This is a genomic window from Bartonella jaculi, assembly GCF_039543045.1.
Lineage (GTDB): Bacteria > Pseudomonadota > Alphaproteobacteria > Rhizobiales > Rhizobiaceae > Bartonella > Bartonella jaculi.
Genome location: NZ_BAABIZ010000002.1, coordinates 1 through 57,671, shown reverse-complemented (window position 1 = coordinate 57,671; position 57,671 = coordinate 1). Strand labels below are relative to the sequence as shown.

General features: G+C 38.5%; 57 protein-coding genes (1 of these 57 running past the window's edge). 33 read left to right on the top strand and 24 right to left on the bottom strand.

The window, feature by feature from the left end:
- The 3 genes from lptB to lptC form a co-directional block, all read right to left on the bottom strand.
- Positions 1–417, bottom strand: the 5' portion of a protein-coding gene (lptB, locus tag ABD915_RS01410) for an LPS export ABC transporter ATP-binding protein (RefSeq protein WP_345114130.1). It extends 378 nt beyond the left edge of the window; the window shows 417 of its 795 coding nt (coding positions 1–417); it begins with the start codon at positions 415–417; the stop codon falls past the left edge of the window.
- Between the two features lie 6 nt (positions 418–423).
- A complete protein-coding gene (locus ABD915_RS01405; RefSeq protein WP_345114128.1) occupies positions 424–1,032 on the bottom strand; it encodes an LptA/OstA family protein in 609 nt (202 codons plus the stop codon).
- An 82-nt stretch (positions 1,033–1,114) separates the two neighbouring features.
- Positions 1,115–1,759: an LPS export ABC transporter periplasmic protein LptC gene (gene lptC, locus ABD915_RS01400; RefSeq protein WP_345114126.1), complete on the bottom strand. Its 645-nt coding sequence runs from the start codon at positions 1,757–1,759 to the stop codon at positions 1,115–1,117.
- A gap of 207 nt (positions 1,760–1,966) precedes the next feature.
- On the opposite strand from lptC, the gene ihfB reads away from it, so the two are divergent.
- The 8 genes from ihfB to ABD915_RS01360 all read left to right on the top strand — a co-directional run bounded on the left by ihfB (position 1,967) and on the right by ABD915_RS01360 (position 9,820).
- Positions 1,967–2,245: an integration host factor subunit beta gene (gene ihfB, locus ABD915_RS01395; RefSeq protein ID WP_035007952.1), complete on the top strand. Its 279-nt coding sequence runs from the start codon at positions 1,967–1,969 to the stop codon at positions 2,243–2,245.
- An 8-nt stretch (positions 2,246–2,253) separates the two neighbouring features.
- Complete coding sequence (locus ABD915_RS01390; RefSeq protein ID WP_345114121.1) at positions 2,254–2,553, top strand: LapA family protein; 300 nt, start codon at positions 2,254–2,256, stop codon at positions 2,551–2,553.
- A gap of 167 nt (positions 2,554–2,720) precedes the next feature.
- Positions 2,721–3,653 (top strand): class I SAM-dependent rRNA methyltransferase, encoded by a 933-nt coding sequence (locus ABD915_RS01385; RefSeq protein ID WP_345114408.1) that lies wholly within the window; start codon positions 2,721–2,723, stop codon positions 3,651–3,653.
- 2 nt (positions 3,654–3,655) lie between these two features.
- Entirely contained in the window at positions 3,656–4,504 is an 849-nt protein-coding gene (locus tag ABD915_RS01380) for a TrmH family RNA methyltransferase (RefSeq protein ID WP_345114118.1), read from the top strand.
- Positions 4,501–5,004, top strand: a complete 504-nt coding sequence (gene lspA, locus ABD915_RS01375; protein WP_345114115.1) for a signal peptidase II — start codon at positions 4,501–4,503, stop codon at positions 5,002–5,004. The genes ABD915_RS01380 and lspA overlap by 4 nt, the downstream gene beginning before the upstream one ends.
- A 567-nt stretch (positions 5,005–5,571) precedes the next feature.
- The gene (locus ABD915_RS01370) at positions 5,572–7,488 is read left to right on the top strand and encodes an MFS transporter (protein ID WP_345114112.1); all 1,917 of its coding nucleotides are present in this window, start codon (positions 5,572–5,574) and stop codon (positions 7,486–7,488) included.
- Between the two features lie 564 nt (positions 7,489–8,052).
- A complete protein-coding gene (locus tag ABD915_RS01365) occupies positions 8,053–8,826 on the top strand; it encodes a Bax inhibitor-1/YccA family protein (protein ID WP_345114109.1) in 774 nt (257 codons plus the stop codon).
- Between the two features lie 130 nt (positions 8,827–8,956).
- Complete coding sequence (locus tag ABD915_RS01360) at positions 8,957–9,820, top strand: endonuclease/exonuclease/phosphatase family protein (protein WP_345114106.1); 864 nt, start codon at positions 8,957–8,959, stop codon at positions 9,818–9,820.
- A 6-nt stretch (positions 9,821–9,826) separates the two neighbouring features.
- On the opposite strand, the gene polA is transcribed toward ABD915_RS01360, so the two are convergent.
- From polA to ABD915_RS01330, 6 genes are all read right to left on the bottom strand, one after another.
- Complete coding sequence (gene polA / locus ABD915_RS01355) at positions 9,827–12,733, bottom strand: DNA polymerase I (protein ID WP_345114103.1); 2,907 nt, start codon at positions 12,731–12,733, stop codon at positions 9,827–9,829.
- Between the two features lie 330 nt (positions 12,734–13,063).
- A complete protein-coding gene (gene dnaQ, locus ABD915_RS01350; RefSeq protein ID WP_345114100.1) occupies positions 13,064–13,768 on the bottom strand; it encodes a DNA polymerase III subunit epsilon in 705 nt (234 codons plus the stop codon).
- 4 nt (positions 13,769–13,772) lie between these two features.
- Positions 13,773–14,360, bottom strand: coding sequence for a dephospho-CoA kinase (gene coaE / locus ABD915_RS01345; protein ID WP_345114097.1), 588 nt, complete (start codon positions 14,358–14,360; stop codon positions 13,773–13,775).
- Positions 14,357–15,238, bottom strand: coding sequence for a shikimate dehydrogenase (locus ABD915_RS01340; protein WP_345114094.1), 882 nt, complete (start codon positions 15,236–15,238; stop codon positions 14,357–14,359). The genes coaE and ABD915_RS01340 overlap by 4 nt, the downstream gene beginning before the upstream one ends.
- Positions 15,231–15,827: a Maf family nucleotide pyrophosphatase gene (locus tag ABD915_RS01335; RefSeq protein WP_345114091.1), complete on the bottom strand. Its 597-nt coding sequence runs from the start codon at positions 15,825–15,827 to the stop codon at positions 15,231–15,233. Before ABD915_RS01335 ends, ABD915_RS01340 begins: the two co-directional genes overlap by 8 nt.
- A 12-nt stretch (positions 15,828–15,839) precedes the next feature.
- Complete coding sequence (locus ABD915_RS01330; protein WP_345114088.1) at positions 15,840–16,664, bottom strand: pyruvate, water dikinase regulatory protein; 825 nt, start codon at positions 16,662–16,664, stop codon at positions 15,840–15,842.
- Between the two features lie 605 nt (positions 16,665–17,269).
- Here ABD915_RS01330 and rho point away from each other — a divergent pair.
- The 6 genes from rho to ABD915_RS01300 all read left to right on the top strand — a co-directional run bounded on the left by rho (position 17,270) and on the right by ABD915_RS01300 (position 24,255).
- Positions 17,270–18,535, top strand: coding sequence for a transcription termination factor Rho (gene rho / locus ABD915_RS01325; protein ID WP_006923656.1), 1,266 nt, complete (start codon positions 17,270–17,272; stop codon positions 18,533–18,535).
- A gap of 31 nt (positions 18,536–18,566) precedes the next feature.
- On the top strand, positions 18,567–19,874 hold the full coding sequence (mnmE, locus tag ABD915_RS01320; protein ID WP_345114079.1) for a tRNA uridine-5-carboxymethylaminomethyl(34) synthesis GTPase MnmE: 1,308 nt from the start codon (positions 18,567–18,569) through the stop codon (positions 19,872–19,874).
- Positions 19,875–19,983: 109 nt separating this feature from the next.
- Positions 19,984–21,852: a tRNA uridine-5-carboxymethylaminomethyl(34) synthesis enzyme MnmG gene (gene mnmG / locus ABD915_RS01315; protein WP_345114076.1), complete on the top strand. Its 1,869-nt coding sequence runs from the start codon at positions 19,984–19,986 to the stop codon at positions 21,850–21,852.
- Positions 21,852–22,499, top strand: a complete 648-nt coding sequence (rsmG, locus tag ABD915_RS01310) for a 16S rRNA (guanine(527)-N(7))-methyltransferase RsmG (protein WP_345114073.1) — start codon at positions 21,852–21,854, stop codon at positions 22,497–22,499. The genes mnmG and rsmG overlap by 1 nt, the downstream gene beginning before the upstream one ends.
- A 6-nt stretch (positions 22,500–22,505) precedes the next feature.
- The gene (locus ABD915_RS01305) at positions 22,506–23,303 is read left to right on the top strand and encodes a ParA family protein (RefSeq protein ID WP_345114071.1); all 798 of its coding nucleotides are present in this window, start codon (positions 22,506–22,508) and stop codon (positions 23,301–23,303) included.
- Positions 23,304–23,349: 46 nt separating this feature from the next.
- Positions 23,350–24,255, top strand: coding sequence for a ParB/RepB/Spo0J family partition protein (locus tag ABD915_RS01300; protein ID WP_345114068.1), 906 nt, complete (start codon positions 23,350–23,352; stop codon positions 24,253–24,255).
- Here the strand turns inward: ABD915_RS01300 and ABD915_RS01295 are convergent, their stop codons facing one another.
- The 8 genes from ABD915_RS01295 to dapF form a co-directional block, all read right to left on the bottom strand.
- Positions 24,256–24,729 (bottom strand): hypothetical protein, encoded by a 474-nt coding sequence (locus ABD915_RS01295; protein WP_345114064.1) that lies wholly within the window; start codon positions 24,727–24,729, stop codon positions 24,256–24,258.
- 84 nt (positions 24,730–24,813) lie between these two features.
- Positions 24,814–25,266: a hypothetical protein gene (locus ABD915_RS01290; RefSeq protein WP_345114060.1), complete on the bottom strand. Its 453-nt coding sequence runs from the start codon at positions 25,264–25,266 to the stop codon at positions 24,814–24,816.
- 148 nt (positions 25,267–25,414) lie between these two features.
- Positions 25,415–25,870, bottom strand: a complete 456-nt coding sequence (locus ABD915_RS01285) for a hypothetical protein (RefSeq protein WP_345114057.1) — start codon at positions 25,868–25,870, stop codon at positions 25,415–25,417.
- 2 nt (positions 25,871–25,872) lie between these two features.
- The gene (gene gloB, locus ABD915_RS01280) at positions 25,873–26,634 is read right to left on the bottom strand and encodes a hydroxyacylglutathione hydrolase (RefSeq protein ID WP_345114054.1); all 762 of its coding nucleotides are present in this window, start codon (positions 26,632–26,634) and stop codon (positions 25,873–25,875) included.
- Positions 26,635–26,702: 68 nt separating this feature from the next.
- Positions 26,703–27,392: a septation protein A gene (locus ABD915_RS01275; protein WP_345114050.1), complete on the bottom strand. Its 690-nt coding sequence runs from the start codon at positions 27,390–27,392 to the stop codon at positions 26,703–26,705.
- Entirely contained in the window at positions 27,389–28,606 is a 1,218-nt protein-coding gene (gene ftsY / locus ABD915_RS01270) for a signal recognition particle-docking protein FtsY (protein WP_345114047.1), read from the bottom strand. Before ftsY ends, ABD915_RS01275 begins: the two co-directional genes overlap by 4 nt.
- A 13-nt stretch (positions 28,607–28,619) precedes the next feature.
- Positions 28,620–29,903 (bottom strand): tRNA (N(6)-L-threonylcarbamoyladenosine(37)-C(2))-methylthiotransferase MtaB, encoded by a 1,284-nt coding sequence (gene mtaB, locus ABD915_RS01265; protein WP_345114044.1) that lies wholly within the window; start codon positions 29,901–29,903, stop codon positions 28,620–28,622.
- The gene (gene dapF / locus ABD915_RS01260; protein ID WP_345114040.1) at positions 29,903–30,754 is read right to left on the bottom strand and encodes a diaminopimelate epimerase; all 852 of its coding nucleotides are present in this window, start codon (positions 30,752–30,754) and stop codon (positions 29,903–29,905) included. The genes mtaB and dapF overlap by 1 nt, the downstream gene beginning before the upstream one ends.
- 230 nt (positions 30,755–30,984) lie before the next feature.
- On the opposite strand from dapF, the gene ABD915_RS01255 reads away from it, so the two are divergent.
- The 8 genes from ABD915_RS01255 (at position 30,985) to lpdA (ending at position 42,121) form a co-directional block, all read left to right on the top strand.
- Complete coding sequence (locus ABD915_RS01255; RefSeq protein WP_345114037.1) at positions 30,985–31,533, top strand: AprI/Inh family metalloprotease inhibitor; 549 nt, start codon at positions 30,985–30,987, stop codon at positions 31,531–31,533.
- A gap of 101 nt (positions 31,534–31,634) precedes the next feature.
- Positions 31,635–32,831 carry a cell division protein ZapE gene (gene zapE, locus ABD915_RS01250; RefSeq protein WP_345114034.1) on the top strand — a complete coding sequence of 399 codons (1,197 nt, stop codon included), beginning with the start codon at positions 31,635–31,637 and terminating at the stop codon, positions 32,829–32,831.
- A 271-nt stretch (positions 32,832–33,102) separates the two neighbouring features.
- Positions 33,103–34,065, top strand: a complete 963-nt coding sequence (gene mdh, locus ABD915_RS01245; protein ID WP_345114031.1) for a malate dehydrogenase — start codon at positions 33,103–33,105, stop codon at positions 34,063–34,065.
- A 94-nt stretch (positions 34,066–34,159) separates the two neighbouring features.
- Positions 34,160–35,356 (top strand): ADP-forming succinate--CoA ligase subunit beta, encoded by a 1,197-nt coding sequence (sucC, locus tag ABD915_RS01240; RefSeq protein ID WP_345114028.1) that lies wholly within the window; start codon positions 34,160–34,162, stop codon positions 35,354–35,356.
- Positions 35,357–35,359: 3 nt separating this feature from the next.
- Positions 35,360–36,262, top strand: a complete 903-nt coding sequence (sucD, locus tag ABD915_RS01235) for a succinate--CoA ligase subunit alpha (RefSeq protein WP_345114025.1) — start codon at positions 35,360–35,362, stop codon at positions 36,260–36,262.
- 166 nt (positions 36,263–36,428) lie between these two features.
- On the top strand, positions 36,429–39,428 hold the full coding sequence (locus tag ABD915_RS01230; protein WP_345114022.1) for a 2-oxoglutarate dehydrogenase E1 component: 3,000 nt from the start codon (positions 36,429–36,431) through the stop codon (positions 39,426–39,428).
- 30 nt (positions 39,429–39,458) lie between these two features.
- Positions 39,459–40,682, top strand: a complete 1,224-nt coding sequence (gene odhB, locus ABD915_RS01225) for a 2-oxoglutarate dehydrogenase complex dihydrolipoyllysine-residue succinyltransferase (protein WP_345114019.1) — start codon at positions 39,459–39,461, stop codon at positions 40,680–40,682.
- Between the two features lie 32 nt (positions 40,683–40,714).
- Positions 40,715–42,121, top strand: coding sequence for a dihydrolipoyl dehydrogenase (gene lpdA, locus ABD915_RS01220; RefSeq protein ID WP_345114017.1), 1,407 nt, complete (start codon positions 40,715–40,717; stop codon positions 42,119–42,121).
- Between the two features lie 146 nt (positions 42,122–42,267).
- Here the strand turns inward: lpdA and ABD915_RS01215 are convergent, their stop codons facing one another.
- On the bottom strand, positions 42,268–43,506 hold the full coding sequence (locus tag ABD915_RS01215) for a saccharopine dehydrogenase family protein (protein ID WP_345114014.1): 1,239 nt from the start codon (positions 43,504–43,506) through the stop codon (positions 42,268–42,270).
- Between the two features lie 57 nt (positions 43,507–43,563).
- The gene (locus tag ABD915_RS01210; RefSeq protein ID WP_345114011.1) at positions 43,564–44,661 is read right to left on the bottom strand and encodes a carboxynorspermidine decarboxylase; all 1,098 of its coding nucleotides are present in this window, start codon (positions 44,659–44,661) and stop codon (positions 43,564–43,566) included.
- Between the two features lie 171 nt (positions 44,662–44,832).
- Between ABD915_RS01210 and ABD915_RS01205 the strand changes: the two genes are divergently transcribed.
- From ABD915_RS01205 to mnhG, 7 genes are all read left to right on the top strand, one after another.
- Positions 44,833–45,294 (top strand): BA14K family protein, encoded by a 462-nt coding sequence (locus tag ABD915_RS01205; protein WP_345114405.1) that lies wholly within the window; start codon positions 44,833–44,835, stop codon positions 45,292–45,294.
- Between the two features lie 178 nt (positions 45,295–45,472).
- Entirely contained in the window at positions 45,473–48,394 is a 2,922-nt protein-coding gene (locus ABD915_RS01200) for a monovalent cation/H+ antiporter subunit A (protein ID WP_345114008.1), read from the top strand.
- Positions 48,394–48,735: a Na+/H+ antiporter subunit C gene (locus ABD915_RS01195; RefSeq protein ID WP_345114005.1), complete on the top strand. Its 342-nt coding sequence runs from the start codon at positions 48,394–48,396 to the stop codon at positions 48,733–48,735. The genes ABD915_RS01200 and ABD915_RS01195 overlap by 1 nt, the downstream gene beginning before the upstream one ends.
- Positions 48,735–50,357, top strand: coding sequence for a monovalent cation/H+ antiporter subunit D (locus ABD915_RS01190; RefSeq protein WP_345114003.1), 1,623 nt, complete (start codon positions 48,735–48,737; stop codon positions 50,355–50,357). Before ABD915_RS01195 ends, ABD915_RS01190 begins: the two co-directional genes overlap by 1 nt.
- Complete coding sequence (locus tag ABD915_RS01185) at positions 50,354–50,839, top strand: Na+/H+ antiporter subunit E (RefSeq protein ID WP_345114001.1); 486 nt, start codon at positions 50,354–50,356, stop codon at positions 50,837–50,839. Before ABD915_RS01190 ends, ABD915_RS01185 begins: the two co-directional genes overlap by 4 nt.
- On the top strand, positions 50,836–51,117 hold the full coding sequence (locus ABD915_RS01180) for a K+/H+ antiporter subunit F (RefSeq protein ID WP_345113999.1): 282 nt from the start codon (positions 50,836–50,838) through the stop codon (positions 51,115–51,117). Before ABD915_RS01185 ends, ABD915_RS01180 begins: the two co-directional genes overlap by 4 nt.
- Positions 51,114–51,524 (top strand): monovalent cation/H(+) antiporter subunit G, encoded by a 411-nt coding sequence (gene mnhG, locus ABD915_RS01175; protein WP_345113996.1) that lies wholly within the window; start codon positions 51,114–51,116, stop codon positions 51,522–51,524. Before ABD915_RS01180 ends, mnhG begins: the two co-directional genes overlap by 4 nt.
- A gap of 17 nt (positions 51,525–51,541) precedes the next feature.
- Here mnhG and ABD915_RS01170 read toward each other — a convergent pair whose 3' ends face one another.
- The 5 genes from ABD915_RS01170 to ABD915_RS01150 all read right to left on the bottom strand — a co-directional run bounded on the left by ABD915_RS01170 (position 51,542) and on the right by ABD915_RS01150 (position 54,501).
- The gene (locus ABD915_RS01170) at positions 51,542–51,937 is read right to left on the bottom strand and encodes an MliC family protein (protein ID WP_345113993.1); all 396 of its coding nucleotides are present in this window, start codon (positions 51,935–51,937) and stop codon (positions 51,542–51,544) included.
- 17 nt (positions 51,938–51,954) lie between these two features.
- Complete coding sequence (locus ABD915_RS01165; protein WP_345113990.1) at positions 51,955–52,350, bottom strand: MliC family protein; 396 nt, start codon at positions 52,348–52,350, stop codon at positions 51,955–51,957.
- Complete coding sequence (locus tag ABD915_RS01160) at positions 52,347–52,499, bottom strand: hypothetical protein (RefSeq protein ID WP_345113987.1); 153 nt, start codon at positions 52,497–52,499, stop codon at positions 52,347–52,349. The genes ABD915_RS01165 and ABD915_RS01160 overlap by 4 nt, the downstream gene beginning before the upstream one ends.
- Positions 52,500–52,760: 261 nt before the next feature.
- Positions 52,761–53,894: a 3-dehydroquinate synthase gene (gene aroB, locus ABD915_RS01155; RefSeq protein WP_345113985.1), complete on the bottom strand. Its 1,134-nt coding sequence runs from the start codon at positions 53,892–53,894 to the stop codon at positions 52,761–52,763.
- Positions 53,869–54,501: a shikimate kinase gene (locus tag ABD915_RS01150; protein ID WP_345113982.1), complete on the bottom strand. Its 633-nt coding sequence runs from the start codon at positions 54,499–54,501 to the stop codon at positions 53,869–53,871. Before ABD915_RS01150 ends, aroB begins: the two co-directional genes overlap by 26 nt.
- Before the next feature lie 97 nt (positions 54,502–54,598).
- On the opposite strand from ABD915_RS01150, the gene ABD915_RS01145 reads away from it, so the two are divergent.
- The 4 genes from ABD915_RS01145 (at position 54,599) to ABD915_RS01130 (ending at position 57,518) form a co-directional block, all read left to right on the top strand.
- Positions 54,599–54,760 carry a hypothetical protein gene (locus tag ABD915_RS01145; protein ID WP_345113979.1) on the top strand — a complete coding sequence of 54 codons (162 nt, stop codon included), beginning with the start codon at positions 54,599–54,601 and terminating at the stop codon, positions 54,758–54,760.
- Positions 54,757–55,695, top strand: a complete 939-nt coding sequence (locus ABD915_RS01140; protein ID WP_345113976.1) for a site-specific tyrosine recombinase XerD — start codon at positions 54,757–54,759, stop codon at positions 55,693–55,695. Before ABD915_RS01145 ends, ABD915_RS01140 begins: the two co-directional genes overlap by 4 nt.
- A 78-nt stretch (positions 55,696–55,773) precedes the next feature.
- The gene (locus ABD915_RS01135) at positions 55,774–56,730 is read left to right on the top strand and encodes an acetyl-CoA carboxylase carboxyltransferase subunit alpha (protein WP_345113973.1); all 957 of its coding nucleotides are present in this window, start codon (positions 55,774–55,776) and stop codon (positions 56,728–56,730) included.
- A gap of 38 nt (positions 56,731–56,768) precedes the next feature.
- Positions 56,769–57,518: a L,D-transpeptidase family protein gene (locus ABD915_RS01130; protein ID WP_345113970.1), complete on the top strand. Its 750-nt coding sequence runs from the start codon at positions 56,769–56,771 to the stop codon at positions 57,516–57,518.
- Positions 57,519–57,671: the final 153 nt, after the last annotated feature.

Here is a 57,671-nt window from a genome sequence, read left to right as displayed (position 1 = left end):
TTCACGTCGCTTAAAATGATCTTTTTCGACTACTTCTAAAACAGCTTTAATGTTATTTTCTACTGTAAGACCACGAAAAATAGATGCTTCCTGCGGAAGGTATCCAATACCTAAACGAGCACGCCGGTACATCGGAAGATGGGTGATATCAAATCCATCAATCTTTATTGACCCTCCATCAGATTTAATGAGACCCGTAACCATATAAAAACAAGTCGTTTTGCCTGCACCATTTGGACCTAAAATGCCAACAGCTTCTCCGGTACGAATGCCAAAAGAAACACCATTAACAACCTGCCTTCCACGGTAAACCTTAACCAGATGGCTAGCAATTAAGGTCCCCTTTAAGCGCTTTCTTAAAGCTTCACTTGCAAGATCATGTCTGTCTGTTTGTTTTTCTCTTTTGATTCCAAACATGAAATCTTAATGGCCATTCTTTTGACTTTGTTTAAAAATAATGGAAACGCGCCCCTTTTTCTCAGACGTTTCACAACCTTCTAGAAAAGCTTTTCCGCTTTCCATATCCGCCGTCAGTTTGCATCCCGTTGCCACATTATCACCATCGGTTAACACAACATTACTCCCTGTCAAACTCATCATTTTTGACTTTCCATCAAAAACGCCTTTATCACCTGTAGCAATTTGCGTGGCAATTTTTATATAAACCTTCCCCAAAGCTTCCATTTTCTTGATACCCGTCGAACCAAACCAAGCAGACGATGCTGTCTTCGTGTCTACGCGATCCTTGTCTGCATCTTTATGCGTCTTATCATAGTAAACAACTAATTTCGCCGTTCGCAAAAGGCGTTCTCCTTGAACTACTGAAACATTACCATTAAAAAGTGCTATTCCCTCTTTATCACGTATTTCTAGAGAATCTGCAGAAAGTTCTACTGGTTCTTTGTCGTTGGAGAGACTAATGCCAAAATGGGCCACTTCAGTATATCCCAAAATTGTTCCAAACCATAATATTCCCATGCTTAAAGCCAAAGTCAAAACCACCCATTTTCTGTATGATCCCCTCGGCTTCATCTCATCACTCTCAATTCTTTTGTTTGCATATGTACATACTTCTTTTTCATAAAGTTGCTCAAGATTCGTATTTTATGCTATCTCATTGCCTGTCAATTACTAAATGCACCCCACCATGAAAATACATGTTTTGCCCTTTTTCTCGAATTTGCAGAGCATTTGCTGCAAGATGCAAACCTGCACGCTGGATATTCACACGTTGATCTGTGCTTAATTGCCCCTCAGATAAATTAATATCTGCTGCCATAAATCGTGCAATCATTCCGTCATCGGTTGTAATCGTGAATGGCTTATCCAATTGCAAATACCCATTAATGTTATCGTAAATTCCTCCTTGCGCATCAAGAGAAACTTGCCTTTGTTTGCCTACAAACGCCTTAGCTGTAATGTTTTGAAGACCAATCACACCAGAATGTGTATGATCTTGAAATGCCTTTTCCGCTTTGAGCCAATAAGGCTCATGAGAACGGGTATAACCTTCTAATTTGGGATTGAGCATTATCAATTTCATTATTCCATCTTCTTCATTGTTCAAAATTACAGAGTCAGAAGCAGCAGGAACAAAGAAAAATGAAAACCAGCCAAAAATAACTGCTGTAGCTAATGCAGAGAGAGGTAAAAAAAATTTTAATATGCTAATGCGGCGTGAATGACGGGATGCTTTTTTAAAAACATCACTAAGAGATGATTTTGCTGAAAAAATTTCATAATGATTGTGTACGGCCATACTATCCTAATCTCTTAAATATTCGGCGCTTTTCAATTTGTATAACCTCTATAAGAGGTATTTTCAAATTTTGCTTCTTGCAATTTGTTTTTTCTTGGTTTTATTTGGCTTTCATTCATTTATGTATATAATGTGTGTGTATATGTTAATGTGTATGCATGAAGCGCACAATTATAAAAATCTTTTTTGTATGAAAGAGAGGTTATTTTGGTTAAATCAGAGCTTGTGCAAATTATTGCACGTCATAATCCGCATCTTTTTCAACGTGATGTGGAAAATATTGTGAATGCTATTTTTGAAGAAATTTCAACAGCTCTCGCCAATGGCAATCGCGTTGAACTTCGGGGTTTTGGGGCTTTTTCTGTCAAAAGTCGCTCAGCCCGTAACGGCCGTAATCCACGAACAGGTGAAGCTGTTGTGGTCGAAGAAAAATGGATTCCTTTTTTCAAAACCGGAAAAGATTTGCGTGACCGCCTTAATCAATGAGTAAACTTATGACAACCAAACGTATCCTTTTAGCAATTATTTTGGTACCCATCACAGCTCTCTTGATTGCTTTTATCGTAGCTAACCGTCAAATAGTTACATTAACACTTGATCCTTTTCGAATCAGCTCTGAAAACTTTATTTATCAAGCTCCCCTCTTTATATGGCTCTTTGTTTTTTTCGCTCTTGGTATTTTATTAGGGAGAATAATCAATTGGTGTGCATATCATAAATGTAAAAAAGCCCTTAAAGAAAGCAAAACAGAGCTTGAGAAATTAAAAATGTCGATCACCGATATGATGCGATAATACTTTGATGAAATCTTTCTCTCGTTATATTCAGAACATCATGAGAAAGAGGCTTTCTCTTTTTCCTTATACATGCTTTAATCAATTTCAAACCTCTGCGTTGTTACGAATAACTTAAGAACTTTTTAAAGTGAATTTTTAAAAGTACCTGTATCGTGAAACCGAATATGCTTGCACAATGCCTTCAACCATACCATAGCAGTATATATCCGCAAGAAAAGGTGCCTCTTATTTTAGAAACAGGTTGTAGTGCAGATTATGCTTTAATCGACTCTGGTAATGGACAAAAATTGGAGCGGTATGGCGCCTACCGTATTATTCGACCAGAAAGTCAAGCACTCTGGAAACCAGCTTTATCACAAGAAAATTGGTCTGATGTCGATGCTATTTTCACAGGAAACCGTGACGAAGAAGGCGTTGGTCGGTGGTATTTTCCTAAAAAAAACCTTGGTGAAACATGGCCACTTTCATGGAACGGTTTACCCTTTCTGGGACGTTTTACTTCCTTTCGTCATGTTGGTGTTTTTCCTGAACAGGATGCTCATTGGCATTCCATGGAAGAACAAATTGTCAAGGCTAAACGCCCTATAAAATTGCTTAATCTTTTTGGCTATACAGGCATTGCCTCTTTGATTGGCGCACGTGCTGGTGCGGCTGTCACTCATGTTGATGCTTCTAAAAAAGCCATTACTTGGGCAAAGGCCAATCAGGAAAGAGCAGGATTATTAGAATGTCCTATACGTTGGATCTGTGACGATGCAATGAAATTTGTCGAGCGCGAGCTGCGTCGTCAAAAAACTTATGATATGATTCTTCTTGATCCCCCCGCTTATGGACGTGGACCTCATGGCGAAATTTGGCAAATTTTCGATCACTTACCAGAAATGATAAAAAGCTGTCGCAGACTTTTATCTAATAAACCACTGGCTGTTATACTTACCGCTTATTCTATTCGTGCTTCTTTTTACACACTTCATACTTTAATGCGCGATGAATTTATAAATCTTGGTGGTACACTCGAATCAGGAGAACTGATTTTGCGTGAAGAAACCGCCGGACGTGCTCTTTCTACTTCTCTTTTTAGCCGTTGGATTGCCTGAATATGTGTACACCCAAAATTGGTAAGGTGAAAGAAATTACCTCCCTGAGCAATCCCATTATTAAAAACCTTAAAGCACTTAGCCAAAAGAAAAACCGCAATCGAGAAGGTGTTTTCATGGCTGAAGGACTTAAATTGGTGATTGATGCTTTAAATCTCGGTTGGACAATACAAACACTCATCTTTTCTAAAAACAAACTTGGTAATACTGCCATTGAAAATACTGCTGCACGCACTGTAGCAAGCGGTGGTTTTGTTATTAAAGCCTCACAAAAAGTTATGGAATCACTCACCCGCCGTGATAATCCACAAACCGTTGTTGGTATTTTTAAACAACAATGGCACCCCCTTGAAATGATAAAAGGACTAAACGAAGATGTTTATATCGCTCTTGACCGTGTGCGCGATCCTGGAAATCTTGGTACTATCATCCGTACTGCTGATGCAGTAGGAGCTAAGGGAATTATTTTAATTGGTGAAACAACCGATCCTTTTTCTCCTGAAGCAGTACGCGCAACAATGGGGTCGATTTTTTCTATACCACTTTACCGTGTCGATGAAAGTGCGTTCTTGAGCTGGTCTAACAACTTTAAGGGCATGATTGTTGGTACACACCTCAAAGGAAATGTTGATTACCGCAAAGTTGATTTCAAAAATGGTCCTATTCTCCTTCTTATGGGAAATGAACAACAAGGTTTACCGGATATCTTGGCAAATTGTTGTGATCGACTCGTGCGTATTCCACAAAGTGGACGTGCTGATTCGCTTAACTTAGCGGTAGCTACCGCTATTATGCTTTACGAAATTCGTCGCTCCCATTTAACTCTTGAACCATGCGAGACCCAAACATGACACGCAAAACACTGTCTTTTTTTCTTCTTGGTTTGGTCATTACAGTAGGACTTGATCAAATGATAAAATATTGGGTTATGAATAACATGCTTTTAGGAACTGTTATTCCAATTTTTCCTTTTCTTTACCTTTACCATGTGCGCAATTTTGGTATTGCATTTTCGTTTCTTTCTTCTTTTTCCCATTGGGGACTGATTGCCGCTACGTCAATCATTATTGTTTTCCTTTTATGGCTATGGAAAAATACCGAATATGAAAAATCCCTCTCGCGTTTTGGGCTTATTCTTATCATTGGTGGGGCAATAGGTAATCTTATTGACCGTATCCGATTTCATTATGTCATTGATTATATACTCTTTCATATTGATGGTCTCTTTTCTTTTGCTGTTTTCAATCTTGCTGATACTTTTATCACGCTTGGTACCATTGCTATTCTTGTTGAGGAATTTCGCATCTGGATCAAAAGAAAACGTTCTCCCAATAGGATTTCTTCTGAGTAAGAGTCCTGTTTACTTTCGTAAGCACCCATATTTCGGGTAACCAAATAAACAAAACTTCTGATATCTTATTTGTTTTTAATCATAAATTGCGGTTTAGAAAATTTTGAATCGTTTTGACTCTAAAAACCATTATTTTTGAGATTTATGTTCCTTTATTTCAATTGTCGCATGAAATTATAATGGATTAAGCAGCAAGGATTTTTACTATGATAGGTTTTCTTTTCATTCTGTCATTTAAGTAAATTAACGACCTTATTGGTAATAAGTTAAAAGCCGCTCTTCGTAAAATGCACCGTAAAATTATTATACCTCTAACATTTTATGTTATTACACTTAAATTACGTGTTCCATAGATTTTAAAATATGATCATAGATAGTATGCATAAAGACCTAATATCCTCATATTGTTTTTTTGCTTCTCCGACCTGTTTATATCCAGTTATCAAAGAGAGAACATGGCGTTTTTATTAATTTAAAACCGAAAATATTATATTGGTTCCTCTTTTCTTCTCGAAACATGCTATTTCTTTTACATGAGGATATAAACGACCATGGAGAGAAAAACAGATGAATGAAAAGAATACGACACCTGCTAAAACTTTTCTAAGTGCAGATAATCGTTCTTTTTTATTGAGTTCGCGCGCTTTTGCACCTTTGTTTTGGAGCCAATTTTTTGCTGCTTTTAATGATCATTTTGTCAAAAACACTCTGATTTTTCTCATTGTTAAGTGTAGCTCTTCAGAATATCAAGCAAGCCTTATTAGCTTAACAAGTGGTATTTTTTCGCTCCCTCATTTTTTATTTTCTGCAACAGGGGGACAATTGGCTGACTGCTTTAGTAAAGCAAAAGTTGCTCGTTTAATTAAATTTTTTACTCTCTTCATTGCTGTCGCAACTGCAGGTTCTGTGCTCTTATCCTCTATCACTTTGCTCATGATATGCTTATTTCTTTTTAGTTGTGCCTCAGCACTTTTTGGACCCATTAAATATGCAGCATTACCCGATCATATGGCAAAAATCCACCTGCCACGTGCCAATGCATGGATAGAAACAGCAACCTTTACCGCTATTTTACTAGGAACATTATGGGCTGGTCTTAGTTTCAATTTTCAAAGCGAATTACAAATTATTCCAGCACTTATTATAATTATTTTAGCTGTATTTTCATGGGCTACAAGCTGCTTTATGCCAGAAAATACCCCTGCACAATCGAATATTACTGTTGACCATAATATTATACGTGCCACAATATCCATTCTCAAATATTGCACTCAAGAAAAAAACTTATTCGTTGCAAGCCTCATAGTTTCTTGGTTTTGGTTTATGGGAGCCACAATTTTATCAGTCATCCCAATATTAACTGCCTCTCTCAATTGCCTTCTTTATGGAACTATTATATTTTTTACGCTCTTTTCCATTTTTAGTGCTATTGGCTCTGCAATGGTAGCTTGGCTTTCAGCAGAGAGAATTAACTTATTATTAGCGGTTATCGGAACTTTTGTCTTTGGCTTTGTTTGTATCGACTTAAGTTTTGTCATTAATGGTCTTCATCCTGAATTAAAAGTTGAAACACTTAGTGATTTTTTTTCTCATTCACAGTTATTGCACATTATGTTTGATTTTTCTTTAGCAGCAATTTCAGGAATATTTCTTGTTGTTCCTAGTTTTGCAGCACTGCAAGCTTGGACTAAACCGGACCATCGCGCACGTGTTATCGCTGCTAATAACATCCTAAATGCTGCCTTTATAGTTATAGGAGCAAGTATAATTACTTTTATTCAATACCTTGGCGTTTCAATTGATATAGTAATTATTATGCTCGGTATCGCCTCTTTAGCAGTTGCTATTGCTATGCTAAAATATTTACCTACCAATCCTTTCCTCGATTTTATTTTTATTCTTTTTCGTCTGTTTTTCCGTTTAGAAATTAAGGGCGTGAAAAATCTTGCTAAAGCAGGAAAATCTCCCATTCTAATCTTTAACCATTCGTCTTTTCTTGATAGTTTTCTGGCTCTCGTTATTTGTGAAACAATAAACTTGCACGCTCCAGTTATCGTTATTGACGCTAATACTGCAAAATTTTGGTGGTTTCGTCCCTTTATTAAACATATAAATGCTTTTCCTATGGATCCCTCACATCCATTCGCAAACCGTTATCTTATACACACCGTAAAACAAAGAAAACCGCTTGTCATTTTTCTAGAAAAGGATACCTCTACTACAAACGCTTTTAAGAAAGTCTACGAAAGCGCTGCCTGGATTGTTGATAAAACAAAAGCAAAAGTGGTTCCCATTAAAATTTATGGTCTTGAACGTACTCTTTTTTCAAGTTTTTCTGGCATACACTGTAAACTTTTTCCTAAAATATGTGCTACCATTAATAAACCTGTTGATTTAAATATTGATGCAAATCTAAAAAGTCGCGCCCGCCGTCAAACCGCTAGAAATAAATTGTATCGTATTATAACGAATCTGATCTTTTGAATTCTCTAGGTTAAAATAGTACATTTTTTACGAACTTGCGAAAAAGCCTCGTAATTATAGGAAGTACATAAAAATTATTAAAGGCTCTCTTACAGACCCGATAAGTTATAGGCTTACATTTAAATTCTAAAGAATTCGCATTTTAGCTCCAAAACCGGCTGCACTTATCCTAAAAAATTACCAGAATGTTACTCCTCTCAGCAAAGATAAAGTGATGCAAAAAACAAATTTTGGGTATTTACGCGTCAATCAAACTTCACTGAAATAAAGAATTTCTTGCAAATTTATCCAAATGAAATTGATTTTCTTATCACTAGCAAAATAGACTATACAATCTTACAAAAAATTTACTAAAAAGATTGCATATTCTTAATCAATACCAACCCTTTCATTAACAATTTGTAAGCTTCGCTTTTTATAAAAGTCTCTTGTAATTTTTTAATAAATCCCCATAATAAGGGGAGGTAAGCTGGGATTCCGCCAGCGTCGCCTAGGGTTGTCCATATTTATCAATCCTTTTTAACCCCGACAGCTGACGGAACATATGCTAAAGGACTTTATATTATGGCTGATTTCAAAAAATTACGTTCGGCGTCTGTTTCTCATGCAGATGCATCAATCGATCAAGGATTGCGCAGCTATATGCTGGGCGTCTATAATACAATGGCCATTGGTTTGCTTATTACAGCCGCTGCCGCTTATGCTATTGCCTCATTGGCTACAACAACCGATATGAGCCAAGCAGCCGCCCAAATCAATAGCAGTGTTTACTTAACATCGTTTGGAGTGACATTTTATACGTCACCATTATCCTATATCGTTATGTTTGCGCCACTCGTAGCTGTGCTCTTTCTCAGTTTTAAAATTAACACATTGAGCACAAGTGCTGCCCGTAGCCTCTTTTTTGGTTATGCTGCCCTTGTTGGACTCTCGTTGTCCTCAATCATTTTGCGTTATACACCTGAAAGTGTTGTGCAAACATTTGTCATTACAGCCGCATCTTTTGGTGCTCTTTCACTTTATGGTTATACGACACAACGTGATCTCACGGCGATGCGGTCATTCTTTTTTATCGGTTTGGTTGGCTTGATGCTTTCCATGATTGTTAATATCTTTCTTGGATCTAGTGCTTTACAATTCGCTATTTCCGTGATTGGTGTTTTTATCTTTGCTGGTTTAACTGCTTACGATACACAGAGCATCAAATTAATGTATTATGAAGGGGATGGAGACGACACCCGAGGTCGTAAAATTATTATGGGTGCATTGAATCTTTATCTTGATTTCGTCAATATGTTTGTCTTCCTGCTGCAATTTCTCGGCTCAAACCGTGATTGATGACAGCAATCATCGCTTAACTAAAGAACCTTGTTTCTGAAAAGAAACAGGGTTTTTTAATTTTTAATAGTAAGTGTTTACTTATTAACTCCTTAGTACCATAAACGATATAAAAAATTGCAACTAAAAAATGATAAAAAAGCCTTATAAGCGAAAAATTCTCTGGCCAACAACATTTATCCAGCAAAAACTCCACACACCCTTGTTAAACACTATTTTTAATCGTTCTGGCCATCAGACAACCGCAACCAAAGATAATAACTACTATGATCTTGTCGTTGCTTCTTACAATATCCATAAATGTGTAGGTGTTGATAAAGTTTTTAACCCTACCCGTATTGTGCATGTTATTGCTGAACTAAAAACTGATATTCTTGCTCTTCAAGAAGCAGACAAACGTTTTGGCGAACGTACTGGCTTGATTGATCTTCAGCTCTTAAAAGCTGAAACAGGTTTGATTCCTGTGCCCCTGAATACTATGTCACCAAATGGTCATGGTTGGCATGGTAATGCTCTTTTTTTGCGCCAAGGACATATATGTGATATCTTACAAATTACTCTTCCTGGCATTGAACCTCGTGGCGCTGTAATTGCAGAATTAGAAATGAAAATTGGTCGGATTCGTATTATTGCTACTCATTTTGGCCTGTTGCGCTACTCTCGTAATCAGCAAGTAAAAACGCTTCTTGCACTTTTGCAAAAACGTCCTCTTATGCCCACAGTTCTCATTGGTGATCTCAATGAATGGAGATTAGGTAAAGGTTCGTCTTTAAATCCTTTTTCTTCCTATTTTGATAGCACACTCGGAGCTGTGCCCAGTTTTCCCTCTCGGTTTCCCTTTTTAGCTCTTGATAGAATTTTTGCTTTTCCCCATCAATTAGTAATAAATGTTGAAAACCATTTTTCACCACTCGCGCGTATTGCTTCAGATCATTTACCAATCAAAGCACATATTAGTCTTGCTAATGCAATGACCACTCTAAAAAGTAAGTGAATAAAACTAATGTGCCTCATCCCAATTTCGAGCAGCCATCACTTTTACTTCAAGCGGTACAGACAAAGATAATACCGGCATTGTAGCATTTTCCATAACCTTTTTAACAAGAGCTATCGTCTTATCTGTCTCGGCTTTTGGTACTTCAAAAATCAGTTCATCATGCACTTGCAGTAACATTTTTGCTGACAATTTTTCTTTTTCTAAAGCATTTTCTATCTGAATCATGGCACGACGAATGATGTCTGCTGCTGACCCTTGAATCGGCGCATTAATAGCAGCTCGTTCATTAAAAGCACGAACTTGCGGATTAGAGGCTTTTATTTCAGGATAATGAATACGACGACCAAAAATAGTTTGAACATAACCATGTTGACGTGCAAAGATTTTAGTCGCTTCCATATACTCTTTAATTCCCGGAAACCTTTCAAAATAAAGTTGAATATAACGACTTGCTTCTTGCCGCGAAAGACCCAATTGATTTGCTAATCCAAAAGCCGAAATACCGTAAATAATGCCGAAATTAATCGCTTTCGCACGCCTGCGTATATCTGGCGACATTTCTTTTATAGAAACCCCAAACATTTGTGACGCAGTTATCGCATGAATATCTTGTCCCCTAGCAAAAGCTTCTTTTAATGCAGTAATATCAGCAATATGCGCAAGAATACGCAATTCAATTTGGCTATAATCAGCTGATAAAAGCTCATGCCCTTCCGGAGCAATAAAAGCTGTTCGGATTTTACGCCCTTCAGCAGTGCGTACCGGTATATTTTGTAAATTGGGCTCTGATGAAGATAAGCGCCCTGTTGATGTTATCGCTAAAGAATAATTCGTATGAACACGCCCTGTTTTAGGCAAAATATAAGCAGGTAAAGCATCTGCGTAAGTTGACTTTAGTTTTACCAGTTGACGCCAATCAATAATCTTACGTGGCAAAATATGACCTTCAGCAGCCAACTCTTCTAAAGTCTGAGCAGAAGTTGACCATTGTCCACCTTTCGTCTTAGCGCCTCCAGACAGCCCCATTTTATCAAACAGGATCTCACCTAATTGCTTTGGTGAAGCAATATTAAATTTCTCACCAACCAACTGATAAATTTCTTCTTCCAAAGCAAAAGCAGCTTGTGCCAATTCTCCTGAAATACGCAATAAAATCTGTCGATCAATAAGAATCCCACGCTCTTCCATTCTTGCGAGAACTTCTATTAGCGGTCGGTCCAAGCGTTCATAAATTTTTGTCATTCCCTGGGCTACAAGCTGTGGTTTTAAAACTTGCCACAACCGAAGCGTTATATCGGCATCTTCTGCTGCATAAAAGGTTGCCTGTTTCAAATCAACTTGCGCAAAGGAAGAAATCTTTTTTCCATTATGCGTTAAATCCTTGTAAGAAATTGGTTTATGTCCAAGCCAGCGTTCAGACAAAGCATCCATATTATGCGTTAAAGCTCCAGCATCTAAAGCATATGACAAAAGCATTGTGTCATCAAAAGAATATATCACAATACCCTGTTGCTTCATCACCAGCCAATCATATTTCATATTTTGACCAATTTTTAAAATCGCTTTATTTTCTAATATCGGCTTTAAAAGCGCCAAAGCCTTTTTGATCTCAATTTGTTCAGCAATACGCCCACCTCCCCAAAGATCATCTCCTCCCTGAATATGTTCAAGTGGTATATAGGCTGCTTTTCCTGGCTGTAATGCTAATGAAAAACCAACAAGCTTTGCTTGCAGTGGATCAAGAGAGGTTGTTTCAGTATCAAAAGCAAAATAACCTTGCTCTTCTGCTTCTGACAACCATTCTTGCAAAATTTCTTCATCCAGAATCGTTGTATAAGCCTCTCTTGTAATTTTTTGCATGAGAGCTTGATCTTTACGTTTTTGTGCCAAAACCTGTGGCGAATTTTCAGAAAAACTATGCGATAGCGGTGTCGCAACTTTTTGCACATCCAAAACGCACCCATAATCAGTCTCTGCACGCTCAATATTTATATCGAGTGCATCAATGACTGTTGCATCACATTCTGTGGCTTCTGCCACGCGACGCGTGAGTGTCGTAAATTCCATTGCCTTCAGAAAAGCAATTAAACGCGGACCATCTTGCGGTTCTAAAACAAAACTCTCTAAATTATTCTCTATAGGGACATCTGTTTTAAGCCTAACGAGTTCACGAGAAATTTTTGCTTGCTCAGCATAATTTTGAATGTTTTCACGTCGCTTTGTTTGCTTAACTTCTGCTACACGTTGCAATAAAAGATCAAGAGTACCAAATTGATCCAATAATTGGGCCGCAATTTTGGGACCAATACCGGGGATACCTGGGACATTATCGGTTGGATCTCCAGTCAAAGCTTGCAAATCGACCATTTTTTCAGGCGCCACACCCCATTTTTCTATGACTTCAGAAATACCAATATGTTTGTCTTTCATTCCATCATATAAAGATACATGTGTGTTCACCAATTGCATTAAATCTTTATCAGAAGAAATGATCGTTGTTTTTACTCCATTCTGAGTTGCCAATTGTGCATAGGTAGCAATTAAATCATCTGCTTCGAATCCTTCTTTTTCAATACAAGGCAAATTAAAAGCCTTTGTTGCCTGTCGTATTAACGCGAATTGCGGAATAAGGTCTTCAGGAGGTGCCTCTCTATTGGCTTTATATTGAGGGTAAATTTTTTTGCGGAATGTATCAGAGGAATAATCAAAAATGACAGCAAAATGCGTTGGAATAACACCAGCAGCTGTATTACGGGCATCACAGAGTAATTTCCATAACATATTACAAAAACCAGCGACAGCTCCTACAGGAAGTCCATCTTTTTTGCGCTTTAAAGGTGGCAAGGCGTAGTAAGCACGAAAAATATAACCCGATCCATCAACCAAAAAAAGATGATCTTTTGTTTCCATGACAATTCCATTTCTCTATTTCAGCTAAAAAATAACTTACTCTTATATTTTTTTTTATTATTATTTTAAAATTTATCAAACCGCCTCTAAAAAGCCATTTTTTATCTCCATAAAGCATGAAGTCGTTACATTTTACATTTAGTACCTAAAGCTTTTCTTTGCTGTTACAGGACATAATAGCTTTCATTTTGCTCCTCCTATGAGAGCTGAGGTACAACGTGGCGACAAGGTCGTTGTGGTGTTCCCCTCCCCACAACGACCATATTTTTTAGGATCTTGTTTTTCCTAGACTTTAGATAATCTTCTCAGGTCAGGGAAAATGTGAGTGAACTATTCAGGAACTTTGAAATTATTCCAAAGAGCTTTTTCACCCATTTTTTTGATAAAATCGGCATGCATACTTTTTTCTTGTGCATTTAACCTTGAAGGCAAAGCTTGAGGGCGAGATTTAACGAGTGAAAAAGCATTGTTAATACCTTGGGTATCCACAACGCTCCCAATGTTATTGAAACCCAATACACCCTGTTTTCCACCAATGAGCTCAATATAAACATCGGCGAGAATCTCCGCATCAAGCAGAGCACCATGAAGAACACGATGACTATTATCAATGCCAAAACGTTTGCATAAAACATCAAGAGAATTAGGACCCATAGGAAATTTGCGCCGTGCCATAGCTAATGTATCAAGAATATTATCAACACTGATAAGTGGCTTATTCGCCCGCCCTAATTCTGCATTCAGAAAGCCAATATCAAAACTTGCATTATGGGCAATCATTGTTGCACCATTAATAAATTCCAAAAACGCATCGGCAATATCACTAAAGCTTTTTTCGTTCTTTAAGCGTTCATTGGTTAATCCATGAATTGCTACAACTTCCTCAGGAATAATAACACCTTGCGGATTTAAATAAACATGGAATCGACGTCCCGTAAGATAGCGATCAACCATTTCTACACAACCGATTTCGATTATGCGATCTTTCTCTTTATCCAAACCTGTCGTTTCTGTATCAAAAATAATTTCACGCATTACTTCAATTCTTTAGCAAAATTTTCATTATATCAAAAACTTGTTGACGTGTATTCTCTAAATCTTTTCCTGTATCAATGACAAAATCAGCACGCGCTCGTTTTTTTTCATCAGATATCTGTTTGGCATTGATAAATGCAAATTTTTCTTCATTCATATTTGGACGAATCATTGCACGCTCTTTTTGTATTGCCAGTGGAGCAGAGACAACAACAACACTGTCCACACGATTTTCACTTTTGTTTTCAAAAAGCAAAGGAATCTCTAGAACTATTAATTTTTCCCCATTTTTGCGCGCTGTATCAATAAATTCTTTTTCTTTTTTTTGCACTAAAGGGTGGACCATGTCTTCTAATGTTTGTAACTTTTCACTATCATTGATCAAAATCTTTGAAAGCTTTAGGCGATTAACTTTACCATTTTCAACAACACTAGGGAAAATCTGTTCTATGAACGACAAAGTTGGTTCACTCTTATAAAGTTCGTGTACTGCTTCATCAGCGCTAAAAACAGGAATACCTGCTTGTTTGAAAAAATCAGCAACTGTTGATTTTCCCATAGCGATTGATCCTGTCAATCCTATGATTTTCATCCTTTATCTTTACCCATATCCTTTAAGATTGTCTCTCGTAATTCTCTTGTTACCTGCGGTCTTATTCCAAACCATCTTTCAAAACCAATAACAGCTTGATGTAAAAGCATACCAAGTCCATCAACTGTCCTTAGACCATGAGCTTTTGCTTGTTGTAAAAAAGGTGTTATCAATGGCGCGTAAACAATATCTGCCACCAATGCGGTTGCCTTTGTTTTATGAAAATCACAGAAAAAAGAAACACTTTTTTCATCATATGAATTTGTTATACCTACAGAAGTCGTATTGACAATCAAATCAGCTTGATAAACTAGTTCACCAGTATTATGCCAATCGTGGACTTCAATAGGTTTTCCAAAATGCTCGGCTAGATCATTTGCGCGTTGCTTTGTACGATTAACTAAGCAAATACGTTCAAATCCACGTTTTTTTAAGGCATATAAAATAGCGCGTGCAGCACCACCTGCACCAAAAACAAGAGCTGTTTCTCCAACCCAATCAGAAAAAGAATCATCAAGATTAGCGCCGAAACCATAGGCATCACTATTTGTGGCACAAAGCTTATCCCCTTCATACCACAGCGTATTAGCAGCACCAATCATTGTGGATACTTCATCTTTATGATCCGCTAAACGGAAAGCTTCCTGCTTATAAGGTAACGTAACATTGCCTCCACAAAAACCTCTCTTTTGTAGAGATATAATAAAATCCTCGAATCTTTCAGGTGTTATTTCCTGTGCTAAATATTCACCTTGTAAACCATATTGTTTAAGCCAAAAGTTGTGAATTTTTGGCGATTTTGAATGGTGAATAGGGGTGCCTACAACAAAAGCACATGGAGAATTTTTTTCTTTGCACTTTATTGTAAAATCAACCATCAATGGCTCCTAAATGACGCAATTTTACGATCAAAGGCAAAAGTGGTAAACCAATAATAGTAAAAAAATCTCCATCAATTTTTTCAAAAAGATGAATTCCTTCACCTTCAATTTGATATACTCCCACACTGTTTAGAACATCTGACCCTACACGTGCTAAATAACGTTCAATGAATGCTGTTGAGAGAGAACGTACAGACATATGAGCACTAAAAGCTTCAACCCAAATTTCTTGGCCATTCCGAAATAAAGCTACCGCACTATGAAGAGAATGTGTTTTACCTGATAAAGTGCATAAACGTTGACGTGCTTCCCTGCTATTTGTAACTTTGTGAAAAATCTGACCTTCCAAATCAAGTACTTGATCACAACCTATAACCAAAGCATCAGGAAAGCGATCAGAAACATTTTTTGCTTTCGCACTTGCAAGAAAACAACAAAGTTCTTTAGGTGTTTTTGCTTCTGCTGTTTTTTCTATCTCTCTTTCATCAAAAGAGGCCCCCTCAATGAAAAAACTTAACCCTGCTTTTTTCAACAATTGTGCACGATAAGAACTAAGGGATGCTAATATTAACGTTTCTGCTGCCATGAAAATTTTCTTTCATTTTTTTTCACGAAATCGTGATAAAAGTTCAAATATCGCTGCAGCCGTTTCTTCAATAGAGCGTCTTGTGACATCAATAATAGGCCAACCAAAACGTTCGCAAATGCGTTTTGCATAAGTCAATTCTTCAGCTATATTGATTCGATCAGTATAACTTTCAAGAGCAAAATCATCCCCTAAATCCCGATTTTGTCGAATATGTGAGATTCGTTCAGCTGAAGCGATTAAACCAATGATCAAAGCATTTTTTGCTTCTAAAAGAGTTTCAGGTAAATCAATCCCTGGAATAAGAGGAACATTAGCAGCTTTTATTCCACGATTTGCTAAATAAATACTGGTTGGTGTTTTAGAAGTTCTTGAAATTCCTACAAGTATCACATCTGCATTCAATAAGCTGTTGGGAGATTGCCCATCATCATGCTCTATTGTAAAATCCAACGCTTCAATACGGCGAAAATAATCTGCATTGAGATCATGTTGTGCACTAACACGTAAATTTGTGGGCATTCCAAGATAAGACTGAAAAGCATCCAAAACAGGGTGCAGTATATCAATGCAGGGAACTTCTATTTTCTCACATATTCTCCTAAGAAGCAGTTTAATCTTTTTATCAATAATTGTGTAAAGAACTATACCCGGCTCTTGTTGTATTTCATCGAGAGCTCTTTGCAGCTGTGTTTCATTGCGAATCATCGGATAGATATGCTCTGTTGTCTGAATCATCGTGTATTGCGACGCTACAGCCCTTCCCACAGAGATTAACGTTTCCCCTGTTGCATCAGAAAGCATATGTAAATGAAAGAACTTTTTTTCTCTTGTCACAAAAATTTTAACCTCTTGTTAATAAATGTGTATATACCATCTTAATATTTCATAAAATGAAATTTTAGAGAAAACTCTCCGTTATTATGCACAAATTGAACAATTGTGATAAATAAACTCTTCTTATGAAAAAAGAATGGGGATAATATTCTTAAAATAGTGTTATGCTTTATTTTTTTTAATTTGCCTTTGTGGATAAAGTTGAGGATGAATAAGGTATAAATAATAATCCACATTAAACACAGGCTTAAATAAGAAGAATCCTCTTTCTCTCTTAAATTATTAATATAAAAAAATTTAAAAATAAAAATTCTTTTGAAGATTAATTTATTAACGATATAAAGGTGTTTTCTTTAAAGCTATTGAATATGATATATTGTGTAAGTTCTTTTATTATTAAATATTTTCTATGAAACGTTTTTTATAAGCGATTTTGAAGTATGATTGCTAAATTATATAGGAAGATAAATCTTATGAAGGATACTTGCAGTTTTAAAAAGTTAAGTGTAGAATATATTCACCTTACTAAGAGTGTCCTATTCTTCAGATTTTCCATAAATTAATTTTGAAAAAGATTCCTTACCTAATGATAAAGAGCATATTTCATGCAAGAAATGAAATTACAAGAACTTAAAAGTAAAAATCCAGTTGAACTTGTCTCTTTTGCTGAAACATTAGAAGTTGAAAATGCTTCTCTTATGCGTAAGCAAGAATTAATGTTTGCTATCTTGAAAAAACTTGCTTCGCAAGACGTAGAAATTATAGGAGAAGGAGTTGTTGAAGTTTTACAAGATGGCTTTGGATTTTTAAGATCTGCAGATGCTAATTATCTTCCTGGACCTGATGATATTTACCTTTCTCCTGCACAGATTCAGTCTTTTTCTTTAAAAACAGGTGATACTGTTGAAGGTCCTATCCGTAGTCCAAAAGAAGGAGAACGTTATTTTGCCCTTCTTAAGATTAATACAATCAATTTTGAAGATCCTGAAAAAATTCGCTATAAAATTCACTTCGATAATCTCACTCCCCTTTACTCAAATGAACGTTTTCAAATGGAAATACAGGATCCTACAGAGAAGGATATGTCATCACGGGTGATTGATTTAATATCTCCATTGGGAAAGGGACAGCGAGGATTAATTGTAGCTCCTCCTCGTACAGGGAAAACGGTTTTACTTCAAAATATTGCTCATTCTATCACGACTAATCATCCTGAATGTTACCTTATCGTTCTCTTAATTGATGAACGACCAGAAGAAGTTACTGATATGCAACGTTCTGTAAAAGGAGAGGTAGTCTCTTCTACTTTTGATGAGCCAGCTATACGTCATGTGCAAGTAGCTGAAATGGTTATTGAAAAAGCAAAGCGCCTTGTTGAATATGGGCGTGATGTCGTTATTCTCCTCGATTCCATTACACGTCTTGGGCGTGCTTATAATACTGTTGTTCCTTCATCAGGTAAAGTCTTGACAGGTGGTGTAGATGCAAATGCTTTGCAGCGTCCAAAGCGTTTTTTTGGTGCAGCACGTAACATTGAAGAAGGTGGCTCTTTAACCATTATTGCAACGGCTTTGATTGATACTGGTAGTCGTATGGATGAGGTTATTTTTGAAGAATTTAAGGGTACAGGTAATTCGGAAATTGTTCTTGATCGTAAAGTTGCTGATAAGCGTATTTTCCCTGCTATGGATATTTTGAAGTCGGGAACGCGTAAGGAAGAGCTCTTAGTAGCACGGCAAGACTTACACAAAATTTTTGTACTTCGTCGTATTTTAGCACCCATGAATGTAACAGATGCAATTGAATTTTTAATTGATAAATTAAAACAAACGAAAAACAATAGTGAATTTTTTGATTCAATGAATACATAAGATCATTAGTTTTTCAATTAGGATACATCCTGTGGATACAATCTTTGCTGTTTCGAGTGGATTGTTGCCTTCAGGGGTTGCAGTCATTCGGCTTTCTGGTCCTCATGTTGTGAATATTGTTAAGACGCTTTGTGGTTGTTTACCCAAAGCGCGATTCATGCATTATGGGAAGCTTACGGCTCGTGATGGGAGCTTTTTAGATTCTGCTTTAACTGTTTTTTTTCCTGCTCCTCATAGTTTTACGGGAGAAGATTGTGCAGAATTTCATTTGCATGGAGGAAAAGCAGTTGTTAATCGTTTTCTCGATGAATTGTCTACATTTGATGGTTGTCGTATTGCAGAGGCAGGTGAATTTTCGCGTCGTGCCTTCATGGAGGGAAAATTAGATCTTGTTCAGGCAGAAGGTCTTGCTGATTTAATAGAAGCAGAAACGGAAAGTCAGCGTCGTTTAGCCGTTATGGGCACAAGTGGGTGTTTAACAACACTTTATCGCGATTGGCGCAATAAACTTATGAAAGTACGTGCTTTTATTGAAGCAGAACTTGATTTTGCTGATGAAGCTGATATCCCCAATTCAATATCTGATAAAGTTTGGAAAGATGTGGAAGATCTGTGTACTTCTCTTCGGGAACATATTTCCGAGGGAGAACGTGCGAGTATTTTACGTGACGGATTAAAAATTGTCATTGCGGGAGCTCCAAATTCTGGGAAATCAAGCATCATGAATCGTTTGGCTGGAAGATCTGTTTCTATTGTGACAGAAGAAGCTGGTACAACCCGTGATGCTTTAGAAATGAGACTTGTTCTTGGTGGTTTACCAGTTTTTTTAACAGATACTGCTGGTTTTAGGAAAACAGAAAATAAAATTGAACAGTTAGGAATAGAAGTTGCAAAGCAGCATGTTATGGATGCTGATTTGGTTATTTTAGTTTATGATATGAAAAATCCTAAAAAAGTTGATTTACCAGAAACATCGGCTGAAATATGGCATGTTGGTAATAAGCTTGATCTTTATGAAAAGAATGAAACGCATTGGTTTATGCAGTTTTCTGCATTAACCGGTTTAAATTTTGATTATTTTATCAAAAAACTTGAGTCATTTTGTTCACATCGTGCTTCTGAAATTGGTAATCTTGTTCCAGCACGTAAAAGGCAACTTCAGTTATTAAAAGATGCTGTTAAAGAAATTGAAGCTGCTGTGAATTACCATTCTCTTGATTTAAGCTTACGTGCAGAACATCTTCGTCGTGCAAGTGATTTTCTTGGGAGAATTACGGGAGATATAGATGTTGAAGATTTGCTTGATATTATTTTTTCAGAGTTTTGTATTGGTAAATAATGATTCACGTGAAACATTGATTATTTCATAGACAGATTTAAAAGATTATGTATTTTACATCTTGTTTCACGTGAAACTTGAGAGTAGATTCTCTATGGAATGAATATAGATGCAGTTATATGATGTTATTGTTGTTGGGGGTGGTCATGCCGGCTGTGAAGCTGCTTCAGCTTCAGCGCGCTCTGGAGCGCGGACAGCACTCGTTACGCACAAAATATCAGCAATAGGAACAATGTCTTGTAATCCTGCTATTGGTGGGCTTGGAAAAGGACATTTAGTTCGTGAAATAGATGCTTTGGATGGTATTATGGGACGAGCAGCGGATGCTGCTGGAATTCAATTCCGTCTTCTTAATCGACGTAAAGGACCAGCAGTAAGAGGACCACGTACTCAAGCTGACCGGCAATTGTATAAAGAAGCAGTTCAAAAACTTTTACAAGAACAAAATAATCTCGTTTTAATTGAAGATGAGGCTATTGATCTTATTGTTAAAGATCATTGTGTTTCAGGTATTGTTTTAAAAAATCAAGGAATAATTAGTTCTGGTGCTGTTGTTTTGACAACAGGTACATTTTTAAATGGTCTTATTCATATTGGTAATAAAACATGGGCTGCTGGACGTATGGGCGATCAGTCAAGTGTGCAACTTGCTGAACGCATAAAAAATCATGGAATAAAACTTGGTCGATTAAAAACAGGAACGCCTGCACGTCTTAGTAAAAAAACAATTCGTTGGGAATGTCTTCCAAAACAACAGGCAGATGAAGATCCTGTTCCCTTTTCTTTTTTAACTGAGAAAATTGAACAATCTCAAATTGAATGTGCAATAACACGTACAAATGCACAAACACATCAAATTATTCGTGATAATATTCATAGATCTGCTTTATATTCTGGAACTATTGAAGGATTAGGACCACGTTATTGCCCTTCAGTTGAAGATAAAATTATCAAATTTGGGGAACGTGATGGACATCAGGTTTTTCTGGAACCAGAGGGGTTAAATGATGATACTGTTTATCCAAATGGTCTTTCTACTTCTCTTCCTGAAGATGTACAGATTTCTTTATTGAAAACTATTGAAGGATTGGAAAATGTTGAGGTTTTACAACCTGGTTATGCTATTGAATATGATTTTGTTAATCCACGACAACTGACAAAAACTTTAGAGTTGCGGGCTTTACCAGGGTTATTTTTGGCAGGCCAAATTAATGGTACAACAGGATATGAGGAAGCTGCAGCACAAGGGCTTTTGGCTGGGTTAAATGCCGCACATAAGGTTGGTAAATTAGATGAAGTACTTATAAGTCGTTCTACAGCTTATATTGGTGTTATGATAGATGATTTAGTCTCGCGAGGAGTTTGTGAACCTTATAGAATGTTTACATCACGTGCTGAATTTCGTTTGTCTTTACGATCTGATAATGCTGATGCGCGTTTAACACCTTTAGCACAACAATGGGGAATTGTGAGTCAAACACGTTGGGATTGTTATCAGAAAAAACAGCAACGTCTCGATCAAGCACGATCACTGTGCAAAAAACTTTTTCTAACACCTAATGAAGCCTCTGCACATGGATTACAAATAAACCACGATGGGATTAGACGATCGGCTTATGATCTTCTTGCCTATCCTCATATGACTATACAACGTCTTTCACATTTTTGGCCACAACTACAATCAATTGATTCTAAAACCGTCGAATCTTTGGAAATTGAAGCACAGTACGCAGTTTATTTAGAAAAACAAGCACAGGATATTATTGCTCTTCAAAGAGATGAACGTTTAGAAATTCCCTCTTCTCTTGATATTCAGTCAATTTCGGGTCTTTCAAATGAGTTAAAAACAAAAATTCAAGAAGTTTCGCCGCGTTCAATTGCTGATGCACAAAAAATTGATGGTATGACACCTGCTGCATTATCACTTATTATTACGTATATTCAACGTCAAAGACGTGAAAAGGCTAAATTAGCTTAATGGATATTTCTATAGAAAAAAAATATAAAGCACTGTTAAAAATTATTCCTTCTGTTTCACGTGAAACGATGGAAAATTTAGCACAATTTGAAAGCTTGGTCATTCAATGGAATACGCATATTAATTTAATATCTCCTGCAACAATACCAGTTCTGTGGACGCGTCATATCTTGGACTCAGCTCAAATTTATCCTTTACATAGTCACTTTTTAAACTGGTGTGATCTTGGTTCAGGAGGAGGATTTCCCGCAATTGTTATTGCTATTTTAATGAAAGAAAAAAAAGTGGGGCATATTGATCTCGTTGAAAGTAATGGAAAAAAAATAGCTTTTTTACGAACAGTCATTGCTCAACTTAGTCTTCCAGCAACAGTTCATCACTGTAGAATTGAAGATGTTTATGAAAAAATAAGGATGCCCGACGTTATAACAGCGCGAGGATTAGCTCCGCTAGATGCTCTCTTACAGCTTATTTTTCCATTGTTAACACAAAAAACAATAGCTCTTTTGCAAAAAGGTCGGGATTACTCTACAGAAATAAAAAATGCCTCTGCCAATTGGCGCTTTGATCTGCTAAAACATAAAAGTAAAATTGATGAAAATTCTGTTATTTTAGAAATTTCGCATGTTCGATCATGTAGAGGGTAAAGCAAAATGAGCGAAACACGAATTATCGCTATTGCAAACCAAAAAGGTGGAGTCGGAAAAACAACTACAGCAATTAATCTGGCAACAGCTTTAGCGGCTATTGGTGAAAATGTTCTCATTATGGACGTTGATCCACAAGGTAATGCAAGTACAGGATTGGGTATTGATCGTAATAGCCGTCCTTTATCTTCTTATGATGTTTTGATTTCAGGAATTTCAGTGACAAAAGCAGCTTTGAAAACAGCTGTGCCTAATCTCCATATTGTTCCCTCTACGCTTGATCTTTTAGGCGTGGAAATGGAAATTGCTTCGTCACAAGATCGCATTAAGCGGTTGCGTAAAGCACTCTGTGATGATCCGAAGATGATCAAGAAATTTAGTTATATTCTTATTGATTGTCCTCCCTCACTTAATCTTTTAACACTTAATGCTATGGGTGCAGCAGATTCTGTTTTAGTTCCTATGCAGTGTGAATTTCTAGCACTTGAAGGTTTAAGTCAATTGCTTGAAACAGTAAAACAAGTGCGATCTGTTCTTAATCCATCTTTAGAAATTCAAGGTATTGTTCTAACAATGTACGATGGACGTAATAATCTTTCAAATCAAGTTGTTGAAGATGTGCGTTCTTTTATGGGAGATAAAGTTTATCGTACTGTTATTCCACGAAATGTGCGGGTATCTGAAGCCCCCTCTTTTGGTAAGCCAGTATTGCTTTATGATCTTAAATGTGCTGGGAGCCAAGCATATTTACGTCTGGCATCAGAAGTTATTCAACGAGAAAAACAAGCGCGTGCTGCTGCTTAAATTGGAAATGTAAAAAATTTTGTAAGAAAACTCAAAGAGAAAAACTATGAATGATGATCAATCAAAAAAAAGACTAGGTCGTGGACTGGCCGCGTTGATTGGGGATATCAATTTAAATAATAGTCTTGCGTATTCATCAAGTGCTGACAAATTTACAGAGTCCAATACAATTCCTACACGGTCTGAGCAATTTGTGCCTCTTGAATCTATTTCGTGCAATCCACACAATCCACGGCGTCATTTCACTGATTCAGAACTTGATAATTTAGCACAATCAATTCGCCAGCATGGTGTTGTTCAACCTGTTATTGTAAGACCTTCACGTGATCATCCACATCGGTTTGAATTAATCGCTGGTGAACGGCGGTGGCGTGCTGCGCAACGAGCCAATTTAAGTCAATTGCCGGTCATTATTCGCGATGTAGATGATAAAACGGCCTTGGAATTGGCAATTATTGAAAATGTTCAACGTGCAGATCTTAATCCTATCGAAGAAGCAATGGGATATGAAATTTTACTGAATGAGCATGGATATACGCAAGCAGATTTGGCACAAGTCATTGGAAAAAGCCGGAGCCATGTTGCAAATACACTTCGTTTGTTAAAACTTCCACCAAAAGTACAACAATTCTTAACCGATGGGAAACTTTCAGCTGGCCATGCACGCTGCCTTATAACCGTCGAGAATCCACAGGATTTAGCCGAAAAAATTATTCGCGAAGGGCTTTCTGTGCGCCAAACGGAAATACTTGCGTATGAACAAGCCGATCCCAAAGTCAAAAAACGAACTGCTGTTGAGAAAGATACGGAAACAAAATCTTTAGAAAAATTACTTGCAGATGTGATCGGAATGAAAGTGACTATTCGACATGGTAAAAAAGGTGGTGATTTAAAAATACGCTACTCCTCATTAGAGCAATTGGATGATATCTGCCGACGTTTGCAAAACTAATCAATTGTCTAAAATAGCACGAATTCTATCAATATATTTTTGACCGAACTTTAAATTATCTAAAGAGATAGTGTTTTTTCCACTAAAGAGAATTTCTTTATCTTCAAGGGCTATTATTGCAGCTAAAGTTGCTTGAAGTGCCATGAGACCAATAACATAATCTTTAGGTGTGAGATTATTCTTTCTTAAAAGATCCATTATTTTTTGTTGATTCGAAATAGAGGCAATGAGTTCTTCAATGCTATTGTCATTTCCGGTATTGGATGCTTCTGGTTCTGGAGGTAAATCTTCAATCTCTTTTTTTAGTTGTTCTATTTTTGAGAGAAAATCCTCTGTTAAAGGATAATTTGCAACGGTATTTGGATTGCCGATAGGTGAGAGAATAAATTGATTATCAGTTCCTTTTGCCATTGTTATTTGAGCATATGCTATAAAAAGAAAAAAGAGAAACAAACGCAAGACAAACTTCAACATGGTTTAAAATTATTTTTTCTTCCCCTGATTTCAACTAAGATTTCTTCGTTTGTAAAATTAATTAAGTGTTTAATAGCACAGATCCTATTCACAAACTTTTCTTGAAATGCTAGTTATTCTATACATATGTTTTTTACCAAATTCTACATTCTTTAAAACTATATCTCTTTCACTGGGAGAGAGTTTGTCTTCTTCTGAACCCTCAGTGACTTGGAAAAGCATCATTAATAAGTGTTCAAGCACCTTGCAACCCGCAACAAAATCTTTAGGCGTGATATTGTTGTTTTTTAAAATAGCCATTACTTTTGGTTGATTAGAAAGATAAGTGGTATAGCTCTGCATCATACCGTAATATGCAGCGAGGTATCTTGTTGAAACTTTTAGTGCGTTTTCATCAAGTTCTTTTTGAACTTTTTCCATTTTTAAAAGGAAATCTTCTGTTAAAGAATAATTTGCGATATGTAAGAAACTAAACTTTTCTTTTTCAGCTATTTCTTCCTCCTCTTCTTCTGCTATTGTTACTTGTTCTTCTGCCATTGCGATTTGAGGATATGTTACAAAAAGAAAAAGGAGAAATAAACGCAATATAAGCTTCAACATAGTTTAAAATCATCCCTCTTTCCCTTGATTTCAGTAAAGATTTTTTCCTTTGCGAAATTAATTAATTGTTTAAATAGCACAGAGCCTATCCACAAATTTTTCCTGAAATGCTAATTATTCTATACATATGTTTTTTACCAAATTCTATGTTCTTTGAGATTATATCTTTTTTACCGAGAGCAATTTCGTTTTCTTCTGAACCCTCAATGATTTGGGAAAGCGTCATTAATAAGCCTTCAAGCGCCCTGCAACCAGTAGCAAAATCTTTAGGTGTGATATTGTTGTTTTTTAAAATAGCCATTATTTTTGGTTGATTAGAAAGATAAGAGGCATATATTTCAGAACTCGTATCATGTGTTACTGCTATGCTGAATTCTCCTGAAACTTTTATTGAGTTTTCATCAAATTCTTTTCCGATTTTTTCCATTTTTAAAAGTAAGTCTTCTGTTACGGGATAATTGTCTATATCTGATGTCATTGCTACTTTAGGATATGTTACAAAAAGAAAAAGGGGAAATAAAAGCAACGCAGTCTTCAACATGGTTAAAAATTATCCTTTCTTCTCCTGATTTCAGCAAAGACTTCTTCATCTGTTTCTTTTTCCATCGCAAGTTCTTTTCGTAACATACTATCATCCCAGCGGAGAAAAGGATTAAGAGCTTTTTCTTGCCCTAATGTTACAGGTAAAGTCATGGCGTCTTTTGCACACAGTAAAAAAACATCCTCCACTCTTTTATGAAGTTTTTGATTATGTGGATCAAGTGTTAATGCGAAAAGAGCGTTGGTTTTGGTATATTCATGACCACAATAAAGGAGCGTTTCATCGGGAAGTTGACGAAGCTTTTTTAAAGAATTCAGCATTTGTGCTGGTGTTCCTTCGAAAAGACGTCCACAGCCAAGTGAAAAAAGCGTATCTCCAGCAAAGAGCAAATTCTCTTCAGGAAGATAGTAAGATAATGCGCCTAAAGTATGACCAGGTGTTGAAAGTGCTAAGATCGTGTGTGTGCCAAAGGAAAAACTTTCATCAGGTCGAAGCGTTTGATCAAGATGATTAATCTTTTCTTTTTCTGCTTCTGGTCCAATAACGACAGCCTTATAAACTTGTTTTAACTCTGATAGCGCTTCTACATGGTCGTGATGATGATGCGTTACAAAAATAGTCTGAAGTGTCCAGTTACGGCGTTTTAAGGCGTCATGAATCGCTTTACTTTCAGGCGCATCAATAGCGGCTGTGTAGCCGCTTTTTTCATCATGAATGAGTACACCAAAATTATCTTTTCGACAGATAAACTGTTCAATTAACATAGCTTTCCCCACGAACAGTGTGCAGCGATAAATCTGCAAAATAATTTATAGTTATGGATATGTTATGTTTAAGAATCAGATTTGTCTCCTTCTGTAAAAAGTCCTTGTGAGTGTTTAAGAATAAGGGGCATTTGGGTAAGCATAAATAGAACCGTTATGGGCATGACGCCAAATACTTTAAAGCTGGTCCAAAAATTATCGCTAAAATTGCGCCAAACAACTTCATTTAAAAGGGCAAGAAAAACGAAAAAAAATGCCCAGCGATAGGTAAGTTTCTGCCATCCTAAATCGTCAAGTTTTAAAGTAGAATCCAAAGCATAACGTAAGAGTGGTTTTTTAAAAAACATACCACCAAAGAGAATAAGAGCAAATAAAATATTAATAATTGTAGGCTTCATTTTTATAAAAGTATCGTTGTGAAGAAAAAGCGTTAAAAATCCAAAGATGATAACAAATATCCCTGAAATAAGAGGCATTATAGGAATTTTTCGTGCAAGGATCCATGATAAGCTTAGAGCAACAATGATAGCCACCATGAAAATAGCTGTTGCAGGAAAAATGGGTTTATTAAAGCTTTTAAAAAATCCAATATTATTTATCAGCCATTGGCCTTTATAATTGGCTAGAAAAAAGACAACCAATGGCCCCATTTCCAAGAGAAATTTAACGGTTGGTGAAAAATTCGATTTTTGATTTTCATTCATATTTTTCAAATTGGGATTGTTGTGGGAATTAGGTTCAAAAGAAGATTTTTTCATGCGTGTTTTCCTGTTATGGTTGTGGCAAAATCAGAAGCAGAAAAAGGTTGAAGATCCTCAATATTCTCTCCTATACCGATAAAATGAACGGGTAATTTATATTTTGCTGCGATGGCAACAAGAATTCCTCCTCGTGCGGTACCATCGAGCTTTGTCATAACTAAACCATTCACGCCGGCAATATCGCGGAAAATATCCACTTGGTTGAGCGCATTTTGTCCAGTGGTTGCATCAAGCGTTTGAAGAATTGTATGCGGTGCTTGGGGGTCATGTTTCCTTAAAACACGAATGATTTTCGCCAATTCATCCATCAGTTCAGTTTTATTTTGTAAGCGTCCAGCTGTATCGATAATCAATACATCACTGTTTGCTTTTTTGGTTTTGTCATAAGCATCAAATGCTAAACTAGCGGCATCTGCACCTAGTTTTGTTGAAATAACAGGCGCTCCTGTGCGTTCACCCCAGATATGTAATTGTTCAATAGCCGCAGCACGAAACGTATCACCAGCAGCTAGCATAACTTTTAGTCCTCCTGCGGTTAGCTTAGCCGCAAGTTTTCCAATAGTTGTAGTTTTTCCAGTACCATTTACACCAACCAGTAAAATAACGTGAGGCTTATGATTGAGATCAAGCTCTAATGGAATCGCAACCGGTTCCAAAACTTTTTTAATTTCGTCAGCCACGATGGTGTGAATGTCATCTGTAGAGAGATTTTTTTCGTAACGACTGGAAGCTAAAGTGTCAGTAATGCGTGTAGCTGTTTCCACACCAAGATCAGCTTGAATAAGGATATCTTCTAGCTCTTGTAACGTATCTCCATCAAGCTTTCCTTTAACAAAGAGATCACCAATCGATCCGCTTAAGCGTTGTGAAGAAAGGGCTAATCCTTTTTTTAGACGCCCAAACCACGCTGTTTTTTTCTGTTCAACAGAGGATACAGATGAAAACTCTTCAATTTTCTTTTCACTGATTGTATCTGCAACAATGATTTTTCTAGAAAGGGATTCAAAAGAGGGAGTTTTCTCATCGCTTTTTTCAGATGTCGTGTTTTGACTTTCTGTTTGTTCTTTTTTTTCTATGCTTATAGAGGATTTCTCGTTTTTATATTCACTTTCTTCTGCTATATCGGCTTCATAAGGAGTGGAAACTTGTTCTATTTCCGGCTCTTTAGATTTGTTAAAAGAGAATATTTTTTTGATAAAAGATTTTGTCATAAGGATTTCCTGCTCAGGCTGCGTTCAATTTTTGGAGAGTAGCAATCAATTTATCGCCATCGTGATCAACAATAAGAGCTTGAACAATTGTTCCAGCTTTGGCACCTTTAATTTTTGCAAGAGTATAATCTTCCGTTCGTCCGATTTCATCTTTTTCAACAAGAATTGTTTGGTGACTGTTTTGTAAGTGAGCAAGATGTTTTTGATAAGCTTCTTCTCCCGCTTTACGTAACCTTTCCGCACGCATCTTGACCACGCTACGATTGATTTGTGGCATACGTGCGGCAGGCGTCCCTTCTCTTGGACTAAAAGGAAAGACATGGAGATGTGTTAAATTACAGTCATTAATGAGAGCGAGACTATTTTGGAACATCTCCTCTGTTTCAGTAGGAAAACCAGCAATTAAATCGGCACCATAAACCATTGTAGGACGTTTGGCACGTAAGTCTTGGCAAAATTGAATTGCATGTTCACGTAAGTGACGCCGTTTCATTCGCTTTAGAATCATATTATCACCTGCTTGCAAAGATAAATGCAAGTGCGGCATGATTCTTTTCTCATGGGCTAAAAGATGAATGAGTTCTTCGTCTGCTTCGATGGAATCAATCGATGAAAGACGCAATCGAGGCAGGTCAGGAATGTGAAGCAAAATGGCCGAAGTTAATTTTCCTAAAGTTGCTTTTCCAGGGAGATCATGGCCATAGCTTGTAAGATCAACACCTGTTAGAACGACTTCTTGAATACCGTTCCCTATGAGCTGTTTAATTTGTTCAATGACAGCACCCATGGGGATTGAGCGTGAAGGTCCGCGTCCATAAGGAATAATGCAAAATGTGCAGCGATGATCGCAGCCGTTTTGTATCTGTACAAAGGCGCGCGTGCGCTCTTCCATCGCACTAACCATATGCGGAGCAATTTTTTGCACCTCCATGATGTCATTGATACGCAACTTTTCGGAATGGTTGATGCCAAAATCAGGAAGTTGACGATAAGAATGGGCATGGAGTTTATCTTCATTGCCCAAAACAAGATCTACCTCTGTCATAGAGGCAAAATTTTGTGATTCTGTTTGTGCGGCACATCCTGTAACAATAATGCGCGCATGAGGGTTTTCACGTCTTGCTTTGCGGATAGCTTGTTTTGCTTGTCGCACAGCTTCGGCAGTGACAGCGCAGGTATTAAAAATAATAGCACCATCTTTAAGCTGATCTAGTCCCGAAGAAGCACTTTCTTTGCGTATGATTTCTGTTTCGTAACTATTGAGTCGACAACCAAAAGTTACAATTTCTATAGCCATCAAAAGCGATCCTTTTTATAGTTCCCTGTTAAAGGGTTTAAAAAACCACTAAACTCATACTTAACTGGACCTGTCATTATAATATGATCGTCTTCTCGATAAAAAATATTCAGTTTTCCTCCTGGTAAATTTACATCAATATGACGTTGTGTGAGTCCACGTCGATGAGCTGCTACCGCACTCGCACAAGCAGCACTGCCGCATGCTTGCGTTAATCCAGCACCGCGTTCCCATGTGCGTAAATTTAGGCTTTTCTGTGACGTGACATAAGCAATGGAAATATTGCATCGTTCTGGGAAAAGGGGGTCATGTTCAAGTTTTGGTCCATACTTTTCTAATGGAATATGTTGAATATCACTTTCAACAAAAAAAATAGCGTGAAGATTGCCAATGGATACAAGGCAAGCATCTTTTAAAGGACCAGCAGTAAGTTCTACATGATTGGTGTCCACTATTTCACGTGAAACAGGCATCTCTTTTGCATTGAAATTTGGGCATCCCATGTCAACAGAGATGAGTTCGTCAGCTTGGCGTTTACCTTCAATAATTCCAGCAGGTGTTTCCAATCGAAAAGTTTCACCAAGATTGTGGTCTGTGAGCCAAGCAATTACGCAACGGGTTCCGTTACCGCAGGCTTTAGCCTTTGAACCGTCGGCATTCCATATTTCTATGCGAAAGTCAGCTTCTTTTTTGCTAGGTGGATGGATAGCCATAATTTGATCAAAATGTGTTCGGGAATCTGCTGCTAAGGCAAGAATTGCCTGTGTTGTGAGTGCACATGTGCTGTCACGCATATCAGCAACAATGATTTGATTTCCAAGACCGTTCATTTTACTGAATGGTGTTTTCATAAAACTTCTCTATTTTTAGTGATTGCACACAAAAGATATATGACTGAAAATCTTATAAATTTCCAGTATTTAATGAATATAAAATTGAGTGAAAAATTATTTATCATCCAAAATAGATAAATTTCACTGTTTTTTTTATTTGTTAATTTATCTTTATAAAATGCTATATAACAGATGTTCATCCATTTCTTTGAGTGAGCTTATTTATTGTCGTGGGAGAGAGTATTGATATGTCATTTTCAAAAATTTCGTTTTTCGTTGCATTATCAACTGTAACACTTTTAGGAGGATGTTTTACATCACGATTTGACAGTAATGATAGTAACAACGAATTAGAAGTTTTTTATCCACTTCAACAAATACCAACATTTGAAGTGATATCTAATTCTTCGTCCTCTTATTCGTCAGCACCTGAAGCAGCAGATGATTCAATATATGAGAAAGGGGATTCCCAGAGTGATGGACGGATGGCTAGTCTCGAATTACCAGGCAATGCTATTGATTTGTCTCCTGCAAGTATTGCTGGGGTGTGGAGTCTTTCTGTTGGTGGTAAAGTTTGCCGAATTGCAACCCCACAAACAAAATTTGGTCAAGGGTTTCGTGCTGGTCCTTTACACTGTCCAGGAATCGTTTCTCAGGTAAATTCGTGGGCCGTTAAAGGAAAAAGATTGTATTTCTATAATAAGGTAGGACGTGTTATTATCGCTCTTTATTCTTCCAATGTTGATCGTTTTGAAGGACGTACACTTGATGATCATCCAGTTGTTTTAAGCCGTTAGATCGTTTTTAGCCGTTTATGAAAAAATAAAGGATATGTGCACAGGTTCGTGAAGAAAGCTTGTACTTTTTATTCAAAACGGATTGAAAAAAGGTTGTTTGGATGATTTTGGTGTCAACGCGCTATAAAGAGCTGGTGTCCAAAGGAGAAGTCAGTTTTGATCCAGCTCAATTGGCTTTAACAGAGCATTTTGATCATTTATTACAGGATATTGTGAAACAAAATGTTTCTCGTCCGTGGACATTTTGGCATCTCTTTAAGAAAAAAAAGCAAACTCTTTCTCGTCTTTCAAGACAAGATGATAATTCTTTTCAGGGGTTGTATATTTATGGCAACGTAGGAAGAGGCAAAACCATGCTGATGGATTTGTTCTTTTCTTGTTTGCCACAAGAGCGCAAGAAACGTGCTCATTTTAATGATTTCATGGCTGATGTGCATGAACGTATTAATATTTATCGTCAAGCATTAAAAGATGCAAAAACTAGACAAAATAACCCTATTTTAGCTGTTGCTGAAGATCTTGCACGAGAAGCGCAGGTGCTTTGTTTTGATGAATTTAGCGTAACAGATATTGCAGATGCCATGGTGTTGGGACGCCTTATCTCTGCTTTGTTTGATCAAGGGGTTTTCTTTGTTGCGACTTCAAATGTTGCCCCCGATAATCTTTATTATAACGGTTTAAACCGAGAGCTCTTTTTGCCATTTATCCAAGTTTTGAAAGCATATGTTCGCGTTATTAATCTTGATGCAAAAACAGATTATCGTCTTGAAAAATCAAATCTACAACAGGTGTATATAACGCCATTGGGACCGGAAGCAAACGAATATATGGATCAGGCGTGGGCGCTGGTGCTGCAAGGACACAAGGAAACATCGGATGAACTTTCTATAAAAGGACGCCTTGTTCATGTTCCGCGCTCTGGAGTGGGGTGCGCACGCTTTGATTATCAAGATTTGTGTGCAAAGCCTTTGGCTGCGGCTGAATATTTAGTCTTGGGGGAGCGTTACCATACAATTTTTGTTGATAATGTGCCTGTGATGGATGATATGTGTCGCAATGAGACAAAACGATTTATTTTACTTATTGATATTCTTTATGAACGCCACATAAGATTATTTATGTCAGCGGCAGCAGGGTTTGAGGATTTATATAAGGGGCGTGCACAGACTACAGAAACATTTGAGTTTCAGAGAACACAATCGCGTCTTTTTGAAATGCAAAGCCAAGATTATTTGAAATTTTGGGCAGAACGTTTTCTTTTTAAAGGGAAAAATGATCATCGCTTTACCTTTACGTAAACTGTAAAAACGGCAACTCTTTGAATTTAAAAGAAGTGTAATAATTCTGTTGTATTTTTTTAAAATTCACTTTATCGATACAACGTGGTAGTTTTCTAATAGCCGTTTCTTTGGAGGATTTTTGCTTCTATAAGGAGATAAGTTTGATGAATTTCATATCTTTCTCCTTTTGATAATAAGGTTGAAAATAGGGCTGAGGTCAAAGAAAATATTCAGTATATCGGTGCTTATTAAGTGCGCGCCGAGTTATCTAAAGTTAGGAAGAAATAAAATGGCACGAAAGAAAATAGCTCTCATTGGTTCGGGTATGATTGGGGGTACTTTAGCACATATCATTGGGCTTAAAGAACTTGGTGATGTTGTCTTATTTGATATTGCAGAAGGTATGCCACAAGGTAAGGCTCTAGATATCGCCGAATCTTCACCTGTTGAAGGTTTTGATATCAATCTAAAAGGTGCTAATGCTTATGAGGCAATTGAAGGTGCCGATGTTGTTATTGTAACAGCAGGCGTTGCGCGAAAACCTGGTATGAGCCGTGATGACCTTTTGGGCATTAATTTAAAAGTGATGGAGCAGGTTGGTACTGGAATTAAAAAATACGCATCTTCAGCATTCGTTATTTGTATTACAAACCCTCTTGATGCAATGGTATGGGCATTGCAGAAATTTTCAGGCCTTCCAACAAAAAAAGTGGTTGGTATGGCGGGTGTTCTTGATTCGGCACGTTTTCGTCATTTCTTATCTGAGGAATTTAAGGTCTCGGTTAAAGATGTGACAGCGTTCGTTTTAGGAGGGCACGGTGATTCAATGGTACCTTTGGTGCGTTATTCAACGGTTGGTGGTATTTCTTTGCCTGATCTTGTAAAAATGGGCTGGACGACGCAGGAAAAGGTAGATCAAATTATTCAGCGTACCCGTGATGGTGGTGCAGAAATTATTAGTTTGTTAAAAACAGGATCTGCTTTTTATGCACCAGCAGCTTCTGCTGTTTCTATGGCTGAAGCCTATTTGAAGGATACTAAGCGTGTTCTTCCTGTCGCAGCCTATCTTTCAGGTGAATATGGAGTTAAGGATACCTATGTTGGTGTTCCCGTCGTGCTTGGTGCTGGTGGCGTTGAGCGCGTCATTGAAATCGATCTTGATAAAGAGGAAAGAGCGGCTTTTGAGAAATCAGTGAATGCAGTGCAAAAACTTTGTGAAGCTTGTATCACTATTGCACCTAGTCTCAAATAATTAAGCAAGATTCTATTCATTAAAACAGAATATTTAAAATATTAAGAAGACTTGAAGATTAATAAAGTGATCCGTAAAAGAAAAGGACAAATGCATGAATATCCATGAATATCAGGCCAAACGTCTGCTTCATGAATATGGAGCGCCAATCGCAAATGGTGTTGCTGTTTATTCTGTAGAGCAGGCTGAAAAATGGGCAAAAAAATTGCCTGGACCGCTCTATGTGGTTAAAAGCCAGATTCACGCTGGTGGTCGTGGGAAGGGTAAATTTAAAGAACTTGGTCCTGATTCAAAAGGTGGTGTTCGGCTTGCAAAATCCGTTGAAGAAGTTGTTGCGCATGTAACAGAAATGCTTGGTAAGACTTTGGTAACCAAACAAACTGGTCCAGAGGGTAAGCAGGTCAATCGTCTTTACATTGAAGATGGTGCTGATATAGAGCGAGAGCTTTATCTTTCACTTTTGGTTGACCGTAGTGTTGGTCGGGTGGCTTTTGTTGTTTCAACGGAAGGGGGAATGGATATTGAAACGGTTGCTGAAGAGACACCAGAGAAAATATTAACCCTTCCCATTGACCCTGCGCAAGGGGTTACATCTGCCGATTGTGCAAGACTTTGTGATGCGTTGAAATTGCATGATAGTGCACGGGAAGATGGTGAAAAACTTTTCCCAATTCTGTATAAAGCGTTTTGTGAAAAAGATATGAGCCTTCTTGAAATCAATCCACTTATTGTGATGAAGGATGGTCGTTTGCGGGTTCTTGATGCAAAGGTTTCTTTTGACAATAATGCCTTGTTCCGTCATCCAGATATTTTAGAATTACGTGATCTTTCAGAAGAAGATCCAAAAGAAATCGAAGCATCAAAGCATGATCTTGCTTATGTTGCTCTTGAGGGTACAATTGGTTGTATGGTCAATGGCGCAGGTCTCGCTATGGCAACAATGGATATTATCAAACTCTACGGGGCTGAGCCTGCAAATTTTCTTGATGTTGGTGGTGGTGCTTCAAAAGAGAAAGTAACAGCTGCTTTTAAAATTATTACTGCTGATCCGAATGTTAAAGGCATTTTGGTTAATATTTTTGGTGGCATTATGCGTTGCGATATCATTGCTGAAGGTGTTGTCGCTGCTGTTAGGGAAGTTGGTTTAAAAGTTCCCTTGGTTGTTCGTCTTGAAGGTACGAATGTTGAGCAAGGTAAAGCAATTATCAGTGAGAGTGGTTTGAATGTTATTTCTGCTGATGATTTAGATGATGCTGCTCAGAAAATCATTGCAGCAGTGAAAGGAGCTTAAGCCATGTCAATTCTTATTCATCAAGATACAAAAGTTCTGGTCCAAGGACTTACAGGGAAAACAGGAACTTTTCATACAGAACAGGCATTGGCTTATCATGGTACGAAAATGGTTGGTGGTATTCATCCCAAAAAAGGGGGTGAAGTATGGAAGGGGTCAAAAGGTGAATCTCTTCCTATTTTTGCCAGTGTTGCTGAGGCAAAAGAAAAAACAGGCGCAGATGCTTCTGTTATTTATGTGCCTCCTGCAGGAGCCGCAGATGCTATTATAGAGGCCATTGAAGCGGAAATCGGTTTAATTGTTTGTATTACAGAAGGTATACCGGTTATGGATATGGTTAGGGTTAAGGATAAATTAGAGCGGTCAAAATCCCGCTTAATTGGTCCTAATTGTCCTGGTATTCTTACTCCCCATGAATGTAAGATCGGTATTATGCCCGGTTCTATTTTTAGAAAAGGTTCTGTTGGCGTTGTTTCGCGGTCAGGAACCTTAACTTATGAAGCTGTGTTTCAAACGAGCCAAGAAGGCTTGGGGCAGACAACCGCTATTGGTATTGGTGGTGATCCGGTTAAGGGTACGGAATTTGTTGATGTGTTGGAAATGTTTTTGGCTGATGATGAAACCGAGTCTATAGTCATGATCGGTGAAATTGGTGGCTCCGCTGAGGAAGAAGCAGCACAATTTCTTAAAGATGAAGCAAAAAGAGGACGCAAAAAGCCGATGGCTGGTTTTATTGCTGGTCGTACAGCTCCTCCGGGACGTACAATGGGTCATGCCGGTGCCGTTATTTCTGGTGGTAAAGGTGGGGCAGAAGATAAAATCGCTGCAATGGAATCGGCAGGGATTCGTGTTTCTCCTTCACCATCACAGATAGGTAAAACCTTGATGGCCCTTTTGAAGGGGTAAAAGAAAACTTTATCTGGATAAGGGGCTATCCTTATTCAGGTTCAGGTAAAACATTTACTATAAAAATAAAAACTTTTTTGCAATTTTCCGGCTTTTATTTGCTTTCTAAGTTCTTAAAAGTCGAGAGAATATATAAGGAGACGGAATAAATGTTCCGGAGAAGTATATGGCAAGGCAAGACGAGATAAATAGTCTTTTTGCACAAACCTCGTTTCTGTATGGTGGAAATGCGGATTATATAGATCAGCTTTATGCCGAATATGAAAAAGATCCCGCCAGTGTAGATTCACAGTGGCGTGCTTTTTTTGAAACCCTTCAAGATAACAAAGAAGATGTCCTTAAAAATGCTAAAGGTGCAACGTGGCAACGTGAACACTGGCCATTAAAGGCAAATGGGGAATTGGTTTCTGCTCTCGATGGAGATTGGCCTGTTCTTGAAAAACATCTTGGTGATAAGATAAAGGAAAAAATAACCACCCAAGCTGCACAAGAGGGGAAAGTTTCTAGCGAACAAGATATTATTCAGGCAACACGTGATTCTGTTCATGCGCTTATGATGATTCGTGCTTTTCGAGCACGGGGGCACCTTCGTGCGCGGCTTGATCCTCTTCAATTGGCAGAAAAGCTGGAAGATTACAAAGAACTCTCTCCGGAAGCTTACGGTTTTACCCCTGCTGATTATGAGCGTCCCATCTTTATTGATAATGTTTTAGGGTTGGAATACGCAACTATTCCTCAGATGCTTGAAATTCTCAATCGTACCTATTGTTCAACAATCGGTGTAGAGTATATGCATATTTCTGATCCTGCTCAAAAAGCATGGCTTCAAGAGCGTATTGAAGGACCAGATAATCGAATTTCTTTCACAAAGGAAGGCAAGAGAGCTATCCTTCATAAGCTTATTGAAGCGGAGGGCTTTGAACAATTTTTAGATACAAAATATAAAGGAACAAAGCGTTTTGGCATTGATGGTGGTGAAGCACTGATTCCTGCTCTTGAACAGATTATGAGATGTGGTAGTGTTTTGGGAATACAGGAAGTTGTTTTAGGAATGGCTCATCGTGGTCGCTTAAATGTTCTTTCACAAGTTCTCGCTAAGCCGCATCGGGCTATTTTTCATGAGTTCAAAGGGGGGTCTTATAAGCCTGATGATGTAGAGGGATCCGGTGATGTAAAATATCATTTGGGAACTTCAGCTGATCTTGAGTTTGATGGTAAAAAACTCCATTTATCGCTCTTAGCTAATCCCTCCCACCTTGAGATTGTTGATCCAGTTGTTATTGGAAAGACACGTGCTAAACAGGATCAACTTATAGGGCCTACGCGCACTGATGTTATTTCATTAAGTGAACGTTCAAAAGTTTTACCCCTGCTTATTCACGGTGATGCTGCTTTTGCAGGACAAGGTGTTATTCAAGAAACTTTTGGTCTTTCAGGTCTAAAAGGTTACCGTGTTGCAGGCTCACTTCATGTCATTATCAATAATCAGATTGGATTTACAACTGATCCGCGCTTTTCGCGCTCTTCGCCTTATCCGTCTGATGTGGCAAAAATGATCGATGCGCCAATTTTTCATGTGAATGGTGATAATCCTGAAGCTGTTGTTTTTGTTGCAAAAGTAGCAACAGAATTTCGCCAGATTTTCCATAAGCCAGTGGTAATTGATATGTTCTGTTATCGCCGTTATGGACATAATGAAGGCGATGAGCCTTCTTTTACACAGCCGCTTATGTATAAGGCTATCCGTAATCACAAAACGACTCTTCAGCTTTATGGTGACCAGTTGGTTGCAGAAGGGGTGATTTCTTTAGAAGAGATTGAGCAGCAAAAAAAATTGTGGCGTGATAAGCTGGAGGCTGAGTTTGAAGCAAGTACTTCTTATAAACCTAATAAAGCTGACTGGCTTGATGGAAGCTGGACAGGTCTTAAAGTTGCCAGCAATGCCGATGAACAACGTTCTGGAACCACAGGTGTTGAACTAAAAACTTTAAAGGAAATCGGCCAAAAACTTGTTGCAATTCCATCAGATTTTCATGTTCATAAAACTATTCAGCGTTTTTTGAATAACCGGGCTAAAATGTTTGAAACCGGTGAAGGAATTGATTGGGCAACAGCTGAAGCTTTAGCTTTTGGTTCGCTCTGTTTAGAAGGGTCACCAATTCGCCTTTCTGGTGAAGATGTTGAACGCGGAACTTTTTCACAACGTCATTCGGTTCTTTATGATCAAGAGAATGAATCTCGTTATATCCCTTTGAATCATTTGCAGAAGGGGCAGGCGCTCTATGAAGTTGTCAATTCTATGCTTTCTGAAGAAGCCGTGCTTGGTTTTGAATATGGATATTCGCTTGCTGAACCACGTGGCTTAACGCTTTGGGAAGCGCAATTTGGTGATTTCTCCAATGGTGCACAGGTCATTTTTGACCAATTTATTTCCTCAGCTGAGCGTAAGTGGCTTCGTATGTCTGGTCTTGTATGCTTGTTACCTCACGGTTTTGAGGGGCAAGGACCTGAGCATTCTTCGGCACGTATAGAACGTTTCCTTCAACTTTGTGCGGAAGATAATATGCAGGTTGCTAATTGTACAACACCTGCAAATTATTTTCATATTTTGCGTCGGCAAATTAAACGTGATTTTCGTAAACCATTAATTTTGATGACACCAAAATCCCTTTTACGTCATAAGCGGGCCGTTTCTTTCCTGAATGAAATGGGACCAGAGACGCGGTTTCATCGTTTATTGCTTGATGATGCGGAATATCTCAAAAATTCTCTGATTAAATTGCAAAAAGATAACAAAATTCGCCGCATTATTCTTTGTACAGGTAAGGTTTATTACGATCTTTATGAAGAGCGTGAAAAGAGGGGAATTGATGATGTTTATTTATTGCGTGTTGAGCAGCTTTATCCTTTTCCTGCAAAAGCTTTGGTAGATGTTTTATCTCGCTTCTTACAGGCAGAGGTTATTTGGTGCCAGGAAGAACCAAAAAACATGGGGGCTTGGTCGTTTATTGAACCTTATTTGGAATGGGTTTTGACTCACATTAGTGCCCAATATTCACGTGCACGCTATGCTGGGCGTCCTGCGAGTGCATCACCGGCCACTGGGTTGATGGTGAAACACCTTGAACAACTTTCCGCGTTTCTTGAAGACGCGTTAGGTGCTTAATTTAATTACTCTGATGTATGGAAAAATATTATGACTACTGAAATCCGTGTTCCTACTTTGGGCGAATCAGTTACCGAAGCAACAGTTGGTAAATGGTTTAAAAAGCTTGGTGAAGCTGTGGCTGTAGATGAACCCTTGGTTGAATTAGAAACCGATAAGGTGACCGTTGAGGTTCCTTCGCCTGTTTCGGGAAGATTATCTGAAGTTATTGCAAAGGAAGGCGATACGGTTGAAGTGAAAGCTCTGTTAGGTTTGGTTGAAGCTGGAGCTGCTGGTGTTTCCCAATCATTTTCACCTTCTGCTACACCTGTGCCGGAAATGTCATCTGAACTAAAGCAGCCTTCTTCAAGCAGTACAATGCCTCCTGCTCCTTCAGCCGCAAAATTGATGGCTGAAAATAATATCGCAAAAAGTGATCTTTCAGGTTCTGGAAAACGTGGACAAATTCTCAAAGAAGATGTTCTTGGTGTCTTAGCACAAGGAATAAAAACGCCACCTCCTGTTGCTCCTACAGTTAGCTCTGTACCTAGCTCTTCAGTAGCTCCTGTTCAAGATACGCGTGAGGAGCGGGTTCGTATGACAAAATTGCGTCAAACGATTGCTCGCCGCCTTAAAGATGCACAGAATACAGCGGCAATGTTAACCACATTTAATGAGGTTGATATGTCCGCGGTAATGGATTTGCGCAAGCGTTATAAGGATATTTTTGAAAAAAAACATGGTGTTAAACTTGGTTTTATGGGATTTTTTACCAAAGCTGTTTGCCATGCCTTAAAAGAACTTCCTGCTGTTAATGCAGAAATTGATGGAACAGATATTGTTTACAAAAACTATGTCAATGCCGGAATTGCTGTTGGAACGGATAAAGGACTTGTCGTTCCGGTGGTTCGTGATGCGGATCAGATGTCACTGGCAGAGATTGAAAAAGAAATTGGCCGTTTAGGTCGTCTTGCTCGTGATGGGAAATTAGCAGTTTCTGATATGCAGGGGGGAACTTTTACCATTACCAATGGGGGGGTTTATGGGTCATTAATGTCAACGCCGATTTTAAATGCACCACAGTCTGGTATCTTGGGAATGCACGCAATTAAAGAACGCGCAGTGGTCGTTGGGGGACAAATTGTCATTCGTCCCATGATGTATCTGGCACTTTCTTATGATCATCGTATCGTAGATGGGCAAGAAGCTGTGACTTTCCTTGTACGTGTGAAGGAAAGTTTGGAAGATCCGGAACGCCTTGTTCTTGATTTGTAAAAGTACAGTTTTCAGGATGAAAGGAAAAACGGATGTCTTATGATGTGGTGGTGATCGGGGCTGGTCCAGGAGGATATGTAGCAGCAATCAAAGCAGCGCAATTGGGGCTTAAAACAGCGATTATTGAAAAGCGTACAACACTAGGTGGTACATGTCTTAATGTTGGCTGCATTCCTTCAAAGGCATTATTACATGCTTCGGAAGTCTTTGCTGAAACGCAACATGGTTTTGAAACGCTTGGTATTTCTATTGCAAAATCTAAGCTTAATCTTGAGCAGATGATGGCGCATAAAAAAGCTGTTGTAACAGCCAATACCAGTGGTGTTTCTTTTTTGATGAAAAAAAATAAAGTTGACACTTTTTTTGGCACAGCAAAAATTTTAGGCGCAGGTCAAATTGAAGTTGTCGCTAGGGATGGTCGCCAACAGACGATTGCAACAAAAAATATTATTATTGCTACAGGTTCAGAGAGTTCAAGCATTCCTGGTGTGAATGTTGAAATTGATGAAAAGGTTATTGTATCTTCTACTGGAGCACTTGCTCTTGAAAAAGTACCAACGCGCATGATTGTCGTTGGGGCTGGTGTTATTGGTTCAGAGCTTGGTTCGGTTTGGAGCCGCTTGGGTGCTAAAGTTACCATTATTGAATATCTTAATAAAGTTTTAGGAGCGATGGATGGTGAAGTTTCACGGCAGTTCCAAAAAATAATGGAAAAACAGGGGATTGAATATAAGACTGGTGCAAAAGTAACAGCTATTACGCAATCTGGTTCAATGGCTCAGGTGACTTTTGAGGCTGTTAAAGGCGGTGCATCTGAAACTTTAGAGGCTGATGTTGTGCTCATTGCTACTGGACGTTCTCCGTACACGGAAGGTCTCGGTTTGGTTGAAGCGGGTATCCAGTTAGATGAGCGCGGCTTTATTGCCATTGATGCGCAGTGGCAAACCAGTATTCCAGGAATTTATGCGATTGGTGATGTCGTTAAAGGACCAATGTTAGCGCATAAAGCAGAAGAAGAAGGCGTGGCTGTAGCAGAAATTTTGGCTGGTCAAAAAGGACATGTTAATTTTGATGTCATTCCTAGCGTTGTTTATACACAGCCGGAAATTGCCAGTGTAGGAAAAACAGAAGAAGAACTGAAAGCTGCCGGAATTGATTATAATGTTGGAAAGTTTCCTTTCATGGCTAACGGTCGTGCACGTGCAATGCAAAGGAGTGATGGGTTTGTTAAAATACTTGCCGATAAAAAGACAGATCGGGTTTTGGGCGGGCATATTCTCGGATTTGGCGCTGGTGAAATGATTCATGAAATTGCAGTTTTAATGGAATTTGGTGGTTCATCAGAAGATCTGGGGCGTTGTTGTCATGCGCATCCTACTTTATCAGAAGCCGTGCGGGAAGCAGCTTTGGCGACATTTGCTAAACCACTTCATATCTAGGAAAGCTTTTTTAAAGGGTCCCCTAATACTTCTTGAAGAAGAGTGGGAATGCATTTTATTTTTGCACTTGATGGATTGCTTATTAAAAAACCACTCTTAAGAAAGAGTGGTTTTTTTGTATCTCTCATTGTTACATAAAAATAAATTTAAAATTGTAATTTTTTCTCTTCTTGATTTTCTCTTATCCAAGTGGAAAGCCCCATATGATCAAGATGTTTAAGAAAAGGACGCGCTGGTAATTCTTCTATATTAACCATGGTTTTAATATTCCATTCGCCGGTGGCAATGAGAATGGCAGCAGCGGCGGCTGGTACACCAGCTGTATAGGAAATACCTTGTGAACCAGTTTCGTTAAAAGCTTGTTTGTGATCGGCTATATTATAGATAAAAATTTCTCTCGGGTTTCCATCTTTTTCGCCTTTAATAAGATCTCCAATACAAGTTTTTCCTGTATAGTCGGGTGCTAAAGAAGCCGGATCGGGCAAGACAGCTTTCACAACTTTTAGGGGTACGACTTCTTGACCTTCTGCCGTTTTAATAGGTTGTTCGGATAAGAGTCCAAGATTTTTTAGAACCGTAAAAACAGTGATATAACGTTCACCAAATCCCATCCAGAAACGGACATTTTCTACATTGAGATTTTTAGATAATGAATGAATTTCATCATGTCCTGTCATATAAGCTTTTTGTTTTCCAACAACGGGAAGATCCCATTCATGGCTGACTTCAAACATTTTATTGGAAACCCATTTTTTATTTTGCCATGACCATACTTGGCCTGTAAATTCTCGAAAGTTAATTTCTGGATCAAAATTTGTGGCAAACCAGCGGCCATGATTTCCGGCATTAATATCAATAATATCAATATCGGTGATCGTATCAAAATAATTATCGCGCGCTAACGCTGCATAAGCATTCACAACGCCTGGGTCAAAACCTGCTCCTAAAATGGCAGTTATACCAGCTTCTTCACATTCTTGACGTCGGGGCCATTCATAATTGCCATACCAAGGAGGTGTTTCACAAATTTTTAATGGGTCTTCGTGAATTGCGGTATCGATATAAGCGCATTTGGTTTCAATACAAGCTGAAAGAACAGACATATTAAGAAAAGCGGAGCCAACATTGATAACAATTTTGCATTTGATCTTTTGGATAAGCTTTACAGTTTCTTCCACATTCATTGCATCGAGTGTATAGCTCTTAAGAATGCCTTCTACTTTCATAGCTTTTTTGTCTTTAATGGATGCGATAATTGCTTCACATTTTTTGAGTGTTCGTGAAGCAATATGGATCTCACCGAGAATATCATTGTTCTGGGCGCACTTATGTGCAACAACTTGTGCAACACCTCCAGCACCGATAATGAGAACATTTTTCTTCATTTCGAGGGTATCTCCTTATTAATATTGTCGCATGATGTTTTTTCGTATGCCATTTGGTTAAGACAAACTCTTTTGATAGTCATTATAGCTGAATTGACGCTGAATTTTTAAGGTTCCATCATATTCTTTGATGACAATGGCAGGCATTGCAACGCCATTAAACCAATTCTTCTTAACCATTGTATAACCTGCGGCATCTTGAAAAGATAGCCTATCACCTATTTTAAGAGGTTCAGGGAACCGAAATGTCCCAAAAATATCACCAGCAAGACAGGATTTTCCACAGATCATAATTTCATGAGGACCTTGATTAGGTTCTAATTTGGCATTTTCGCGATAAATTAAAAGATCAAGCATATGAGCTTCAATTGAGCTATCAACAACGGCAAGGTTTTTTTCATTATATAATGTATCAAGAACACTTACTTCCAGTGTTGTGCTTTTGGTAATAGCGGCTTCTCCTGGTTCCAGAAAAATGGTGACACCGTGGGTTTGAGAAAACTTTTTTAAGCGTTCTGAAAAAGCTTCTAGAGGATAATTTTCAGCGGTAAAATGAATGCCACCACCAAGGCTTATCCAATCAACCGCGGCGAAAAGTTCTGCAAATTTTTCTTCCATGTGATCAAGCATTTGGTTAAAAAGATTAAAATCAGCATTTTCACAATTATTATGAATCATTAAGCCGTTGATGAGGGGTAAAACTTCTTTAATCGCACTTTGATCGATTTCACCCAAGCGGCTAAAAGGGCGGGAGGGATTAGCAAGATCAAAATTGGATGCGCTGATTCCTGGATTTAACCTTAAGCCTCGTTGAATGGTCTTTGTAGCGTTAGCAAAACGTTGAAGCTGTTGGATGGAATTAAAGATGATTTTATCTGCATAGCCACAGGCTTCATCAATTTCATGATCTGCCCAAGCCACCGAATAGGCATGGGTTTCTTTGCCAAATTTTTCTCTTCCTAAACGCAATTCATAAAGCGAGGATGATGTGGTTCCATCCATATACTCAGACATTAAATCAAAAAGACTCCATGTGGCAAAGCATTTCAAAGCAAGTAAAATTTTTGCTCCCGACATTTCTCGTAAGCGCGTGATGGTTTCCATATTCCTTATGAGTTTAGATTTATCGATAAGATAATAGGGAGTTTTAATCATTGTTTATTCATTCTTTTTTGAAGGATCTTATTCTTGAGATCAACGTTTAGTACATGGAGTAGCAGAATGTCTCAAGCGAAAAAGAATTATCAATAGAGAATCTGTTTTCGTTTCGTGATGGAGATATTATCTGTAATCCAATTTTGGGTCAGTTGTCGTGAGATTTATATTATGCCTATGATGAAAAGTTTGTATTATGCTTTGATTATCACGTTTATCGGAAGTGTTTTGATAATAATAACAAATATTACTGGTTCTGCGCAAAAAAATAATACTGAAGTGAAGGAATTTCGCCAATCTTCAGTTGAGGAGGATTGGAGCCCTTTGGTTGTTACAGGACGAAAAGAACTTAATGGTTTCAAAGGTTATCGTCATTATCGGCGTGGTTATCGTAAATACAATGATAATTGGTGGTATCCTGAAGAGGCATTCGTTTCATTTTCACGTTTAGACGAAAAACATGTGCCATTAAAAGCAGCCTCAACTTCTCTACAGAAAAAAGAGCCATGGATGCTTAAAGAACATATTGAATCTTGTCGTGCGCGTTATCGTTCTTACAATAAAAATGATAATAGTTATCAACCTTTTCATGGACCTCGTAAACAGTGCCTTTCTCGCTTTTTAAAAGGATAGAAAATGTTAAAGATGAAAAATTTTAAGACATTTTGCGCGTTGAAAAGCTTTTTTTTGAAAATTTTAAATGCTTTTAAGCTTTATTAAATCTTACTATTGTAAGTGCAGAATGGGGTGGTAGCAATAAACTTTCATTTTGTCGATGACAAAATGTTTGGGACAGAATGGAGCTTAAAGAATGACAACACGGGAAGCAATGTTGGTATTGCTCGTTTTGCTTCCCTTTGGTGGAAGCGCCATTATTGGCTTTTTTCGTTCGACAGCAAAAAATAATGAAGCGTGGTTTGCTGGGATTGTCGCGCTTATCAGTCTTCTTTTTACGATAATGCTGTATCCGGCAGTTCGCGGAAACTGCATGGTGCGTTTAGATATTTCTTGGCTTCCAGAATGGGGCGTTGATTTGATCCTCCGTATAGATGGTTTGTCGTGGCTTTTTTGCTTGCTTATTACAGGAATTGGGCTGCTTGTTGTCATTTATTCACGTTATTATATGGATCCAGCGGATTCTGTGCCGCGGTTTTTTTCTTTTTTTCTAGCCTTTATGGGATCCATGATGGGAATAGTCTTATCAGGCAATCTCGTCTTTTTGGTTATTTTCTGGGAACTTACTAGTATTTTTTCTTTTTTGTTGATCGGCTATTGGTACCATAATGCAAGTGCGCGTGAGGGGGCGCGTATGGCTTTGACAATCACAGGTTTTGGCGGTTTTGCCCTTTTTATTGGGGTTTTGTTGATTGGGTATATTGTTGGCAGTTTTGATTTGGATAAGGTGCTGCAGTCTGGAGATATGATCCGGTCAAGTTCTCTTTATAATCCTATCCTTATTTGTATTTTATTGGGAGGGTTAACAAAAAGTGCACAGTTTCCTTTTCATTTTTGGTTGCCTAATGCGATGGCTGCTCCAACGCCCGTATCGTCTTATTTGCATTCGGCAACAATGGTAAAAGCGGGATTATTTTTGTTCGTTCGTTTATGGCCGGTCCTCTCTGGAACGGAATCTTGGTTTTGGCTGGTTGGTTTTTCAGGACTCTCGACACTGCTGCTTGGTGCCTATTTTTCCATGTTTCAGCAAGATTTGAAAGGACTGCTTGCTTACTCAACCATTAGTCATCTTGGATTAATTACCACGCTTTTAAGTCTTGATAGCCCACTTGCATGTGTTGCAGCGATCTTCCATATGGCCAATCACGCTACTTTTAAAGCTTCCTTATTTATGGCAGCCGGTATTATTGATCATGAAACGGGAACACGTGATATGCGTAAACTGACAGGGCTTTATCGCTCTATGCCTATTACTGCGACTTTGGCTTTGGTAGCAAGTGCAGCGATGGCTGGAGTTCCTTTGTTGAATGGTTTTTTATCGAAAGAGATGTTTTTTGCTGAAGCGGTTGAAACGCATATGGAATCATGGCTCGATTGGATTGCGCCCTATGTGGCAACACTGGCTAGTCTGTTTAGCGTGACCTATTCTATACGTTTTATTCATGGCGTTTTTTTAGGACCAAAACCGGTCAATTTACCAAAAACCCCCCATGAACCACCGCATTTCATGCGTTTACCAATGGAACTTCTGGTGTTTATTTGTTTGGCAGTTGGTATTTTTCCTAATTTAACTATAGGACCTATTTTAGATAATGCGGTCGTGTCTGTTTTAGGACCAATGACAACCCCTTATAGTTTGGCTGTTTGGCATGGGTTTAATACTCCATTAGTGATGAGTTTGGTGGCTTTACTAGGAGGCGGATTGCTCTATGTTGTTGGTCATCGTTATTTTTTATCCTGTGATGATGGAGCTCCTTTTTTTCGTCATTTGAAAGGAACGCGTATTTTTGAACGTATGCTTGTGATTATTTCTTGGAAATGGGCACGTGCGGTGGAGGCTGTTTTGTCAACACGCCGATTGCAGATACAGTTGCACTGGATTTTTTGGGTGTGTTTTGCATTTGTTGGTCTTTTACTTTGGTGCGATGGTTTCATTGTAGCTGGGGCATTACCACTTGTTCCACTTGATATCCCGTTTCTTGCTCTTTGGTTAGTGGGCGGATTATGTGCACTTTTAGTTGCTTGGCAAGCAAAGTTTCACCGTCTTGCATCACTCATGCTGTTGGGGGGAGCCGGTTTGATGACTTGTGCAACCTTTTTATGGCTTTCTGCACCTGATTTAGCAATAACACAATTGGTTGTTGAAGTTGTAACAGTTGTCTTATTATTGCTTGGTTTACGGTGGTTGCCTAAACGTTTGCATAATCCTACTCCAACGTCTGTTGGTTTTGGGGTACGCTTGCGTCGTATCCGTGATTTCATCATAGCCCTTGTGGGAGGTGCTGGTGTAGCATGGCTCTCTTTTGTAATGATGACACGCCCTCAAGGTACAACGATTTCTGATTTTTTTCTCACCAAGGCTTACTCTGAGGCTGGTGGTCGCAATGTTGTGAATGTGTTGTTGGTTGATTTTCGTGGTTTTGATACCATGGGAGAAATTGTCGTTTTGGGTATTGTTTCCCTCACTGTGTTTGCCCTTTTACGACGCTTTCGTCCTGCTCCTGAAAGTATTGATGCGCCTTTTCAACAACGTATTCAGAAAGCCTTTGATATGGCACAACCTCATCGAAACGTGGGGGATACAATGTTGAATTATCTCACTGTGCCTGCTGTTATTATGGGGTGGCTCTTTCCCATTATTATCACTTTTGCCATTTATTTATTCATGCGAGGGCATGATCTGCCAGGAGGCGGATTTGTCGGTGGTATTACTTTGGCGATAGGATTTATTTTACAATATCTTGCACGCGATATCCGGTGGGTGGAAACGCATTTGAGAGTTTTACCTTTGCGTTGGATAGGCTTTGGCTTATTGTTGTCAGTAGGAACGGGGATGGGCTCTTGGTTTTTTGGATATCCTTTTTTAACATCCTTCTTTCGATATATTCATCTTCCGTTAATTGGGAAAATTCCTATGGCATCTGCTTTTTTGTTTGATTTTGGTGTGCTTTCTCTTGTGTTAGGAGCAACTGTGCTCATTTTAATTGCACTTGCACACCAGTCAATTCGGAGTTACCGAATCGGTAATAAACCTGTTTTTAAAGAGAAGGAAAATTAATGGAAATTGTTCTTTCTTTGGGTATCGGTGTGCTTGTCGGATCAGGCGTTTGGCTTATTTTACGTCCACGCACTTTTCAAGTTATTCTTGGTTTGTCTTTGATATCCTATGGTGTTAATCTTTTCATGTTTTCAATGAGTAGACCGCGTAGTAATGCTGCGCCAATTGTTGATCCTACTACTACTATTAATCCAGCTAATTATGTCGATCCTTTGCCACAAGCCTTGGTTTTAACTGCGATTGTGATTGGTTTTGCAACAACAGCTTTATTTTTAGTTATTCTTCTGGTTTCACGCGGCTTAACGGGTTCAGATCACGTTGACGGACGTGAGGTGCAATAATGGAAGTAGGAGCGCGCCATCTCCTTATTTTGCCTATTCTTTTGCCATTAAGCACTGGAGCTGTTCTGCTTTTCTATGATGAACGGCGTCCAAAACTTAAATCATTGATTAGTCTTTTTTCTGCGGGATTGTCGGTCGTTATTGCTGTTTTATTGATTATGCGTACTCTTGAAATAGCGCCGGCTGCAGATATTTATCGACTTGGCAATTGGCCCTCTTCCTTCGGGATTGTTTTAGTCCTTGATCGCTTAAGTGCTATGATGCTTTTACTTTCAAGCTTGTTGGTGACTAGTGCGCTGATTTTTGCGCGGGCTCATTGGTATAAAGCTGGTTCTCATTTTCAGTCATTGATGCAGTTTTTTATGGTGGGGATAAATGGTGCTTTTTTGACCGGTGATTTATTTAATTTATTTGTGTTTTTTGAAGTGATGTTAACCGCTTCCTATGGACTTGCTTTGCATGGTTCTGGTCAGACACGTGTGCGTGCAGGGTTGCATTACGTCGTGGTTAATCTTGTTGCTTCATTATTTTTTTTGATTGGTACAGCACTCATTTATGGAGTCGCTGGTACTCTTAATATGGCCGATTTGGCTGTTAAAATAAAATATATATCTTCTACAGATATTGTTTTGTTCGAAATGGGTCTTGCACTTTTAGGTATTACTTTTTTGCTTAAGGCGGGCATATGGCCACTTAATTTTTGGTTGGTGCCGACTTACAGTGCAGCTGTGGCGCCCGTGGGGGCTTCTTTTGCACTTTTGAGCAAGGTGGGTGTTTATATTATTTTACGTTTAACGCTGCTATGGTTTGGTCCTGAAAATGAACATTTTAACCATTTTGGTCATACTGTTTTATTTTATGGTGGGCTAGCCACTATGATTTTTGGGTTTATTGGGGTGTTGGCGAGCCAAGTTTTGGTGCGTTTGGCAGCTTATAGCGTTCTTGTCTCTTCTGGTACATTGTTAACCGCGATCGGGATCGGTAATACAGAACTGACAGCAGGTGCACTTTTTTATATTGTTTCCTCAACTTTAGCACTTGGCGCTTTTTTCCTTTTGGTAGAGTTGGTTGAACGCTGTCAAGATGTGGCTGCTAATGTTCTGGCTGTCACAATGGAGGTGTATGGCGATGATGAAGAGGAGGAAGAAGATGAAGTCGGCACTTATTTTCCAGTAACCTTGGCAATTCTTGGAGCTTGTTTTGGTATATGTGCTATTTTGATTATTGGATTACCACCTTTTTCTGGTTTTGTTGCTAAATTTATGATGTTCATGGCAGCTTTAAACCATAGTAGAGAGGATCTTTCTGCCTCTCTTCCGGTGTACCATGATTGGCTTTTTGTAGTTTTTGTCACCCTCTCTGGTTTTGCGGCTTTGATTGCACTGACACGAACGGGTATCCGAACTTTTTGGGTTTCTCTTGAAGGCCGCGTTCCCCGTGTACAAGTGATAGAATTCGCGCCTATTGCCGTTCTCCTTGCTTTGTGTTTTCTTATAACAATTGTAGCTGGTCCTGTTAGTCATTATATGTCTGAAACTGCTAAGACTTTATATAATCCTCAGAATTATATTGGGAGCGTTTTAACGGATGTTCCTCCCGAAAATAGGGAGATGAATAAATGAATCGTTTTTGTCCTTCTCCTTTTTTAAGTGGTGTTATTGTCCTTATGTGGCTTATTTTAAATGGTTTTAGTTTAGGGCAATTGCTTTTAGGGATTATAACAGCTTTGTTTTGTGGTCGGATGATAAGGCTTCTTGAGCCGGAGAGAGCTGCTATTAAAAGCTGTAGTGCGGTTTTTCGCCTTGTTTGTCGGGTATTGATAGATTCTATATCTTCAAATTTTTCGGTGGCCTGGTTTGTTTTAACTAAAAGATCTCGAAAACAGAAATCTGGTTTTATTGTAGTGCCTCTTTTACTCCACAATCGCACTGCTTTGGCTATTTTAGCATGTATCCTTTCGGCAACTCCGGGAACTGCTTGGGTCGCCTACAACAGCAAAAAGAGTGAGCTTTTGCTTCATGTCTTAAATTTAAAAAATGGATATGATTATAAACAGTTGATAAAGCAACGCTATGAGCAATTGCTTTTGGAGATTTTCTCATGAGTATGGTGATTCTTTATTGGGGGCTTTTTCTCTCGCAGTTTTTTTTAAGTATAGCGATGATCCTCGCATTGTTTCGATTGATCCGTGGTCCACGGGCACAGGATCGGATTGTTGCTCTTGATGCTCTTTATGCAACCACTATTCTTTTGTTTCTTACATTCGATATCCGGTCAGGGACAACCATTTACTTCGTAGCAGCTCTCATTATTGGGTTGTTGGGCCCTATCTCAAGTATCGCTTTGGCGAAATTTCTTATGCGGGGGGAGATTATTGAATGAAAGATGATGTGTCGCTTGTGGTTGCTATTGCTATTACGGTCTTCTTAATATTAGGGTCTGGATTGACACTGATCGGGACGATAGGCTTAGTGCGTTTTTCCAGTTTTTATGAACGTTTGCATATGCTTTCAGTATGTACGAGTTGGGGCGTTGGTAGCATTCTCATCGCTTCATTTCTTTATTCAATATTTGTGGACCATTATTTTGTTTTTCATGAAGTGTTGCTGATGTTTTTTTTGTTTTTAACAGCACCGGTAGCTTCCATGTTGCTCTCACATACAGCGGCTTATCGACATCATTCAGAAGATCAGTCAGAAAAACCGCTGGCTCTTTTACTCCATCAGACAGAAGAAAAATTATCCATGTCAGAAGGAATATCAAGCGATGAGAGCCAAAACGGTTTTTGAAATGTAATAGCTTTATTTTACTCTGTGCTTTTTTCTTCTACACAGTGGATGGGCTTTTCTTCTTTTGGATCATTAATGAGATCGTAAAGTATGACTTCATTTTTAGTTGTCCACCAAATATATTGGCCTCCCACATATTTTCCTCCAGAAGCGGCAATCACATTAGAACCAATGATGCGCTTACCTTTTTTCCATTTTAAATCAACGAGCGCAATATTGCCAGCATTATGATAGGTCGCTTCAACATGCTCGTTGCTTGTTCCCATATCGCATTGATAGGAAATAGTTTGAGTTGTTGGTTCTGGATCGTCTGGTACCTCAATGACTAAAGAGCCTGCAAAAGCACTTATTGAGCTAAACAGCGACAAACTTAAAACGACTAAAAACCGTAAATTAAAAAAAGTTTTTTTCATAATATTTCCTGAGCTATTTAGAATAATAATATTGATTCATCCTTACAGAGGATGGGTTTTTTTTCTTCTGGATCATTAACAAGGTCATAAAGCGTGACTTCTTTGTTATTTTCCCACCAGATATACTGAGCTCCTGCATATTTTGCTCCTGTGGCGGCGATAACATTGGAAGCAATGACGCGATCACCTTTCCATTTGAAATCAACCAACGAAATATCGCTAGCATTAAGATAGATTGCTTCAACGCGTTCTTTACCTGTTCCAGTATCGCACTGATAGGCAATGGTCTCTGTTTTTGGTTCTGGACTATCTGGTACCTCAATGATTAAAGAACCAGCTAAGGTATTGTTTGAGTTGAAGAGTGATAAACTTAAAGCGGCGAAAAATCCTAAAATGTGTAAAGTTTTTTTCATAATGCTTTCCTATATTGCGCATCAACGAATAATTTGACTGATACGATGGTGTCTACGGCAGGATTCGAACCTGCGACCCCAGGATTCATACCACTTCGATTTTCACCGCCAGCTTTACAGACTGTTTGTGGTCTGGACTGTCTCTTCACCTTGAAGCTTACGCTCTTTAGGTGCTGCCCGTTCAGTCTCTACACCTTCCTCCCTTTTGAAAAGAGGCTTGGCTCGGGATTGGCATATAGTTTCCCATGAAGCTTTCCCCGAATTTGAGCAGATCCACTTTGAGGATTTCTCCTTAAGGCGCCCAATTCCTTTTAGGAATCCTGTGCTCTATCCTACTGAGCTACGCAGACATCATCATACTCATTCCTTTAATAGAAGTATAAAAACGAATCAATTATATTCAATATGAATTAACGAATTTCTGCTAATTTTTGTTCCAGAAAAGTCAAAACTGCGTCTGGAGAGACATTTTTTGCAATAAATGATTGGCCAAGTCCATGTGTTAAGATAAAGGTCAAATTGTTTTGCGAAACTTTTTTATCTTGAGCAATAAGAGTCATCAGTGTTTCAGCATCTGGTAACTTGCCTGGGATATCCTTGAGCTGTGTAGGCAATCCTATAGCTTTAAGATGTGCTTCAATGCGCTGTATAAGTGTGGGGGGTATTAAATTTAGGTGAGCAGAAAATTGATGCGCTAGAATCATCCCAATTGCTACAGCTTCGCCGTGGATTAAACGGTTCGAGTCATAAGTGGTTGCTGTTTCAAGCATGTGTCCAAATGTATGACCAAGATTTAAGAGTGCACGTTCTCCTGTTTCGTGTTCATCGCGTGTTACAATGTTAGCTTTAAATTGGCATGAGCGGACAATGGCTTCTGTTCGTATTGGCCCATTAGAAAAAATTTTTTGCCCGTTTTTTTCAAGCCATTCAAAGAAATCAGGCTGGTTAATGAGACCATATTTTACCATTTCCGCGTAGCCAGCGCGAAATTCGCGCGGTGGTAGAGTATCAAGAAGACACGTATCAGAAATGACGCATTGCGGTTGATAAAAAGCACCAATAAGATTTTTACCATATTGGCTATTGATGCCAGTTTTTCCACCAACAGAGGAATCAATTTGTGCAAGAAGCGTTGTGGGTACCTGAATGAAGTTCATACCGCGGCGGATAATACTGGCAGCAAAACCTCCTAAATCACCAATGACACCACCACCAAAGGCAATAACACAATCACCTCTTTCTAGTCGCGCTGCAAGAATTTTATCGATTACAGTTTGTAGGGTTGAAAATGATTTTGATTGCTCCCCCGCCTCTACAACAATTGGAACAGTATGGATTTTGTTTTTTGTTAACTCTGCCTGCAATGTATCCAAATGGAGAGATGCAACATTTGTATCTGTAACAATTGCCAAACGCGTCTGATGAAAATCTTTTTGGTTAAGAGAATGTTTAATCTGTGAAGCAGCTTGCGTAATCAGACCCGGACCAATGATGATATCGTAACAGTGTTTGTCCAGTTTAACAGTGATGGTTTTGGTTTGCATGCTGGTTGTCCCCATTGTTAATTTCTGTGTATAGGTAATGCTGTACAGATCGTATAACATTTTGTGCTACGGTATGGCGGCTTTCTTTATGACTGTTAATTGTTAAGTTTGCCTTTGCATAGATAGGATAGCGCTGTTCCATGAGTTGTTGCATGGTTTCTTTTGGGTTTTCTGTTAGAAGGAGGGGGCGTGTTGGGTGCTTTGAGACACGTTTCATGAGGATATCAAGATCAACTTTAAGCCATATGGATATCCCATTTTTATAAATGGCTTGTCGGATATTTTCATTTATATAGGCACCACCGCCCGTTGCTAAAACAAGGGGCCTTTTTTTCATGAGGTTTAGAATAATACGCTGTTCAAGGGCACGAAATTCTGATTCACCATAAACCTCAAAGAGTTCCGTGATGGTCATTTGCGCAGCTTTTTCAATTTCTTGGTCAGAATCATAAAAGGGTAAATGGAGCATGGTGGCGACGCGTTTGCCTATCACTGATTTGCCTGCTCCCATAAGACCGACAAGGACAAGTGCTCGTTTATCAAGAGACGATAAGAGCTGATTCTTTATTTGTGTTATTGGGATATGTTTTGGTCGATTACTTTTCATAGTTTTATTTCGGCATTTATCTGCTTTAAAGTCAATTCCTGTTAATCTTTGTAAGGCATAATACGAGATAGAATATTTTGGGGTAGGTTATTATCATATGCCAACATTGACGAGACTTGTGGTGATTCTTTTCATTTTGCTTTCTGTTTTTTTTATTATAATGGGCGCTCTTGTCGTCTGGGTTGAACCAGTAACTGTGGATATGTATATCGATGTTCCCTTGGATTCATGGAATCTTTCTGCGGAAGCAAATCAATGAAAAGTGATGCTGTGATAGATCGTTTTCTTGAAATGATGAGTGCAGAGCGAGGCGCTTCTGCTCATACGCTTGCAGCTTATCAACATGATTTACAGTGGGCGCAAGACGAATTGTCTTCACACTCTGTTTCGCTTTTTTCAGCACAAAAAGAAGATTTAATTGGTCTTTTGTCGCTTATGCATACTTTGGGTTTTGCAGCATCTTCGCAAGCCCGTCGTTTATCAACTTTGCGTCAGTTTTATCAATTTCTTTATGCAGAAGGATTGAGAGGAGATGATCCCTCTCATGATATTGATGCACCTCGTCAGGGGCGCCCTTTGCCCAAAATTATGAGTGAGGATGCGGTGACAAAATTGCTTGATTTTGCGGAATTAGAAGTAAATCAAGCAGATTATGGGTCCAAAGATTATTTTCGTGCATTGCGTCTTCAGCTATTGATTGAAATGCTGTATGCAACAGGCCTACGTATCAGTGAGTTGGTGAGTTTGCCGGTTCAGTCTGTCCGAGAGAAGGAGTACAGCATTTTAGTTCGTGGTAAGGGAAAAAAAGAACGAATGGTGCTCTTATCAAAAAAAGCATGCCAAGTTCTTTCGCAGTGGTTAAACTTGCGTGATCAGGGAAAAAATGCTGCAAGTCCTTATCTTTTTCCTGCGCATTCAGAGACAGGATATATTGCTCGACAAGTCGTTGCACGGGAGTTGAAAAATCTCGCCAGAAGAGCAGGAATAAAAAGTGATAGCTTTTCTCCCCATGTGTTGCGCCACGCTTTTGCTAGTCATCTTTTGCAAAATGGTGCTGATTTGCGTGCTGTGCAACATTTGTTAGGTCATTCTGATATTGCTACCACTCAGATTTACACACATGTGTTGGAAGCAGGACTTTATCGTTTAGTTAATGAACATCATCCACTTGCCGATGAGCTGAAGACTAGGTAAAGAGAAGAAGATGTTTTTGAAAAATACTTTATAAAGCGAATTATAAGTGTATAACTTACACCAAATAAGTTGGGTGCAATGTATAATTATCTTGATTTTGAAAAACCGGTTGCTGATCTCGATGGGAAAATTCTCGAATTAAAAAAGATTTCTGAGGAAGAAGGCAGTCTTGATATGAGCGATGAGATTGCGCGTCTTGAAGCACGATCGCAAACGGCATTGCGCGATATTTATAAAAAATTATCACCGTGGCAAAAAACACAAGTGGCACGCCATCCCGATCGTCCCCATTTTATGGATTATTCTGCGCGATTATTGACTGATGTTACACCTTTGGCAGGAGACCGAAAGTTCGCTGAAGATGAGGCTATTCAAGCGGGATTCGCACGCTTTAAAGGTGAAGCAGTTGCTTACATAGGTCAGGAGAAAGGTCACGATACGCAAACACGGTTGCGCTATAATTTTGGTTCTGCACGTCCAGAAGGGTATCGTAAAGCTGTACGTATCATGGAAATGGCTGATCGTTTCGGTTTGCCACTCCTCACTTTTGTCGATACGGCAGGCGCTTATCCTGGTGTGAGTGCTGAAGAACGGGGGCAAGCAGAAGCAATTGCACAGTCAACAGCGGCAACTTTGCGCTTAAAAGTTCCTGTTGTTTCGGTTGTTATTGGAGAAGGGGGGTCAGGGGGAGCAATAGCAATTGCTGCAGCCAACAAAGTTTATATGTTGGAGCACGCGATTTACTCTGTTATTTCACCAGAAGGGGCAGCTTCTATTTTATGGCGTGATCCAGCTCGCGCAAAAGATGCTGCAATGAATATGCGTATTACTGCACAAGATCTGTATCGGTTAAAGATTATTGATGGCATTATTCCGGAGCCTTTAGGGGGAGCACATCGAGGCAAAGAAGCTGCGATTGAGGAAACAGGCAATATTATCTCTGCTGCTTTGGAAGATATGGTTGGTAAAGATGGTGAAGTTCTTAAACAAGAACGTTGGGAAAAATATCTTCAAATTGGTCGGTCTCTAACATAAGTCATTTTTTGTGAGGGGATGGATTGGAGTTTTATTTGATGACATTCAACAGATTCCTTGGGGCATGTGTTTTGTTTGCAATGGGAATATTGGCGGCATGTGAGGGAAGATTGCCAGCTTCTATTCGTGCTAAAGTTGAGCAGCCGTTGCCAAAAGAAATCCAAAATAGAATGGCTTTGTACAATATCGATCCGTATGCACCTATTATGATGCGGTTTTTTAAGCAAGAAAATGTTGCTGAAATTTGGAAGCAATCTCGTTCAGGGACTTTTATGCTGGTGGCCCGCTATGGAATTTGCAAATGGTCGGGCCAGCTTGGACCTAAATATAAGGAAGGGGACTTTCAGACACCAGAAGGTTTTTATACTATTAGTGCCAACCAAATGAATCCTTATTCAAAATATTATCTTTCCTTTAATATAGGTTTTCCAAATCTTTACGATCAGGCAAATGGTCGCACAGGACAGTATCTTATGGTTCACGGTTCTTGCTTTTCCGCAGGATGTTATTCCATGAGTGATAAAAATATGGCACAGATTTATGCTTTTGCACGGGACGCTTTTAAAGGTGGACAGAGAGAGTTTCAGTTGCATGCTTTTCCTTTCCGCATGAGCGATGCAAATATGGAGCGTCATCGTACCAGTCCACATTATCAATTTTGGGTAATGCTTAAAGAAGGTTATGATTTTTTTGAGGAAAATCGTATACCGCCAACGGTTGATGTTTATGAAAAACGTTACGTTTTCAATCATAGCGTTGATAAGAATGCTCGTGTTTTAACACCTTGAGCGTCATCTTATCGTAAAATGGAACTCCGTTCTATCAAACTTACGTAAATATTCTCATTTCTGATTACATCTACTGTTGATTTCCTGCTTCTTCGAGGCTGGTTTCACCAAAGTCACAAGACATTGGCCAGAGCCTTCCTCTCCACAGGCTGA

Excerpts from the sequence above, each read along its gene's own strand:
- ABD915_RS01340 (WP_345114094.1), bottom strand. The coding sequence starts at position 15,238 with ATGGTTGATTTTACAATAAAGTGCAAAGAAAAAAATTCTCCATGTGCT.
- dnaQ (WP_345114100.1), bottom strand. The coding sequence starts at position 13,768 with ATGCGTGAAATTATTTTTGATACAGAAACGACAGGTTTGGATAAAGAG.
- ABD915_RS01385 (WP_345114408.1), top strand. The coding sequence starts at position 2,721 with ATGCTTGCACAATGCCTTCAACCATACCATAGCAGTATATATCCGCAA.
- zapE (WP_345114034.1), top strand. The coding sequence starts at position 31,635 with ATGATTTTGGTGTCAACGCGCTATAAAGAGCTGGTGTCCAAAGGAGAA.
- ABD915_RS01140 (WP_345113976.1), top strand. The coding sequence starts at position 54,757 with ATGAAAAGTGATGCTGTGATAGATCGTTTTCTTGAAATGATGAGTGCA.
- ABD915_RS01285 (WP_345114057.1), bottom strand. The coding sequence starts at position 25,870 with ATGTTGAAGACTGCGTTGCTTTTATTTCCCCTTTTTCTTTTTGTAACA.
- mnhG (WP_345113996.1), top strand. The coding sequence starts at position 51,114 with ATGAAAGATGATGTGTCGCTTGTGGTTGCTATTGCTATTACGGTCTTC.
- gloB (WP_345114054.1), bottom strand. The coding sequence starts at position 26,634 with ATGTTAATTGAACAGTTTATCTGTCGAAAAGATAATTTTGGTGTACTC.
- ABD915_RS01300 (WP_345114068.1), top strand. The coding sequence starts at position 23,350 with ATGAATGATGATCAATCAAAAAAAAGACTAGGTCGTGGACTGGCCGCG.
- mtaB (WP_345114044.1), bottom strand. The coding sequence starts at position 29,903 with ATGGCTATAGAAATTGTAACTTTTGGTTGTCGACTCAATAGTTACGAA.
- ABD915_RS01150 (WP_345113982.1), bottom strand. The coding sequence starts at position 54,501 with ATGAAAAGTAATCGACCAAAACATATCCCAATAACACAAATAAAGAAT.
- ABD915_RS01370 (WP_345114112.1), top strand. The coding sequence starts at position 5,572 with ATGAATGAAAAGAATACGACACCTGCTAAAACTTTTCTAAGTGCAGAT.
- ABD915_RS01180 (WP_345113999.1), top strand. The coding sequence starts at position 50,836 with ATGAGTATGGTGATTCTTTATTGGGGGCTTTTTCTCTCGCAGTTTTTT.
- lptC (WP_345114126.1), bottom strand. The coding sequence starts at position 1,759 with ATGGCCGTACACAATCATTATGAAATTTTTTCAGCAAAATCATCTCTT.
- coaE (WP_345114097.1), bottom strand. The coding sequence starts at position 14,360 with ATGAAAATCATAGGATTGACAGGATCAATCGCTATGGGAAAATCAACA.
- ABD915_RS01405 (WP_345114128.1), bottom strand. The coding sequence starts at position 1,032 with ATGAAGCCGAGGGGATCATACAGAAAATGGGTGGTTTTGACTTTGGCT.
- ABD915_RS01255 (WP_345114037.1), top strand. The coding sequence starts at position 30,985 with ATGTCATTTTCAAAAATTTCGTTTTTCGTTGCATTATCAACTGTAACA.
- sucC (WP_345114028.1), top strand. The coding sequence starts at position 34,160 with ATGAATATCCATGAATATCAGGCCAAACGTCTGCTTCATGAATATGGA.
- ABD915_RS01360 (WP_345114106.1), top strand. The coding sequence starts at position 8,957 with ATGATAAAAAAGCCTTATAAGCGAAAAATTCTCTGGCCAACAACATTT.
- ABD915_RS01390 (WP_345114121.1), top strand. The coding sequence starts at position 2,254 with ATGACAACCAAACGTATCCTTTTAGCAATTATTTTGGTACCCATCACA.
- sucD (WP_345114025.1), top strand. The coding sequence starts at position 35,360 with ATGTCAATTCTTATTCATCAAGATACAAAAGTTCTGGTCCAAGGACTT.
- ABD915_RS01195 (WP_345114005.1), top strand. The coding sequence starts at position 48,394 with ATGGAAATTGTTCTTTCTTTGGGTATCGGTGTGCTTGTCGGATCAGGC.
- ABD915_RS01145 (WP_345113979.1), top strand. The coding sequence starts at position 54,599 with ATGCCAACATTGACGAGACTTGTGGTGATTCTTTTCATTTTGCTTTCT.
- ABD915_RS01135 (WP_345113973.1), top strand. The coding sequence starts at position 55,774 with ATGTATAATTATCTTGATTTTGAAAAACCGGTTGCTGATCTCGATGGG.
- ABD915_RS01165 (WP_345113990.1), bottom strand. The coding sequence starts at position 52,350 with ATGAAAAAAACTTTACACATTTTAGGATTTTTCGCCGCTTTAAGTTTA.
- ftsY (WP_345114047.1), bottom strand. The coding sequence starts at position 28,606 with ATGACAAAATCTTTTATCAAAAAAATATTCTCTTTTAACAAATCTAAA.
- polA (WP_345114103.1), bottom strand. The coding sequence starts at position 12,733 with ATGGAAACAAAAGATCATCTTTTTTTGGTTGATGGATCGGGTTATATT.
- dapF (WP_345114040.1), bottom strand. The coding sequence starts at position 30,754 with ATGAAAACACCATTCAGTAAAATGAACGGTCTTGGAAATCAAATCATT.
- lpdA (WP_345114017.1), top strand. The coding sequence starts at position 40,715 with ATGTCTTATGATGTGGTGGTGATCGGGGCTGGTCCAGGAGGATATGTA.
- rho (WP_006923656.1), top strand. The coding sequence starts at position 17,270 with ATGCAAGAAATGAAATTACAAGAACTTAAAAGTAAAAATCCAGTTGAA.
- ABD915_RS01170 (WP_345113993.1), bottom strand. The coding sequence starts at position 51,937 with ATGAAAAAAACTTTTTTTAATTTACGGTTTTTAGTCGTTTTAAGTTTG.
- ABD915_RS01290 (WP_345114060.1), bottom strand. The coding sequence starts at position 25,266 with ATGGCAGAAGAACAAGTAACAATAGCAGAAGAAGAGGAGGAAGAAATA.
- ABD915_RS01230 (WP_345114022.1), top strand. The coding sequence starts at position 36,429 with ATGGCAAGGCAAGACGAGATAAATAGTCTTTTTGCACAAACCTCGTTT.
- mnmG (WP_345114076.1), top strand. The coding sequence starts at position 19,984 with ATGCAGTTATATGATGTTATTGTTGTTGGGGGTGGTCATGCCGGCTGT.
- ABD915_RS01210 (WP_345114011.1), bottom strand. The coding sequence starts at position 44,661 with ATGATTAAAACTCCCTATTATCTTATCGATAAATCTAAACTCATAAGG.
- ABD915_RS01275 (WP_345114050.1), bottom strand. The coding sequence starts at position 27,392 with ATGAAAAAATCTTCTTTTGAACCTAATTCCCACAACAATCCCAATTTG.
- ABD915_RS01190 (WP_345114003.1), top strand. The coding sequence starts at position 48,735 with ATGGAAGTAGGAGCGCGCCATCTCCTTATTTTGCCTATTCTTTTGCCA.
- aroB (WP_345113985.1), bottom strand. The coding sequence starts at position 53,894 with ATGCAAACCAAAACCATCACTGTTAAACTGGACAAACACTGTTACGAT.
- lspA (WP_345114115.1), top strand. The coding sequence starts at position 4,501 with ATGACACGCAAAACACTGTCTTTTTTTCTTCTTGGTTTGGTCATTACA.
- ABD915_RS01130 (WP_345113970.1), top strand. The coding sequence starts at position 56,769 with ATGACATTCAACAGATTCCTTGGGGCATGTGTTTTGTTTGCAATGGGA.
- ABD915_RS01205 (WP_345114405.1), top strand. The coding sequence starts at position 44,833 with ATGCCTATGATGAAAAGTTTGTATTATGCTTTGATTATCACGTTTATC.
- ABD915_RS01185 (WP_345114001.1), top strand. The coding sequence starts at position 50,354 with ATGAATCGTTTTTGTCCTTCTCCTTTTTTAAGTGGTGTTATTGTCCTT.
- ABD915_RS01380 (WP_345114118.1), top strand. The coding sequence starts at position 3,656 with ATGTGTACACCCAAAATTGGTAAGGTGAAAGAAATTACCTCCCTGAGC.
- ABD915_RS01200 (WP_345114008.1), top strand. The coding sequence starts at position 45,473 with ATGACAACACGGGAAGCAATGTTGGTATTGCTCGTTTTGCTTCCCTTT.
- mdh (WP_345114031.1), top strand. The coding sequence starts at position 33,103 with ATGGCACGAAAGAAAATAGCTCTCATTGGTTCGGGTATGATTGGGGGT.
- rsmG (WP_345114073.1), top strand. The coding sequence starts at position 21,852 with ATGGATATTTCTATAGAAAAAAAATATAAAGCACTGTTAAAAATTATT.
- odhB (WP_345114019.1), top strand. The coding sequence starts at position 39,459 with ATGACTACTGAAATCCGTGTTCCTACTTTGGGCGAATCAGTTACCGAA.
- ABD915_RS01295 (WP_345114064.1), bottom strand. The coding sequence starts at position 24,729 with ATGTTGAAGTTTGTCTTGCGTTTGTTTCTCTTTTTTCTTTTTATAGCA.
- ABD915_RS01305 (WP_345114071.1), top strand. The coding sequence starts at position 22,506 with ATGAGCGAAACACGAATTATCGCTATTGCAAACCAAAAAGGTGGAGTC.
- ABD915_RS01215 (WP_345114014.1), bottom strand. The coding sequence starts at position 43,506 with ATGAAGAAAAATGTTCTCATTATCGGTGCTGGAGGTGTTGCACAAGTT.
- ABD915_RS01335 (WP_345114091.1), bottom strand. The coding sequence starts at position 15,827 with ATGGCAGCAGAAACGTTAATATTAGCATCCCTTAGTTCTTATCGTGCA.
- ABD915_RS01365 (WP_345114109.1), top strand. The coding sequence starts at position 8,053 with ATGGCTGATTTCAAAAAATTACGTTCGGCGTCTGTTTCTCATGCAGAT.